Below are 54685 nucleotides of genomic sequence, written 5' to 3' on the forward strand. Positions count from 1 at the left end.
ACGTTCACTCCGAGACCCGGCACAACCACGACATCCAGACTTCAAGCAAGGGTAAGCCGCCGGCTGATCATCGCCGGGCTTTTCCCGCGGGGGACACCCATGACGACTGCATCTCTTTCCGGCGCGGCGCGACTGCCTGATGTCGCCGCGCGCGGCATTTCGCTTTACCGCGCCATATGGCGCTGGCACTTCTTCGCCGGGCTTCTGGTCATTCCATTCATGATCAGCCTGGCCGTGACCGGTGGGCTTTATCTCTTCAACGACGAGATCGACGACACGCTCTTTGCCTACCGCAATATCGTTCCAGTCGGGGAAGCGCGGCTGCAGCCCTCTGCAATCGTTGCCAATGCCGTCGAGGCGGTGCCGGGCAGCGCGGCAGTCGCCTATCGCACGCCGGCCGGCGCCGATCGATCGGCACGCGTGACGGTGGGCGTAGGCGCAGGGCGCCTGATGGTCTACGTCGACCCCTATACCGCCGACATTCTCGACATGGTCGCTCCCAATGAGGAGTTCAACCAGGTGGTCGAGGACCTGCACAGCCTCGACTATTTCGGCAAGCGTGTCGAAACGATCATTGAGATCGTCGCGGGGCTTGCGATCCTGCTCGTCTTCACCGGCATTTATCTCTGGTGGCCGCGACAGCAGACCGGTGGCGTCATCACGGTTCGGGGTACGCCGGCGCGGCGGGTGTTCTGGCGCGACCTGCATGCGGTTACAGGCATCGCCTCGGCGCTGCTCATCGTCTTTCTCGCCTTTTCCGGCCTGCTTTGGTCCGGCTATTGGGGTTCGACCGTCAATGGCAAGCTGACGGCTGCCGGCATGGGCTACCCGGCCGAACTCTGGGACGATGTGCCGACCTCGACACAGGTGTCGACCGACGTGCTCACGAAGGCCGGCTGGCTGGTGGAGAACGCGCCGGTTCCGACATCGTCCAGGGGTGGCGGATCGGTTCCGTCCATAGGGGTCGACAGGGCCGTCGCGATTGCCGACAGGGCCGGCATGTTGCCGGGCTATGAGCTGGCACTGCCCGGTGATACGACCGGCGTCTACACCGCGGCGATCTTTCCGGCCGACCTTTCACGCGAACGCACGATGCACGTCGATCAATATTCCGGCGAGCCGCTGGTCGACATCGCCTTTGGCCAGTACCCGCCGCTCGGCAAGGCGATCGAATGGAGCATCAACGTTCATAAAGGACAGGAATGGGGGCTGCTCAACCAGCTCCTGATGCTCGCGACCTGCGCGGCGATCATACTCGTGTCGGTTTCGGCGGTCGTGATGTGGTGGAAGCGGCGTCCGGCCGGACGCGTCGGCGTGCCGCCGATGCCGCCGCGCCGCAGCATCTATGCGGGGTTGTGGCTGATGGCGTTGCTGTTCGGGCTGGCCTTTCCGCTGACCGGTATCGCGATCGTCGTGATGATCGTCGCGGACCAGGCACTGATGCTGGTTCCGCCATTGCGCAGGGTTCTGTCCTGATTTGGCATGGGGCGGCTCGCGCTGCCCCATCTTTCCGGCTATGCTGGACACCAAAATGCAACCTCTGCACGATTTTCCCTGTCTTATTTAGGGAAGGCTAACTTTTGGTCGCCTATCTTGGGTTGGGGAAAGTCAGACCGATCTCGACACTGTGCTTCCGGAGGCCTTGCTTGGCGAAGAACACGTCCTGCAATCCGCGTTATGCGGCCCTCAATGCGGGTGGCAACGAGGATACGCGCCGCCTGATCGACGCGAGCAATCGTCTGGCCGAAGAGATGAGCCGGATTTTTCCGGCCGACCCTGACATTGCCGACCGGCATTACTGGTTGGAAACGATCATCAACCACGTTCCCGACTATATCTACGCCAAGGATATCGAGGGCCGTTTCCTCATCGCCAACCAGGTCACTGTCGCCGACAACGGGCTGGAATCGCTTGGCGACATCATCGGCAAGACCGATTTCGACCTGCATCCACGGCATCTGGCCAAAGTCATCGCCGACGTGGAACGCCGCGTGATCGAGACGGGCGAACCGATCTTCGGCATCGAAGAGCGCGCGATGGTCACCAAGGGCCGCGATCGCTGGCTGATGACATCCAAGGTGCCATTGCGCAACAAGTGCGGCAAGATTGTCGGCATCGTCGGCGTGTCGCGCGACATCTCCGACCGAAAGGCGGCCGAACGATTGCTTGAAGGGCAGGCGCATCTTCTGGAGATGATCGCCAACGGCCGGCCGCTCGAAGAGTTTTTTCGCGAACTGATCCTGCTGATCGAGGCGCTGGTGCCGCGAATCCGCGGCTCGATCCTGCTGCTGTCGGCCGATGGCCGTCACCTGCTGCATGGAGCGGCCCCGAGCCTCGACGAAAGCTATTGCGGCATCATCCATGGCGTCGAGATCGGGCCGAAGGCCGGCTCCTGCGGCACGGCTGCCTGGCGGGGCGAACAGGTGATCGTTGCCGATATCTTCACCGATCCGCTCTGGGAGGATCATCGCGAGATCGTTCGGCCCTACGAGTTCAGGGCCTGTTGGTCGACGCCGATCCATTCGCGCGAACGAAAGGTACTCGGCACCTTTGCCCTCTATTCCGAGGCGGTGTGCGTTCCTGACGAGCCCCAGAAAGAACTGATCGCCATGGCCGCTCATCTGGCGGGCATTGCGATCGAGCGCAAGCAGGCTGAAGACCGCATCAGCTTCATGGCTCACCACGACCCGCTGACCGGCCTGCCGAACCGGGCCCTGTTCGAAGAGCAGGTCGCCGAAGCCCTGGAGGCCTTACGCGGGACGGGGCATTGGGCGGTGCTCGCTTTCCTCGATCTCGACAACTTCAAGCTCGTCAACGACACGCTCGGCCATGCGGCGGGCGACGAACTGCTCAAGATGACCGCCGCGCGCATGCGCGCATCGGTGCGCAAGTCCGACATGGTCGTCCGCGTCGGCGGCGACGAATTCATCCTTCTTCTGAACGGCCTGCCCTGCGAGCGCGATGTCGTGCTCGCCCGTCTCGAGGATATTCGCGCGGCTATCGCTGCTCCCATGCAGATCAACGGCCGCAGCCTGCAGATATCCTGCAGCATGGGCGTTGCCTGTTTCCCCAACCAGGGCAAGACCGTCGGCGAGTTGCTCGCCAATGCCGACATGGCGATGTATCGGGCCAAGGAACTCGGTCGCAACAATCTGCAGGTCTTTACCGAGGAGATGGCCGGCAGGGCACACGAAAAGCTGCTGAAACAGGCGGAGTTGCGGGAAGCGATCTCTCGCGAGGAATTCCTGCTGCATTTCCAGGCGCAGATGAATCTTGAAACCGGCCGGGTCTTTGCCGCCGAAGCGCTGCTTCGCTGGCGCCATCCCGAGCGCGGCATGGTTTCGCCGGCGGATTTCATTCCGTTGGCCGAGGAGACCGGGCTGATCGTGCCGATCGGCGACTGGGTGCTGCGTGCCGCCTGCCGACAGTGCAAGGCCTGGCATGAGGCCGGGCTGCCGTTGCTGATCGTCAGCGTCAATGTTTCCGCACGGCAGTTCCGTGAGCGAAACTGGGCAACGCATGTCGCTGCCGTTCTCGCGGAGATCGGACTCGATCCGCAGTACCTGGAGCTGGAGCTGACGGAGAGCCTGATCATGCAGGATGTGCCTGGCGCATTGGCGACCATGCACGAGCTGGAGGCGATCGGTGTGCACCTGGCGATCGACGATTTCGGCACGGGATATTCGAGCCTCAGTGCATTGAAGCGGTTTCCCGTGCGTCGCCTGAAGATCGACCGCTCCTTCGTCGAGGACATTCCGGCCAGTGTCGACGACAAGGCCATCACCGCGGCGATCATATCGCTGGCGCAGAATCTCGGCCTGAGGGTGATTGCCGAAGGGGTCGAAACCCAGGCGCAAGTGGAATTCCTGCGGCACAGTGGTTGCAACGAGATCCAGGGCTACTTCTTCAGCCGGCCGCTCGCGTCCGCGGATTTCGCTGCGCTGTTGCGCCAGCCCGGGCTGAACGCCGACAGCATCTGATTTGTGCCGTCGCATCCGCTACAGCGCCGCGCGTCTTATCAGACGCGCAAAGGTCGCTGTAGCACTTTAAATTGCTGCATGTTTCCTTAAATCGGATGCGATTTAAGGAAACATGCAGTATCAGGCTGTCGGAAATGTGATCCGACGTTTATTGGCACAAGCCTCGTTCCAGCCGTAGATGCCAGCATTCTCAAATTGAGCGGGTCTGCGCGAATCGTTTCATTAATCAATTTCGTGCAGCACTCCAGTTCGTCGCCGCACTCAAGCCTTTCAGAGTTCGATGTCCTCTTCAGTCATTTTCTCCCGCCGCCAGTTCCTGCGCACATCAGGCATTGCGCTTGCCTCGGCAGGCCTTGCAAGCTGCACGTCCTCGATGAACACCGACCGTTTCCGCATGGAAACGGCGCCGGTCTTCCGTAATCCTGCTCTTGAAGGGCGTTGGGTCGATCCGCGTGCCGAGGGCATTCTGGAGGCCCCCATTGATGAGGGGCCGCTGCCGACGGGCCTGCCGCCGCAGAGCGCCTATTACGGCGACATTTACGCTGCTATCGACGATGGCGGTTATCAGATTCCGGCGGTGCCCTACCGTCAGATCGACGCGCGTTTCTATCGCCAGGAAGTCAGCGATCCCTTTGGCGAGCGCCCAGGCACGATCGTCGTCGATACCGGCGATCGGTTCCTCTATCTGATCCAGCCCGGTGGCAGCGCACTGCGCTACGGCGTCGGTCTCGGTCGCGAGGGCTTTGCCTGGTCCGGCCGCGGCGTCATTCAGTGGAAGAAGAAGTGGCCGCGCTGGACGCCGCCCGATTCGATGATCGCACGTCAGCCGCAACTGGCGAAGTATTCCGCCGGCAATGGCGGTATGGCACCTGGTATCGATAACCCGCTGGGCGCCCGCGCGCTCTACATCTTCCAGAACGGGCAGGATACGCTTTACCGTGTCCATGGCTCGCCTGAGTGGAAGTCGATCGGCAAGGCTGTTTCGTCGGGTTGCGTGCGCATGCTCAACCAGGATGTCATGGATCTCTATGACCGCGTGCGCGGCAAGGCGCCGATCCTCGTCGTCTGATCTGCCTTACTGCATAATTCCTTAAATCGGAATCGATTTAAGGACAAAATTATGCAGCAACTCAAAGTGTTACAGCGACCTTTGCGCGTCTAAATAGTCCGCGTGCCCGCACCATGGCGCCCGGTTCTTGTTCCGCGCAAATCGGCGCGGTCACTGCGCGCTCGGCAAGCTTCTCACGTGTTGAAGTTTCGACGTTGCCGTCGGTGCGACGGCGACGATCAGCTTTCGCTCTCGCCCGAGGAGAGCCGTCGCGTCAACTGGTGCAGGGTTTCCCTGATTTCACCGGCTTCCTCCAGGCTGCATCCCGACGCCTTGCCGATATCTGAAAGAATGCCGAAGGCCTCTGTCTTGAGGTCGCGACCTTTCGCGGTCAGACTGACGATCACCTGCCGTTCGTCGCCGGGATCGCGTTGGCGACCGACATAGCCTCCCGCCTCCAACCGCTTCAAGAGAGGGGACAGCGTTCCCGAATCGAGCCCGATTTCCTCGCCGATACGCTTGACCGTCATGCCGTCCTGTTGCCAGAGCGCCAGCAGCACGAGATATTGCGGGTAGGTGAGGCCGAAACGATCGAGCAGCGGCTTGTACGCGCGGTTGAAGGCATGCGCAGCAGAGTAGACGGCGAAACAGAGTTGTTTGCCGAGCGTCAGCGCCTCGTCCGGGAGCATGTCGAATTGTGCCGCTTTGGTCGTCATTCCGGCATTGTTGCAAATTTAGGTCGAAAATGCAATTTGCAAAATTAATTTGCATGCAATTTAATTTTGCAATATGTAATCTGCATTGACATCGAAACCGCAAAGGAGACCCCGCCAATGCCCATTCTCTATCGTACCACTGCATCCGCAACCGGTGGCCGCGCAGGCCAGGCCAAGAGCACCGATGGCGTTCTCGACGTCACGCTGACCGTGCCGAAGGAACTGGGCGGTGACGGCGCCCGCGGCACCAATCCCGAGCAGCTTTTCGCAGCTGGCTATTCCGCCTGCTTCCTTGGTGCGCTCAAGTTCGTCGCCGGCAAGGAGAAGGTAAAGCTTCCCGAAGACACCAAGGTGACGGGCACGGTCGGCATCGGCCCGCGTGATGACGGCACGGGCTTCGGCATCGACGCCGCGCTCGAAATCTCGTCGCCAGGCGTCGACAAGGCGGTTCTCGAAGATCTTGTCCAGAAGGCGCATATCGTTTGCCCCTACAGCCATGCGACCAAGGGCAATATCGACGTCACGCTGACGGTCGCCTGAAAATCCTATCTTCCTCAGGAAACAAGAAAGCCCGGCGAGATGGTTCCCGCCGGGCTTTTGTTTGTCTTCATCGTGAGATGTAGTGCCATTGACGGCGAAGGCAGTTTCTGCGCCTGCCCGCGGCAGCATCAGGCTTTCTTCAAGAACTCGGTACGAAGCACCAGGCCCTTGATCTTTTCGACCCGGCACTCGACTTCATCGGGGTTGTCGGTGAGGCGGATGCCCTTGACCACCGTGCCGCGCTTCAGCGTCGTCGACGTGCCCTTGACCTTCAGGTCCTTGATCAGGGTGACGTTGTCGCCGTCGTTGAGGATGGCGCCGTTCGAATCTTTCACGTCCATGGACTGTTCCTTTCAAGATGTAGGGCACGCCCCGATCCGGTGGATCAGGGCGTGCAGAAATCGTCATTCGTATCGTCTTGGCGGATCAAGTCCGCCTCTTTGCGTTAGAGCGATTCCGCTTTAGACGGACTCACGGAAACGCTCCATCTCTTGGTTTTACGTAATTCCTGACGGAAAACCGCTGCGCACCTTTCCTGGAAATACTTTAGCGCCTGCTGAGGCTGCCGAGGATGCCGCGAACCAAAGCGCGACCGACCTGGGTCGCAACGGTGCGGGCAACCGATTTCATCGCCGCTTCCACCACGGTCTCCCGTTGATATCCGGAGGAACGCGGACGGGCCTGCTTTCCGGCAGGCGCCGCCGGCTCGTCGTCGCCGAAGCCCGGAAGCGTCCAGCGGCTCCCGCCGGTATTGGCCTCCACCGGTACCTGCTCGGCTTGCTGTTGCGCTTCCGCCGCTTTCCTGGCCCGTGCCGTCAGCATTTCATAGGCCGATTCACGGTCGAAATCTTCGTCGTACTGGCCGCGAACGGGGCTGACATCCATGACCTTCTGCCGCTCGTCCGCCGTCAGCGGGCCGACGCGGGACTGCGGCGGGCGCACCAAGGTGCGCTCCACCATCGTCGGCGCACCCTTGCCTTCAAGCGTCGAGACCAGGGCCTCGCCGGTGCCGAGATTGGTGATGACGGTGGCGCAGTCGAACTCCGGGTTCGGACGGAAGGTGTCGGCGGCGGTCTTCACCGCCTTCTGGTCGCGCGGCGTATAGGCGCGCAGCGCATGCTGGACGCGATTGCCAAGCTGGCCGAGGATCGTTTCCGGCACGTCGAGCGGGTTTTGTGTCACGAAATAGACGCCGACGCCCTTGGAGCGGATGAGGCGCACGACCTGTTCGACGCGCTCTGTCAGCACTTTTGGCGCATCGTTGAACAGCAGATGCGCCTCGTCGAAGAAGAACACCAGCTTCGGCTTCTCGGGGTCGCCGACTTCGGGCAGCTCCTCGAACAGCTCGGACAAAAGCCAGAGCAGGAAGGTCGCGTAGAGGCGCGGGTTCATCATCAGCTTGTCGGCGGCAAGCACCGAGATCGCGCCGCGGCCGTCATTGGTCGTGCGCATGATATCGGTGATCTTCAGCGCCGGTTCGCCGAAGAAATGTTCGGCGCCCTGCTGTTCCAGGATCAGCAGTTCGCGCTGGATCGAGCCGACCGAGGCCTTGGAAATGAAGCCGAACTGGTTGGAAAGCTGGGTGGCGTTCTCGCCCATGTAGTTGAGCAGCGCCTGCAGGTCCTTCAGATCGAGCAACGGCAGGCCGCCCTGGTCGGCGATCTTGAAGGCGATGTTGAGCACGCCTTCCTGGGCATCCGTCGCGTTCATCAGCCGCGACAAGAGGAGGGGACCCATTTCCGACATGGTGGTGCGGACGCGGTGGCCCTTTTCCCCGTAGAGATCCCAGAAGATCACGGGGAATTCCTGGAACTCGTAAGGGTTGGTCGGCAGGCCGATCTGTTCGGCGCGCTTGAGGATGAAGTCCTTGGTCTCGCCGATCGCGCCGATGCCCGAGAGGTCGCCCTTGACGTCGGCGCAGAACACTGGAACGCCGGCGTTCGAAAACCCTTCGGCGAGGATCTGCAGGGTGATGGTCTTGCCGGTGCCGGTGGCGCCGGTGATGAGCCCGTGGCGGTTGCCGAATTTCAGCTCGAGATATTCGCCTTTGTTGATCGAGTCGTCCGGCTTGCGGCTGGCGCCGATAAAGAGCTTGCCTTCTTCCACCATGTGGGCTTCATCTCCGTTTCATCAATGAAAGCGGGCGGTTCGCGGCTTGGCTGCCGGGGCCCGCCATCGAAATGTGGCTCGACCCTGTTATAGGCGGTGCCGCTCCACCCGGCAACAAGGCGATTGTGGCGCGCAACCGCGAAACCAGCGGTGCTGGCGGCGGCCGATCGGTCGCATTGCCAACCGGTCACGAGCGTGAAACGATTGTTCTGAGCCGTGGTTGCGATGAGACGGACGACGGGCTGCCCGAAAGCTGGTGGATTGCCCGGCATTCCATCCGTAGTCGCTTGTTATTTCGCAAGCGATCATTTACCTTGACGTCAACGTCAAAATTCAACGAGGGAGTTTTCCATGAATGAACTGGTCACGCGCGTAGCGGAGAATGTCGGCCTTGAGCCTGCGACGGCCGAAAAGGCTGTCGGCATGATCCTCGGCTTCCTGCAGCGCGAAGCGGCCGACGGCCCGGTCGCCCAGATGATCGAATCGATCCCGGGCGCAACCGACCTGATCGCGCAGTACAACGGCGAGGGCACGGGCGGCGGCGGTCTGCTCGGCGGCCTGATGGCGGCGATCGGCGGCGGCGGTGTCATGGCGCTCGGTCAGCAGCTCATGAGCCAGGGCCTGGGCATGGGCGAGATCACCTCGCTCGCCAAGGAAACCATCGCTTTCGCCAAGGAAAAGGCTGGCGCCGACGTGGTCGACGAAGTCGTCGCCTCGGTCCCCGGCCTCAGCCAGTTTGTCTGATCGCTTTCGGACGCGTTCAAAGAAAACCCACCGGCGCTTGTGCCCGGTGGGTTTTTTTGTCCGGGCGTCATGCTCTGGAGCGACGACAGGGCGCTATCGGGCCTGGGCGCGTGTTTTTGGCGATGCGCTCGCTCGGCTTTGCGGGCGCTGACGGCGGCGCCTATCGCCGACCGGCGACGGCGAAAATCAGCGTGAAGACGACCAGCACCATGCCGACGCCGAGCGGACCGGCGGTGGGGTTGATCAACGCCATGAGAAACCCGGTGGCGCCCGATCCGGCCGCGCTGCCGGCGGCATAGGCGAGCGAGAAGGCGGCACTTCCAGCCACCAGCATGCTGCCGCGATATTGTTCGCCGAGCATGGTCAGCGCCGCTGTATAGAGCGCGAAGCTGGCAGCGCCGATCAGCGCGAACAGCGCTAGCAGCAGCGGCGCCGATGTAACCAGCGGAATGGCGAGATAGCCGGTTGCCGCCACCGCCGCTGCCGAGATCGCCACCCGTCGACGGGGCAATTTGTCGAGCAATACGCCGATGAAGGGCTGCGCCAGTGCCGTCGGCACCGCGAGCACCGTGACGCTCAACGCTGCAAAGGCCTGGGAATGGCCCGACTTGACGAAATAGACCGGCATCGCCGAGATTGCTGCAATATCGGCAAAGCCAAACATCAGCACCATCAGGATCAGGATCGGCGCGTGCCGGAAAAAGGCGAAGAGATCGCGCGTCGATGATGGCTCCGGCCGGGTCCGCGCGCCCATCGTCAGAAGACCGGTCAGGAAGGCGACGAGCGCGATATAGATCGCCAGCAGTGCAAAGCCGAGGCCACCGCTGGTGCCAAGAAGCGGGATTGCCAACGGTCCGGCGGCAAAGCCGCCGCACATGCCGGCGCCGTATAGGCCGGAAACCCTACCGCGCAGCCGGTCCGGACAGGCGGTATTGAGCCAGGCCTCGCCCAGCATGAAGACCATGCTGACGAAGAAGCCGAGAGCGAAGCGGGCGACAAACCAGATCGGCAGCGAGGACGTGGCTGCAAGCGTTGCGAGGCAGAGCGAACAGCCGCAGAGGCTGGCGATGATCAGCTTGTCAGCAGTGGCACACCGCGTCAGGTGCCCGAGCAGCAGGGTCGCTGCGGCAAGGCCGGCAGCAAAGCCCATGGCGTTGAGACCGATCGTGGCGGTCGAGACGCCGCGGCCTTCCAGCGAGAGCGAAATCAAGGGATAGGTGAGGCCCTGTGCGACGGAAAAGGCGGTAACGCCAAGCACGACGGCAATGATGGCCGGCCAGTCCGGAGCGATGTCGCCCACCTCAACGGTTTTCGACGTCATCGACCCCTCCCTTCGACAGTGCGTCCCCTCGGGAGATCGGCATCGATCCCCCTGGGGATCTGCTTAGATCATCCGCCGCCGGTTTGGAACTCGACCGGCGGCGGATCGGCAAACTATTGTCAGGCGGCCTTGTCCCAAACCGGCGACAGGTCTTCGGGGCTGACGATGCGGCCGTCCGGACGGGCAAGCGCATGAATCGCTGCCATCTCGCCGTCGCCAAGCGCGAAGTCGAAGATGTCGAAGTTTTCCTTCAGTCGCTCGATCGTCGCTGTCTTCGACAGGGTGATCACATCCTTCTGCTGCACCAGCCAGCGCAACGCCACTTGCGCCGCCGTCTTGCCGTGGCGCGCGCCGATGTCCTTGAGCAGCGGATCGTTCGGGATCTTGCCGTTGGCCATGGCGTAGTAGGCGGTGATGGACATGCCGTGCTTGCGGGCGGTGCCGAGCACCCTCGTCTGGTCGAGATAGGGGTGATATTCCACCTGGTTCGTGGCGATCGGCGCGTCGCTGAGCTTCGCCGCCGCTTCCATCTGCGCGGTGTTGAAGTTGCTGACGCCGATATGGCGAACCTTGCCGGCCTTATGGACTTCGTTCAACGCGCCGATGCGCTCGGCCATTGGCACGTCGCTACCGCCTGGCCAATGCAGGAGGAGCAGGTCGACGTGATCGGTCTTGAGCTTCGTCAGGCTCTCGTCGACCGAGGCGAGAAAGTCGCGATGGGCATATTTGTCGACCCAGACCTTGGTGGTGAGGAAAATGTCGGCGCGCGCGATGCCTGATTTGTGGATGGCCTCGCCGACCTCGGCCTCGTTGCCGTAGATCTGGGCGGTGTCAACGTGGTGGAAGCCGAGCTTCAACGCTTCCGGCAGCACGCGCAGCACATCGGCACCGGGCATGCGGAAGGTGCCGAAGCCGAGCGCCGGGATGTTGGCGCCGTTGGAATTGACCGAATGCATGTGGGAACTCCTTGTTTTTGCAGAGCGCCCGGCCATCGGCCGGGCGGGAAAGAGACGAGGATATAGGTGGGCCTGACGGGCGCTTCTTCAAGCCGGTTGGGCGACGGTTTCTGCCTTGCGGTCAAGTGCGCCGCTCAGAAGTGTGAGCAGCAGCGCGCCCACCACCAGAACGGAACCGACGACCGGCGTCATGCCGAGGCCGAGCGACGAGGCGACGACGACGCCACCGAGCCAGGCGCCGATGGCAATGCCGAGGTTGAAGGCGGCAATGTTGAGCGCCGAGGCGACGTCGACGGCACCCGGCCGATGCTGCTTGGCAAGCTGCACGACATAGAGCTGCAGGCCGGGCACGGTGGCAAAGGACAGGAAGCCGAGGGTGGCCAACGTCACCAGCGTCAGGGCTTGGGAGGTGGCCGTGAAGGTGAAGAGCGCAAGGACGATGGCTTGAGCAAGGAACAGACCAACCAGAGCCTTCACCGGATCGCGGTTGGCGATCTTGCCGCCGGCGATGTTGCCGATCGCGATCGCGACGCCGTAGAGCACCAGGATCAGGCTGACGGCACCCTCGGAAAAGCCGGTGATTTCCTGCAGGATCGGCGCAAGGAAGGTGAAGGCGACGAAGGTGCCGCCGTAGCCGAGGGCGGTCATGGCGAAGACGACCAGCAGCCGGCCGGAGCCGAGAACGCGCACCTGGTCGATCAGCCGTGCCGGCGGCGCCTTGGTCAACGTGTTCGGCAGCAGAGCTGCAATCGCGGCAAGAGCGATGACGCCAAGCCCGGTGACGGCCCAGAAGGTGGCACGCCAGCCAAAAGTCTGGCCGATCCAGGTACCGAGCGGCACGCCGGTGACGATCGCCACCGTCAGGCCCATGAACATCATGGCGATCGCCGAGGCGCGACGGTCCTCGGGCACGAGGTCGGCGGCGATGGTCGAGCCGACGGAGAAGAAGACGCCGTGGGCGAAGGCGGAGATGACGCGGGCAATCAGCAGCGGCTCGTAGCTCGGCGACAGCGCTGCTGCGGCGTTGCCGACGATGAACAGCGCCATCAGGCCGACCAGCAGCGGCTTGCGTTCGATCCGGCCGGTAAGAGCAGTCAGGATCGGCGCGCCGAAAGTGACGCCGAGCGCGTAGACGCTGACGATGAGGCCGGCAAGCGGCAGGGTGATGTGGAGGTCGCTCGCGACCGTCGGCAGAAGGCCGACGATGACGAATTCGGTGGTTCCGATCGCGTAGGCCGCGACCGTCAATGCAAAGAGCGCAATGGGCATGACAAGACCTTTTCCCGCCCGGTTGGGAGCGACCGGGCGTTTTGGTGTTGATGTGTTCGAGGGGAATATGAGGGTGGAGAGCTTGCGCGATAATCCGTATAATCGGACAAACGACTGTGAACCAAATTCAAAGGTGAATGATGGACAACCGCGCCGGTGAGATGGAGGTCTTTGTTGCTGTCTGCGAAACGCGCAGCTTCTCTGCCGCCGGCCGGCGGCTGAGACTATCGCCGTCCGCCGTCAGCAAGCTGGTCACCCGGATCGAGGATCGGCTGGGCACGCGCCTGCTGGTGCGCTCGACCCGGACCCTGCAATTGACGCCGGAGGGCGAAGTCTATCTGCAACGCGCCCAGCGCATCCTGACCGAGATCGCCGAGACCGAGCAACTGGTTGCCGCCGGTGGCCGGCTCTCTCCCCGCGGGCTTCTGCGCGTCAACGCATCGGTCGGCTTCGGCGAGCGCTACATCCTGCCGCTGGCGCCTGAGTTTCTCGAGCGCTATCCGGACGTGCGCCTCGATCTGACCCTGACGGACAGCTTGATCGACGTGGTCGGCGAACGGGCCGACGTGGCGATCCGGACCGGTCCCTTGCGCGATTCGTCGTTGAAGGCCCGCAAGCTGATGGAAAGTCGGCCGGTGGTGATCGCGTCCCCGGCCTATCTCGCCAGACATGGCGTGCCGCAGACGCCGGCCGACCTGGAAAATCACAATTGCATTCGCTTCAACTTCCGCCGCAGCGTCGACGAGTGGGCCTTTCGTGCGCCAGGGCAAGCCTCGGTCGAGCTTCTGTCCGTCTTTGGAAACCTGCAGGTCTCGAGCGGCGCGATCGTCCAGCAGCTCTGTCTCGCCGGTGTCGGCATCGGCCGGATCGGTCGCTTCCACGCCGAGCCGGATCTGGCCGCGGGTCGGCTGGTCGCATTGCTGGAGGACTATCGGCCCGACGAGATCGAAACGGTCTATGCCGTCTATGCCGGCCACGAACATCTTGCTGCCCGCATCCGTGCTTTCATCGACTTCCTGGTCGAACGGATCTGATGCCTGTCTCCCGAATTTTGCTGGCGCTGTCCTGTCTGACCTGTCTTAGTCGGCCTTGACGGCGACGACGAAGAATCTGGGGAAGCGCAAAAGCACCCGGCCATCGCTCAGGGCCGGATAGGCGTCACGAATCCGGTCGGTATAGGCCGCGGAAAAGGCGTCGCGTCGCTCCGGCGGCAGCGCATCGAGATAGGGGCGCAGTCCCGTACCCTTCACCCATTCGACGATCGCTTCGGCGTTCGCCAGCCGGTGATAGTAGATGGTATGCCAGACCTCGATATGGGCCGCATGCTGTGACAGGCGCTCGACATAGACAGAGGGCGCCGGCAACGGATTGCGGCGGATCGTCCGGCCTTCGAAGGTGTCGGCGAAGTCCGCGCCGCGGGCCGTTTCTTCCATCAGCAGATGGGTCGGCTGGTCGAGGTTGTCGGGCATCTGCACCGCAAGCGTGCCGCCGGCGGCAAGGGATGCGGTCAGCTTTTCCAGGACGTCGAGGTGACCGGGCAGCCACTGGAAGACGGCATTGGCGAAGAACAGCGAGGCGCCCTTGGGCGGTGCCCAGGTCGCCAGATCGGTCTTCTCGAAAGTCAGGCCCGGCAGCCGCTTGGCGGCGGTGAGCAGCATGTTCTCGTCGCTGTCGAGGCCGGAAAGCGGCGTGTCCGGAAATCGCTGATGGATCAGTTCGGTCGAATTTCCCGGACCGCAGCCAAGGTCGAAGGCAGGACCCGACGGCAGGTCCGGAACCTGCGCCAGCAGGTCGCGGGCCGGCCGCGTGCGCTCATCTTCGAATTTCAGGTATTGCGACGCCGACCAAGCCATCGAGACAAACCCTCAGATACCGAATTGCAGACTTTCGAGCGAAGGTAGGATCAACGCCGGGCCCTGGTCGCGATATTCGTCGGGCATGTCCGCCCGATTGATCCAGACCGTGCGGAAGCCGAACTTCGTCGCGCCTGCAATGTCCCAGCGGTTTGACGACTGGAAGGAAACCGCATGCGGGTAAAGCCGGTAGCGGGTGGTGACGATATCATAGACCGCAGGTGCCGCCTTGTAGGTCTTGACCGTGTCGACGGAGAAGACGTCGTCAATGACGATTTCGAGCGCTGCATTGTGCACGGCCGCGGCCAGCATATCAGGAGAACCGTTGGAAAGGATGGCGAGCCGCGCTCCGCGCTCCTTCAGCCCTTTCAGAACGGCGGGGACTTCGGGGTAGCAATCGAGCGTCCAATAGGCATCGAGCAGTGGTTTCCTCAGCTTGCGGTCAGCGGACGGGAACCGGGAAAAGGCATAGTCTAGCGACTGCTCGGTCAGCTGCCAGAAATCCTGATAGGCGCCCATCAGGGAACGCACCCAGGAATATTCGAGCTGCTTGGCCCGCCAGAGCTCGGAGAAGGCCTGTCCGTCCGGGCCGATCTCGGCAGCATGGCGCCGAACCGCCGCATGCACGTCGAAAAGCGTGCCGTAGGCATCGAACACATAAGCCGCGTGGGACATTCTTTCCTCCCGTCCATCATCTCCGGCCGCACGGCGGGACAAGATATCTTATCTCGTCAAAGCGTAGCCGAAAACAAAGACTTACCGCATTGTGCCGGCGGAGGCACGCCGCGAACACCGTTCTTTTGCGTGATCATGGCAAAGATTTGTGCATTGCACAACGACATTGCGCTGTCAGCCGTCAGCCTTTGCCGGGTTTCCAGACCTTCGCCGGGAAACGCAGGGCCTGCCTGGCAAGCTTTCCCTTGAGCCCAAGGGCTGTGTCGCAGAGCCCGACCACATGCCGGTTTGGCTTCGCCTCCGGTCGTAGCGCATGCAACGCGGCGGCCGCCTCTTCGGGCGACATGTATCGGGCAAGAATGCCGAGGCTCAGCGCCGTCGCACGACCGATGCCGCGCAGACAGTGGACCAGGAGATGCGCGTCCTCAGCCAGGCTGTCGACAAAATTGAAGGCTGCCTCGATCGCGTCCGGCCGCGCGGCGTCGGGTGCATCGGGGTCGGTGGCGTCGCCGAAATAGAGTTCGAGGTGCCTTTCCGGTGGCAGTTCGATCATCGACAGCAACCGGCTCGCCGGCGCCCGCATCGAGATCAGGTGCGTCGGTGCCCAGAGCGCCCGATTGTGCCGGGCTTCCGTTTGAGAGCTGATGATCATCCGGATGGGCCAGCCGTTCGGATGGGTCGGATTGGCATTGAGAGCAGGGCTGTAGAGTTCTTCCCCGGTGGCAGCTGCCGCTAGCGCCATGACAGGACCTCGTCGTGATTCTTCCTGTGATGATTTTGCCCTGAAAACGGTTCCGACTTAAGGGCAAAATCGCATCCGCCACCAAAAGCAAACAGCCTTTGAGACGTGCCCGTTCAGAACCGGGTAATCACACTGATGCCAAGGTCGGTCGCGCGGTCCATTGAAACGAGGGCAGGGATCGCCTCTTCGAGCGAGACTTCGCGGCCGATCAACTGCTGCGGTTGCAGCTTGCCGCTGGCGATCATCGACAGCATGGCGTCGTATCGCCATGCCTGCATGCCGTGGCTGCCGTAGATTTCGAGCTCATGGCCGATCACCTGTGCCATCGGGATTTCAGGCGTGGCATGGTCGCCGAGCATCAGGCCGACCTGCACGTGGCGGCCGCGCCGGCGCAGGTTCTTGATCGAGTTGAAGCAGGTGACGGGATGGCCGAGCGCATCGATCGAGACATGGGCGCCGCCGCCGGTAATTTCTTTGACTGCGCCGGCGACATCGTCCGTGTCGCGGCCGTTGACCGTGGCGACCGCGCCGAGTTTTTTGGCGAATGCGAGCTTGTCTTCGGCAATGTCGATTGCGATCGGATGCGCGCCGAGCGCGGCGGCAATCATGATTGCCGATAGGCCGACACCGCCGCAGCCGTGGACGGCGACCCACTCGCCGCCCTTGACCCGTGCCTGGTCGGCGACGGCGCGAAACGAAGTGGCAAACCGGCAACCGAGGCTGGCGGCCGTCTTGAAGTCCATGTTTTCCGGCAGGTGCACCAGGTTCTGGTCGGCGAAATCGAGCGCAACATATTCGGCAAAGGAGCCCCAATGCGTGAAGCCCGGCTGGAACTGCACCTCGCAGACCTGCTGGTTGCCCGAGCGGCATTCGCCGCAGCGGCCGCATCCGGAAACGAAGGGTACCGTCACCCGGTCGCCGACCTTGTAGCGCACCACGCCGCGGCCGGTGGCGGTCACGATGCCGGCGAGCTCATGGCCCGGCACGTGCGGCAGGCGAATATCGGCGTCGTGCCCCATCCAGCCATGCCAGTCGGAGCGGCACAGGCCCGTCGCCTCGACCTTGACGACCACGCCGTTTTCGGTCGGCGTCGGATCGGGAAGCGTGCGGATCTCGGGCGTCTTCTCGAAGGCGTCGTAGTACATGGCTTTCATCGGGGCACTCCTTGCGATGTCTGAGCCGGTGCGGCGCGGCCATCTATGTGCCGCGCCATCAGAATTTCGTCGACCTCTTCCTCGCCGTCGAGGAGGCCGCCCGGAACGCGCCCGATTTCGCGGAACTCTTCGCGCTCGTAGAAACGGATGGCCGTCTCATTGTCGGCGCGGGCGACGAGCTCCAGCATCCGGATGCCGGCCGAGCGGGCATGGTCGGTCAGATGTGCGAGAAGCTCGCGCGCCACGCCGGAACCGCGCGCCTCGCGGCGCACATAGACCATGATGATGGTGGCACGGTGCGCCATCCGGCTGGAGCGCTGCCGCATGAGCCCCATGATGCCGACAGGCTCATGCCCGTCGAGCGCGACGAAGACGGTGTTTGCGGCGAGCCTTGCCTGCCATTCCGCTGTCGAAAGCAGCGCCCAATCCGCCGCGGTGGAAGCGAAGGCCTGCGGCTCGCGGTGCAACGCCTCCAGCCGTATGCGGCGGAAGATTTCCACGTCGTCCTGATCAAGATGCCTGATGGTGCGCACGTCTGCCCCTTTTCCTTTGTGCGAGAGACTACGCGAGAGGCCGTTGCGGTGCCAGAATGGACGCCATGACATTTTTTGATGTACCCATTCACCCCCATGCTGCTTTTTCGAGCTATGGCGGAAGATACGGAAGACAAAACGTGAAGGAGACGCCGATGGCCGTCGATACATCCCCCCGCTCAGTGACCTGGACCTTTGTCGACGGCGAATGGCTGTCCGGCAATCCGCCGCTGATCGGTCCGACCTCCCATGCCATGTGGCTGGGTTCGACCGTATTCGACGGTGCCCGCTTCTTCGACGGCGTCGCGCCGGACCTCGACCTGCATTGCCAGCGCGTCAACCGCTCGGCAACGGCGCTCGGGCTGAAGCCGACCATGAAGCCGGAAGAGATCGAGGCCCTGAGCTGGGAAGGCGCCAAGAAATTCGACGGCCAGACGGCGCTCTACGTCAAGCCGATGTACTGGGCCGAGCATGGCGCGGCCGGCGTCGTTGCGATCGATCCGGAATCGACCCGCTTCGCGCTGTGCCTGTTCGAGGCGCCGATGGGCAACGGCCATGGCGGCTCATCGCTGACGCTGTCGCCGTTCCGGAGGCCGACGCTCGAATCCATGCCGACCGATGCCAAGGCCGGCTGCCTTTATCCCAACAACGCCCGCATCCTGACCGAGGCGCGGTCACGCGGCTTCGACAATGCGCTGGTGCGCGACATGCTCGGCAACATCGCCGAAACCGGCTCCTCCAACGTCTTCCTGGTCAAGGATGGGGTCGTGTTCACGCCGGCTGCCAACCGCACCTTCCTGGCCGGCATCACCCGCTTCCGCGTCATGACGCTGTTGCGCGAGGCTGGTTTCGAAGTTGTCGAAGCGACATTGTCGATGGCCGATTTTGAAGCTGCCGACGAGATCTTCACCTCCGGCAACTACTCCAAGGTCTTGCCGGTCACTCGCCTTGACGAGCGCGACCTGCAGGCCGGGCCGATCGCCGCCAAGGCGCGCGATCTCTACATGGATTGGGCACATTCCAGCCAGGACGGCTGAGGAGGTCAACGCTCGGTGCGGGTCATGGTGCCCGCGCCACGGTCGCGGCCCAGGTCGGCTGTGATTCGCAACCCATTGTGGCGCTGGGTGGAATGGTTTCCGGCCGATTGCTCGATGACAGGAGCCGGAAACCGTTTGTACGCGAAGGCTCGCGCGTGTCGACGATCTGCGATCGTCGACACGCGGCTGGGCTACTGGTCCGTTGCCGGTGCCACAACCGTGACCGTGTCGGGCGCCAGCTCGCCGCCGATTTCCACCGTCTTCTTCTGCTTGTCGTAGACGCAGATCTGGGTCACTGCATTTTCCGCGCCCTTCGGCTTGCCGGAGACCAGCGCCAGCCCGAAGCTCTCGGAGCCGAACGGGTCGACGACAACGATCGGCTTATCGAGCGAAGGGGCGGCCGAGATGCATTTCTCCGAAACGTCGGCCCGGAATTCTTCCCAGGCATCGCCGGAGGATGCATGGGCGCCGGTCGCGACAAATCCGGTTGCAGCGACAAGGGCAAGGGTCAGGATCGGGCGATGCGGCATGGACAGTCCTTATTCTCAAACGGTTGCATTGACCTTCACGCTGCCCGCGAAACGTGGCGCGAATGTGCTCGGGGGGCGCGCGCTTTCAAAATGATGTTGAAAGTATATTCCGTGGGTTGAGGAAAAATTGGCATTGCATCGGTTGCCTCCTTCAAGGCCGGTGCCTATGTTCCCGCTCACAGATTTCCCTGACGAAATCCCATGCCAAGAGGAGATGCCCACATGGCTTTCGAATTGCCGAACCTTCCCTATGACTACGATGCGCTGGCGCCCTACATGTCGCGCGAGACGCTCGAATACCACCACGACAAGCACCACCTCGCTTACGTGACCAACGGCAACAAGCTTGCCGAGGAAGCCGGCCTCTCCGACCTCTCGCTCGAGGACGTCGTCAAGAAGTCCTACGGCACCAACCAGCCGCTGTTCAACAATGCCGGCCAGCATTACAACCACATCCACTTCTGGAAGTGGATGAAGAAGGGCGGCGGCGGCACCAGCCTGCCGGGCAAGCTCGACGCAGCCATCAAGTCGGACCTCGGCGGCTACGACAAGTTCCGTGCCGATTTCATCGCGGCCGGCACCGGCCAGTTCGGTTCGGGCTGGGCATGGCTTTCGGTCAAGAACGGCAAGCTCGAAATCTCCAAGACCCCGAACGGCGAGAACCCGCTCGTTCACGGCGCTTCGCCGATCCTCGGCGTCGACGTCTGGGAACACTCCTACTACATCGACTATCGCAACGCGCGTCCGAAGTACCTCGAAGCGTTCGTCGATAGCCTGATCAACTGGGATTACGTGCTCGAAATGTACGAAGCGGCTTCCAAGTAAGCCTTCGCAACAATCGACTTCGAGACCCGGCGCTTGCGCCGGGTCTTTTCGTTTGCGGTGGCATTGGACATGGCTGGTCCGCCGTCACCAAAGTGTCATCGCCCGGCGCTAGGCAGAGGCGCCATGCACGCAGACACACAGCCTCTCCTCCGCTTCGGCGTCATCGCCGACCCGCAATATGCCGCCGTGGAACCGAATCAAGGGCATGGTCGAAACACCGGATACGACAGCCTATGCGATCGTCGAGGTCCATGCGGGCAGAATGGAAATCCGCGGCTATGGGCGAGAGACAGACCGCACACTCCAACTGACAGCGGTCACGCCCCGCCTGGCTGCGTCCGCCATCCGCTGATCCAGAGGTCCCTCAGACCTTCCCCTTCGCCCGGGAAAAAGTCGTCGGTCGCTTCGCAGTGTTCGACCCGATCGGCGCGAAAGTTGCGGATCGCCTGGCGCAGTTCACACCAGGCGACGATGTTGGCGGTTTCGGAGTAATAGATCAGCGCGATCGGCCGGATCATCCGCTCGGTGGCGCGGCCGAGTTCGTCGCGATAGTCGATGCCGAGCTTGCGTTCGTCCCGGATCGCCCGGCGTACCAGCGCCAGATCGACGCCGGCGGGCGAGGGCGCCACGGTTCCCCAGGCGTGCAGCGCTTGGCTGCGAAAGGCGAGCCGCAGCGGTTCGGGCACGGCGCCGGTGATCTTCTGGTTGACGCGGCCGGCCGCCGCCTTCAGCTCCTCGTCTCCGGTGCGCGCAAGCAGCGCCAGCGCCAGCACGATCGCCTCGGTTTCCTCGATCGAGAACATCAGCGGCGGCAGGTCGAAGCCCGGGCGGAGAATGTATCCGATGCCGCGGCCGCCTTCGATCGGCACGCGCATGGCCTGAAGGGCAGCGATATCGCGGTAGATCGAGCGCGGTGTCACCTCCAGCGTTTCGGCCATATCGGCCGCCGTCACCGGTTTCCGAGCGAGCCGGAGGATCTGGATGATCTCGAACAGCCGCGAGGCCTTGCGCATCGAAAAAACTCCGCCGCTTCAAACGCTCCTGACAAGACCCTGTCAGTTGCAGGCGCTTATAACATCCAGCAACGGATTGAAAAATAAGCAATCCGCTCACGCAACGATCGAACGGACCTCGGACAACTGACATGAGCTACTCGGAAAATCTCTGGCTATTCTTCACCCTTCTCTTCGGCATCATCATCGTGCCGGGGATGGATATGATCTTCGTGCTGGCGAATTCGCTGACCGGAGGTCGAGCCTCCGGCCTGTCGGCGACGGCCGGCATCATGGCTGGCGGCGTGCTGCATACTCTCTATGCGGCGCTCGGGGTCAGCGTCATCCTTCATCTGGTGCCGCAGCTCTTCAACGTCCTGCTCGTCGGCGGTGCCGCCTATATCGCCTGGATTGGCTATTCCCTTATCCGCAGTTCGATCACCATCGGCGGTATCGACGGCACCGGGCGGCTCTCGCGTTGGGCGAGCTTTCGCCAGGGCGCTCTCACCAGCCTGATGAACCCCAAGGCCTATCTCTTCATGCTGGCGGTCTATCCGCAGTTTCTTAAGCCGCAATTCGGGCCGGTATGGTCGCAGGCGGTGATCATGGCGTTGATGATCGCCACTACCCAGCTCGCCGTCTATGGCGGTTTGGCGCTGGCCGCCGGTCGCGGTCGCGATTTTCTCGTCGGCAGCCCGGGTGCGACCGTTCTGATCGGCCGCATTGCCGGCATCGTCCTGGTGCTGGTAGCAGCCCTCACCGTCTGGCAGGGCTGGGCCGGCGCGAGATAGGTCTCAGAGTATAAACATGATTACTGCAATCATGTTATAGGAACGTGCGGGCCGAGGTGGTCGAGAATCGCTCAGCCGCGCCAAATTGTGCTGTTGTGGCAAGGACATCAAAAAAATGTTACTTCCGTCGACTAGCTAAAATGACATCATGCCGGCGCATTCAACACGAAGGCCGCAGAGGCGGATTCGAATGACCGGGAGATCACGATGAAGATACGCGCTCTTATGCTTGCCGCCGCCCTCGCTGGGCTTGGCGTTACAGCCGTGACTGCGGCTGATGAACCGCAGGCGGTTCGTCAGGCTCTGATGAAGAAGGTTGGTCAGGCTGCTGGTGCGCTCGGTGGTATTGCCAAGGGCGAAAAGCCCTATGACGCCGAGATCGTCAAGGTGTCGCTGACAACCATCTCCGAGACGGTCAAGGTATTCCCGGACCATTTCCCCACCGGCTCCGAAACCGGTTCGGAGACGGAAGCAAGCCCGAAGATCTGGGAGAACATGGACGATTTCAAAGCCAAGGCTGCGAAGCTTGGTTCTGATACCGACGCCGTGCTCGCCCAGCTTCCGGCCGATCAGGCCGGTGTCGGCGCTGCCATGGGCATACTCGGCAAGGACTGCGGCAGCTGTCATGAGACGTATCGCCTGAAGAAGAACTGACAATAGGTCTACTTCCCAGAGAATTGCCTCAATGCGCCGGCTTTCGCCGGCGCATTGAGGCTGTTGTTGTGACGGAGGGACGTCACGCTCGTCGCGGTTTGCCGCGTTATTTTGAGTGTGAGCGAAGCTCTCGGGTTAAGGTTGCGCAGTTGAAGGGCAGCTTGATGGGCCGACGGATTAGAAAGCTTGTCTCGGGTCTGGTGTTTATGGGCCTTGTCGGCGGTGCGGCCTTTTGGTGGCTGACCAAGCCGGCGCCCTGGCCGGCCGATCATTGGGAAGGCTTGGGCGAACCGGATCTCGTCAATGGCGAGAAGATCTTCTGGGCCGGCGGCTGCGTCAGCTGTCATGCGAAGCGCGGCAGCGAGGGCGACGCCCGGCTCGTTCTTGCCGGCGGGCCGCCACTGAAAAGCCCGTTTGGTACCTTTCACGCCCCCAATATCTCGCCTGACGAAACGGCCGGCATCGGCGGATGGACACTTGCCGAGTTCGGCAATGCCATGACGCGGGGCGTCGGCCGAAACGGCGAGCATCTCTACCCGTCCTTCCCCTACGCCTCCTACATCAGGATGGCGCCAAAGGACGTCAACGACCTCTGGGGCTACATGAAGACGCTGCCGAAGGCGAGCGATGTCGCGCCGGGCCACGAGTTGCCGTTCCCCTACAATATGCGATTGGCGCTCGGTGGCTGGAAGCTGCTGTTCCTCACCGACACGCCGCGCGTTGCCATCGATGCCGCTGATCCGAAACTGACGCGCGGACAATATCTGGTCGAAGGGCCCGGCCATTGCGGCGAGTGCCATACGCCGCGAAACGCCCTTGGCGGCTTCGAGCCAGGCCAATGGCTGGCAGGCGCACCAAACCCGGAAGGCGAGGGGCGCATCCCCAACATCACATCCGGCTCGAAGAGCATCGGCGGCTGGAGCGCTTCCGACATTGCCTCCTATCTCGAAACCGGGTTCACCCCGGAATTCGATTCCGTCGGTGGCTCCATGGTCGAGGTTCAGAAGAACATGGCGAAGCTGACCGCTGCCGATCGCGAGGCGATTGCCGCCTATCTCAAGGCCATTCCCACGCTCTGACGATGCGCTTTACAGCGCCGCGCGTCTATTTGGACGCGCAAAGGTCGCTGTAACACTTTGAGTCGCTGCATAATTTTGTCCTTAAATCGATTCCGATTTAAGGAATTATGCAGTGGTTTGCTCATGCGGCCGTCGTGACGGCCGCATGCTCGCGGCCATAGAGCGCGGCATAGCCGTCGAGTTCCGGCGAGCCGAGGCCAAGGGCGCGAAAGATCTCGACCGCAAAGGTGACCGGTGCCGTGCCGGCGGCCGTGACAATGTGGTCGCGGCTAAGAGCCTGCGGCTGATCGCGATAATGGCCGTGGCCGCGATAGCCAGCGAGCGACGCAAGGCTGTCCGCACTGTTTCCGGTGTGATCGGTGGCGTCGAGAATTCCGCTCGATGCCAGTGCATCGACGCCGCCGCAGATTGCGGCGACCAGCCGTTCCTGCCGATGAAAGGAACGGATCGTGGCGGAGAGGTTGGGGGCGTCGGCGGTTCCCCAGATCGCACCGCCACAGATCACCAAGCCGTCGAAGCCCGCAGGGTCGAGCGCGTCGATCGACAGATGCGCGGAGACGTCGAGGCCGCCCATCGACGTCACCGGCGCGCCGTCCAAGGTGGCGACGTCGATATCGACGCCGAAGTGAGTGCGCGCCGCCGCCATCAACAGCGCGCATTCCCAATCCGCAAACCCTTCGTGAAGCACGATTGCAAGCCGCATCGCCTCATCCTCAGCCAAGTTTCTGCATATAGCGCATGCCCGTCACGGGGCGAGGCACGAAACGCTCGGATTCGTAGAAGTCGTGCGCCTTGAAATTGCCGGTCGCGGCGCTGACCGAGAGGTAATCGCAACCGGCCATTTTTGCCTGTTCGCGGGCCTTGGCGACGAGGTGTCGGCCGATGCCGGTGCCGCGGTTGTCGGGGCGCACGAAGAGGTGGTGCAATTCCATGCCGCGGGCGCCTTCCGCTGCCCGGTAGACCGGGACGAGGATCGCGTATCCGATCAGCCGGTTGCCCGCCTCGGCGACAAGTGCCGTGATCCAGGGGCTCCGGCCGAAGAGGTCGCGCTCGAGCTGCTCGGGGGTGATCGGGGCAGCGTCGCCGTGATGGGCGGCAAGTTCGGCGATCATTTCGCGCAGCTCGGGAAGGTCACGCTGCTTGGCGCAGCGGATCGTCACCATCGGCGGGCGCGTCGATGGCAGCGGATGGAGAGGGGGGATGGCGGTCTGTAGCATTGTCGGCTCCTCATGGTTCTTTCGCCATCAGGTGCCGTGAAAAACAAAAGCCGCCTGATGGCGGCCTTGTTGAATATGATCAGCAGGCCGCTCCTATGGGAACAGCCAAAAATACGCGCGGCAGATGGGTGCGTTCTTGATCATGTGCGTAGATTGTCCGTTTCCGCACTTTTGTCAACGGGGATTTTGCGCAGGGCTGGGGACAGGGGTGGCGACCTCTGTTCGAAGTCGGCCCGAGTCTGCCGCCGCAGCGCTCAATGGTCGCCGCCGCACATCGAATGGTCTGCAAGCGCACGGATGACGTAGCAGTCGCCGATCGTGTGGTCGCCGTTGCAGGCGACGATGCGCTCAAGTTCGCGCTCCAGCTTTTGCAGCTGGGCGATTTTTTCGCGTACGGTGATCAGATGTTCCTTGGCGATGCGGTCCGCTTCGCCGCAGGGGCGCTCCGGATGCCGGCTCAGTGCCAGCAGATCGCGGATCGATTCGATCGAAAGTCCCAGATCGCGCGCATGGCGGATGAAGGCGAGACGTTCGAGTTCGGGCTTCTCGTAGCGCCGCTGGTTGCCTTCCGAGCGTTCAGGAGCGGCAATCAGCCCCATCTGCTCGTAATAGCGGATCGTCGGAATTTTTACGCCCGTGCGGCGGGAGAGATCGCCGATGGAATACATGCCCATGCTCCAAACCTATAGCTTCTGGAGCATTAGATAATCGCTTTCCGGAAACCGTCAATGTGAGGCTGCGAGGAAGGGCCCGATCGGGCCTTCCCTTGGCTCCACCGGTTACCGTGCGAGGAAGGAAAGCAGCGTCTCGTCGAAGAGATCGCTTTCCTCCAGTTGCGGTGTGTGGCCGCTTTTCTCGAACATGCGAACGGTCAGATCCGGAAAACCCTTGCGATAGGCGTCCCAAGTTTCGGCCGGCGCAACGAGGTAATCGGATTGTCCGAGTGCCAGCAGCACCGGCATGGCGAGCCGGTCGAGCCCGATTTCAGGGGAAATCGAGGATTGCAGGCGATGCTGCTTTAGGCTGCGGCGCTTCCGTCGGCGATATCGGATGCGGTATCATTGCGCTGCTGGTCGATGCCCGTCGCGCGTTCGACCGCCTTGCGGATTTCTTCCTCGATCGCCTCGCGCTGCTTCGGATCCATCGCCTTGAGTTCGTCTTCGGTGATGCCGTGCGCTTCCAGAATTTGTGCGCGGATCTGGTCCGCCAGGCTCATCTTGGCGCGTTTCAGGAACTCGTCGCTGACCGAGTCTCCGGAGGCCGTCTCTTGCCCGGTTCCGATCGACGGCTTGGCTTCCTCTTCTCTGGTCGCACTGATCCAGAAGGCGCTCGACAGCGAGGCCGACGTGGATGCCGGCGCGATGGTCGGCGAAAGCCGCGGACGCGCGTCACCGCCGCCATTCTCTTCGAGCGGGGCGACGGTTCCCGACTGGGCGCGGCGCTGCGAGAAGTAGTAGTTCGAGACGCTGTTGTCGATCTTCATGGGAATCCCCCGGAATCTTCTGTCCGGGGGAGGCTGCTTCCGGTGGCTTGTGTGGGGCTTGCCGATGCAACCCACTACAGCGGCCTTTGCGCGTCTATTTAGACGCGCAAAGGCCGCTGTAACACTTTGAGTTGCTGCATAATTTTGCCCTTAAATCGATTCCGATTTAAGGAATTATGCCGTAGCGAGAATTAGGGATGCGCTCTCGCGTATTAGGGCAGGGTATAGGCGATGACGTAGTCTCCGGGCTTGGTGCCGACCGAGCCATGGCCGCCCGCGACAATCAGCACATATTGCTTCTCGCCCACCGTGTAGCTCATCGGCGTCGACTGGCCGCCGGCCGGAAGGCGCGCCTCCCATAGCTGTTCGCCCGTCGTTACGTCGTAGGCGCGCAGATAGTCGTCGACCGCCGCCCCGAGGAAGGCGACGCCGCCCTTGGTGATCATCGGTCCGCCGATGCCGGGAACGCCAACCTTGAAGGGTAGCGGCAAAGGGGTCATGTCCTCGACGGTGCCGTTTTTGTGCTTGTAGGCGATCTTGCCGGTTCTGAGATCGGCCCCGGCGACATAACCCCATGGCGGCGCCTGGCAGGGGACCTTCAGCGGGCCGAGGAACGGGCCCATGAAGACGCCGTAGGGGGCGCCGTCGTTGCGGTTGAGGCCTTGCTCGGATCCCTTTTCTCCCTGGCCCTTCGGCGGGATCTGGTCGCGCGGAACGAGGCGCGAGGTGAAGGCGAGGTAGGTCGGCATGCCGAACATCACCTGCCGTTCCGGGTCGACCGCGACCGAGCCCCAGTTGAACGTGCCGAAATTGCCGGGGTAGACGAGCGTTCCTTCAAGCGACGGCGGTGTATAGCGGCCTTCGTATTTCAGCGAACGAAGCTCGATACGGCAGGCGAGCTGATCGAACATGGTCACGCCCCACATGTTCCGCTCCTGAAGGGGCGCTGGCATGAACGTCAGGCCGGAGACCGGCTGGGTCGGTGCGGTAAAGTCCTCCGGGATCGCGCCCTTCGGGGCCGCGACTTCCTCGATCGGGATGATCGGCTCGCCGCTCCTGCGATCGAGCACGTAGATATCGCCCTGTTTCGTCGGACCGACGAGCGCCGGCACGACGGTGCCGTCTTCCTTCGTGATGTCGAGCAGCGCCGGCTGTGCCGGCACGTCCATGTCCCAGAGATCATGATGCACGGTCTGGCGTACCCAGCGCACCGCACCGGAATTGATGTCGAGCGCGACGATCGAGGAGGAGTACTTCTCCACATGTTCGCTGCGCCCCATGCCGAGTTGGTCCGGCACCTGGTTGCCCATGGGGATATAGACGAGGCCAAGTCCCTCGTCATAGCTGAACACCGACCAGCTGTTGGGCGAGTTGGTGATGTAGGTCTGACCCTCGGCAATCGGCGTCGTCACGTCGGGATTGCCGCTGTCCCAGTTCCAGAGCAGGGCACCGGTGTTGATGTCGAAGGCGCGGATGACGCCGGATTGTTCCTGGGTGGAATAGTTGTCGTTGACCGCGCCGCCGATGATCACCTTTCCGGCAACGGCAACCGGCGGCGAGGTCGAATAGTAATAGCCGGCCGGATTGTACTTCATGCCTTTTTCGAGCTGCAGCACGCCGTTGTCGGCAAAGCTGGTGCAGACCGAACCTGTTGCCGCGTCGAGTGCGATCAGCCGCGCGTCCGATGTCGGCAGGTAGACCCGTTCGGCGCAGACGCTGCCGGCGGCTGCCGCCGGATCGGCCCAATAGGTGACGCCCCGGCAGGTCTGGTGCTGCCGGTCCGGGTTCATGCCGGAGTTGCTGTCATATTTCCATTTCTCCTCGCCGGTCGCAGCGTCGAGCGCGATCGCCCAGTTGTGCGGCGTGCAGGCAAAGAGCGTGTCCTTCACCTTGATCGGCGTTACCTGATAAGTGGTCTCGCCCACGTCGTCGGGGCGTTTGATGTCGCCTGTCTGATATTGCCAGGCGACCTTGAGGCTGGCGACATTTTCCGGGGTGATCTGATCGAGCGGCGCATAGCGCTGGCCAAAGGGGGTGCGCCCGTATTGATGCCATTCGCCGGGAGGCATATTGCCGCCGAGCGGTGGATTGGTGGCGACCACGTCGCTCGGCAGGTCACCGCGGATGTCGTGGGGGTCCTGGGTCATCGCGTATCCGGCAATGCCGATTGAAACGAGTACGGCCAGCGCCAGCGGCCAGGCGCCGGCGGCATAGCGTTCGCCCGTCGGGCTCTCAAACCCGAGCGGACGCCGGACCGCCGGCAACATCAGCCACAGGCCGAGCAACACGATGATGCCGCCACGGGGCCCGAGTTGCCACCAGTCGAAGCCGACCTCCCAGACTGCCCAGGCGAGCGAGCCGAGGATCACCAGGGCATAAAGCCAGATGGCCGCCGCCTTGCGCATGAAGAGGAGGATCGCCGTCAGCAGGAAGCCGATACCGGCAATGAGATAATAGGGACTGCCGCCAAGCACTAGGAGCTTGGCTCCGCCGCCGCCGAGCACAAGACCGATGAGCGCGAAGACGATGGCCGTCAGAATGAGCATGGTGGGAACTCCCGAATTGATGAACGGCGCCGCGGCACGGCTTTTTCATTGGGGCGGCCAGGACGAAAAGCCGCGCGGGAAAAAATCGGTTTCGGGGTCGGCGGTCGCGAGGAATGCCGCGGCCGTCAGATCGGGCTTGGGCAAGTCGTACGACCGCCTGCCCCTTAGCACCTAACGCGCCGGTTCTGCCTTTCAATAGCCATGATTCCGCAGCGCAAGAAATTAAGGTGGCCGCAATGAAGTTGCACGCCGAGACATCGCACGACGCTTTGCTGCTCTTGTTGCATGACGGCCGCGCAGCAGCCCGCCGCTGTCGCGGGCTCCCGACGTGGTCCGAAAGAACCGGCGTGCGGTTGACTAAAGCATGTCGCGCAAAAGTGTGCCGCGGTTTTGCGATAACGACATGCGTAAAAACAAGTGCTTAAAGCGCTGCAAACGAATCCTAGAGATCGCGACGCGCTTTAAGCGAGCCGAAGGCGCAAGGGTTTGGTGTTTTCGCGGCGCAGCACGCCCTTGGCCTCGAGATCGAGCTGGACGGCCTTCAGCCACCACCCGGCCTTTGCACCGTCTGGAAAGAGGTCGTCCGGCAGCAATGGCAGCAGCTTCTGTTTTGCTTCCGCGACCGTGAGGGCGGTCGGCTCACGGGATAGGGCGGTGAGTAGCGCGTCCTTCATTGCATCATACTTGATCTTGTCGACACGCGTGACGTGCCCGGGAGAAACGATGTTTTCGATCTCGATCTTTTCACGTTCCGTGGCCATCAAGCTCACCTTTCACATAGTCGATTTTCGGGGTCCGGAAAGCCATTGCCGCCCAGGCGCCGATGAGCTTCAGCATGAACTTTCCGGAATGTCCGGAGTAGCTCGGCAGGTCGTCCTTGACGCTGACACCCGCCCGTCGGTCCCGCGTCATCACCCGCATCTCCAGAGGTGGCCGGGCTTCCTGGTCGAGACGCTGCCGGTAGAGCGTCAGCCAATGGCCACCGGTGAACTCGAGAAACATCGGCGCATTGCAGCAGATCGCGACAACGCGGCGGGTTTTCGACGTGGGCGTCAGCCGATGTTCGCGAAGCTGATCGGCACCACGCACACAGTCTATCCGATCTTTGCGGAAGAGAACGAAATCCGTGGACCCGTCGCTGTTGAGCACCGGCGCAGCGCCGGGCAACGCCTCGAACAGTCCGCCTGCTTTCCGGCAACTCGCGCAATAGCAGGCGGCCGCCACGATCGGCCTGCCGGTGGCTCGCAGCTGCACCTGCCCGCAGGTGCAGCGCGCGTTCAACGTCCTGCTTTCGCTCCCGGTCACTGCCATCTCCGCCATTCACGTTTAATCAGACTGTACCGTCCAGTTTGATTTGTCAATGCGGTCGTGCTAGTCCGGAACTTGTGCTATCGCGTGCTCATGTGAGAGGTCGTGGCTGAGAATGACGAACGCCGCCGAGACGCGAATGACGAGAAAGCGCCAGTCCATCCTGGCTGCCGCCACCGAACTGTTCCTGCAGCGCGGTTTCCTCGCGACGAGCATGGACGAGGTGGCGGCGATGGCCGGCGTGTCGAAGCAGACCGTCTATGCCCATTTCGGAACCAAGGAGGCGCTGTTCCTCGATATCGTCACCGGCATGACAGGCGTGGCCGGCGACGAACTGGAGGAGCAGGTCGCCGATCCCGTCGACGGACGCCCGATCGATGATTTTCTGCTGGATTTCGCCGAGCAGCAGCTCGCGATTGTCATGACGCCGCGGCTGATGCAACTGCGGCGCCTGGTGATCGGCGAGGCTGAACGTTTTCCGGAACTGGGCAAGAGACTGCATGCGAAGGGGCCGCGTCGTTCGATCGACAGGCTCAGGAAAGCCCTTGCCCACTACCGCGAGAGCGGCGATGTCGAGGCGGAGGATCTGCGCGCAGCCGCATCCTTCTTCAACTGGTTGGTGATGGGCGAGCCCGTCAACGACGCCATGTTGCTCGGCGATCAGGCAATTCCCAATGCCGACGCTCTTCGCGCGCACGCCCGGGAAAGCGTGCGGATATTCCTCTCGGCCTATGGCCGAAAACGATAGGCAACGCCTATCGACCTGCAGGCGCGAAGCGCTTGTCGGTTTGCCCTCACGTACCGCAAAAGGTTTGTTGCACTTCTTCGTCCGGCTGCGGCGGATCGGCATAGGCGGCAAAACGCGGCTGGTCCTCGTAGGGCTTTGACGTCACATCGACGAGCGCTTCGAACAACGAGAAGTCTGCCTCTTCCGTCGCCGCTACAATCGCCTGTTCGATACGGTGGTTGCGCGGGATATAGGCCGGGTTCACCGCCCTCATCGCCACGGCGCGTTCGCCTGCCGTTCCCGGTTCCTGCTCCAGACGCTTTCGCCAGTCCGCGAGCCAGGACGTGACGCCGGCCGGATCGCCGAACAGGGAAATCAAGGCGGCATCCGCGGCCGGATCGGCAGCACACTCGCAAAGCCTGCGGAAGGTGAGGGTGAAATCGGCATCACCCCGATGCATCGCCGTCAGCAGCGCCTGCACGAGATCAAGGTCGCCTTCCTCCTCGCCGACGAGCCCGATTTTGCGGCGCATGCCATCAAGCCAGTGCCGCTGGAAGATCGCGCCATACTCGCCGAGCACTTCGTTGGCGAGATCGACCGCCGTTCCTGCCACCGGATCAAAGAGCGGCACCAGCGTCTCGGCAAGGCGGGTGAGGTTCCACTGGCCGATTGCCGGCTGGCTGGCATAGGCGTAGCGCCCGAACTGATCGATCGAGGAAAACACTTTCCTCGGATCATAGGCGTCCACGAAGGCGCAAGGGCCGAAGTCGATCGTCTCACCGGAGATGGCCATGTTGTCGGTGTTCATGACGCCGTGGATGAAGCCGACATGCAGCCAACGGGCGATCAACACCGCCTGTCGCGCCACCACTGCCTTGAAGAAGGCGAGATAGGGGCGCTCGTCATTCCTGACCTCCGGATAGTGGCGACCGATCGCGTAGTCGGCCAGCGCCTGGACCGAAGCCATATCGCCGCGCGCCGCAAAGAACTGGAAGGTGCCGACGCGGATATGGCTTGCCGCCACCCGAGTAAAGATGGCACCGGGCAGGATCTGATCGCGATAGACCGGCTGGCCGGTTACGACAGCCGCAAGCGCCCGCGTCGTCGGGATGCCGAGCGCAAACATCGCTTCGCTGACGATGTATTCGCGCAGCACCGGCCCGAGGGCCGCCCGTCCGTCGCCGCGGCGCGAGAAGGGCGTCTGTCCTGGTCCCTTCAGTTGAATGTCGCGCCGCTGCCCATTCCGGTCGATGACTTCGCCCAGAAGGATCGCACGGCCGTCACCGAGCTGCGGCACGAAGGTGCCGAACTGGTGGCCGGCATAGGCCATGGCGAGCGGCGCGGCCCCGGCAGGCACGCTGTTGCCGGAAAAGATCTGGGCACCGTCGCGTTCGAGACTGTCGAGGTCGAGGCCGAGTTGTTCGGCAAGCGGCCGGTTGAGCTTGATCAGCCAGGGCTCGGCGACCGGTGTCGGGTCGACACGGGCGAAGAACTGCTGCGGCAACCGCGCAAAACTGTTGTCGAAGCGAAAGGCGTCGGTTTCGGCGGTCGGCGAAGGAGGCACGTAGTTCATGGTTCTGTGGTCAGCGGCTCCCGCCGGGACATTCCGGCCACCGCCCTTTCGAGCCAAGTCTACATGAGCTGTGCTCGTTTCGCGAGGGTTAGCCGGCGAGGCGGCGCCTTCCCGCGAGAGGTCTTTCGCGGGAGGGCCGGGAGGGCGAGTGCCGGCTTCGTCTCAGGCGCTGAGCGCCGTCGGCGACAGGCAGGCCTCGCAAATTGCCGCGATATGGCGATGGTCGGTGCCGCAGCAGCCACCGAGGACGCGCAGTCGCGGCAAACGATGCGTCAGCATCCGATACCGCTGCCCGAGGTCCGCCGGATCGCCGGCATCGAGTGTCTCGCTTTCGTCGAGTTCGCTGTGGCTTTTGATCGAGGCATTGGCGCGGATGCCGCCGATCCTGTGGACCCAGGCGCTGCCGGTATCGAGGCTGGCCTCGAAATGGTCCGGATGGGCGCAGTTGATCATGTAGTATTGCGGAAACCGGCCGGTTGCCGCATCGACGATCTCGATCGCGTCCTTGAGCGTGCGGCCGTTCGGCAATCGCCCATCGGTCTCCACCGTAAACGAGATGGCGCAGGGCATGCCGTGGCTTTGCGCCGAGCGGGCGATGCCGATCGCCTCATCGATATTAGTGATCGTATAGGCGCAGATCATATCGGCGTCGCTGACGGCAAAGGCAGCGACCTGCGCGGCATGATAGTCCTCGGCTTCGTCGGGGCTCATGCGGCTCGCCCTATAGCCGTCGCCACGCGGCCCGATCGCGCCGCTAAGCACGATCGGTGCCTGCGGCCGCTCGTATTCGGCGCGCAGTTCCGTCAGCAGATAGACGGCGTCCTGGTTCAGTTCGGCCAGGGCCCGGGCATCATAGCCAAGCTTGACGCCCCAGTCGGCGCTTGCACGCCACGTCGCCGAGTCGAGAACGAAGCCGGTGCCGTGGTGCTGCGCGATATCGAGGTAGCGCGTGTAGTAGTTCAAAAGCCGCCGCCGCCCTTCGGACGTCGACAAGAGGACGAAGGAGGCAAAGTGCGGAAGCTCGACGCCTTCGTGAAAAATCAGCGTCGTTTCCAGGCCGCCGTCGCTGAGAAAGGTTCCACCCTTCATGAGCGGCAGGCTGCGTCGGTATTTGGCCATGTCGGTCTCCAGCCGTTTTGGTCTCGTTGGATCCCGGCGGAGCGCTCCCATTCCCGCAAGGATGGCTGAATTTCTGCCTTTTTATCATCTTCTAAACTAGACGACTTGCGGTATACTATTGCTAATACACATAAATATCTCAGTAAAATCATAAGGTTGCTGGTTGCGTTTTGCCGCGGCATCGCTCGCTGGTCGTCAGGTCATAGGCGGAAACTGTACCAACGGTAGGGAAACGGCTAATGCGAAAGGGTGAGGAAACGCGCGCCAAAATCCTAGACGCGGCCGAAATCTCGGTGCTGGCGAAAGGATTCGGCGGAACCTCGATCGATGAACTGATCGCCGAGACCGGCATCACCAAAAGCGGTTTCTTCTACCATTTTCGCGACAAGAACGAGCTGGCAAAGGCGCTGCTCGAACGCTACGTCGAGAACGACGAGCGGATCTATGACGAGATCTTCAGCCGGGCGCGCGAGCTTGCGGATGATCCGCTCCAGGCGTTTCTGCTCGGCCTCAAACTCCTGTCGGAACTGCTCTCCGATCTTCCCAACGGCCATCCCGGCTGCCTGGTCGCGGTGGTCTGTAGCCACGAGCGTGCCTTTGATCGCGATATCCAGGAGATCAACCGACAGGCGGCGCTGATGTGGCGACGGCGTTTCGGCGCGATGTTTCGCGACATCATGCGGGTCTACCGGCCACGCGAGCCGCTGGACGTCGACCAACTTGCCGACATGGTCTCGACGGTGATCGAGGGTGGCATCATCCTGTCAAAGGCGCTGAAGGAGCCGAAGAACCTGCCTGAACAGTTGCTGGTCTTCCGAACCTTTGTCCGGCTGCTGTTCCAGCCCTCAGCCGCGTGAGCGTCAGTCTTACTGCATAATTCCCTAAATCGGTTTCGATTGAAGGAGAAAATTATGCACCACTTCTAAAGTGCTACAGCGTCCTTTGCGCGTCATGTTCGACGCGCAAAGGACGCTGTAACCTTCTTCCATCGCCTGCGCCAGTTCGGCGAGCTTGCGCACGGTGTTGAGGTTGCGCGCGGTCCCCGGTTTCAGCGCCGGCAGCTTCAGCTTCGATCGCCCGGAGCCATCAGGATAGTGCACATAGATCTCGTGCCCGGCGACCTGCACTTCTTCGCCGTCGGGCGCGACGAGCCTGTCGAGCGCATCCGCCGGCGCCGCATCCGGCAAGAAGACCACATGCAGCAGATTGCTCTTGGCATCGGGGAAGGGGGCATTCTCGGCAATTGCCTGCAATTGCCTGGCGTCCCGGATCATAACCCCGGGCGCCTTGCCGAGTTTCTCGCCAAGGGCCGCGTCGAGTTTTGCCGCCGCTTCCGGCGCCGGCAGGTCGGAGCGGAACAGCACGTTGCCGCTCTGGATATAGGTCTTCACGTCGCTAAAGCCGAGCCCCTCGCAGATCGCCCTGAGGTCGGCCATCGCCAGCATGCCGGCCCCGCCGACATTGATGGCGCGAAGCAGAGCAACGTGAATGGGCATGGTGCTTCTCCCGATCTTACATCTTGCCGGCGACCTTGATGGCGAAGGCATATTCGAAGGCGATCTCCTCCAGGCGCTGGAAGCGGCCGGAAGCGCCGCCGTGGCCGGCGTCCATATTGGTCTTCATCAGGATCGGCTCGTTGCCGGTGGTCTTTTCGCGCAGGCGGGCGACCCATTTCGCCGGTTCCCAATAGGTGACGCGCGGGTCGGTCAGGCCACCGAGCGCCAGGATCGCGGGGTAGGATTTTGCCTCGATATTGTCGTAGGGCGAGTAGCCGGCGATGATGTCGTAGAACTCGCGGCTGTCGATCGGGTTGCCCCATTCCGGCCATTCCGGCGGCGTCAGCGGCAGCGTGTCGTCGAGCATGGTGTTGAGCACGTCGACGAAGGGGACCGCGGCGATGATGCCGGTGAATTTTTCCGGCGCCATGTTGGCGATTGCGCCCATCAGCATGCCGCCGGCCGATCCGCCTTCGGCGACGATGTTTGCGTAGGACGTGAACTTTTCCTGATTCAGATAGTCAGCGGCGGCGATGAAGTCCTTGAAGGTGTTGGTCTTCTTGGCCATCTTGCCGTCTTCGTACCAGGAGAAACCCCGGTCCTTGCCGCCGCGGATATGGGCGATGGCATAGACGAAGCCGCGGTCGGCGAGCGACAGGCAGTTGGTGTTGAAGCCGGCAGGAATGGTGATGCCATAGGCGCCGTAGCCATAGAGCAGGCACGGTGCCGAGCCGTCGAGTGGCGTATCCTTGCGGTAAAGCAGGGTCACCGGCACCTTGGTGCCGTCCCAGGACGGCGCGAAGACGCGGCGGGTGACATAGTCGTCGGGATTGTGCCCGGACGGCACTTCCTGCGTCTTCAGCAGCGTGCGCTCGCGCGTCGCCATGTCGTAGTCGAAAAGCTGCGACGGCGTCGTCATCGAGGAATAGGAGAAGCGAATGACGTCGGTGTCATACTCGGCAGCGCCGGAGAGCCCAAGTGCATAGGCCTCTTCGGCAAAGGCGATCGCATGTTCCTCGCCGGTCTTGCGGTCGCGGATGACGATTTCCGGCAGGCCGTCGCGGCGCTGCAGCCAGACGAGATGGCGGGCATAGGCCATGTGGCTGAGGATCAGCGTGCCCGGCTTATGCGGCACGACCTCACGCCAATTCTCCTTGCCCGGTGCTTCCACCGGCGCTTCCATGATCTTGAAATCCTTGGCGCCGTCGGCATTGGTGAGGATGTAGAAGACATCGCCGCCTTCGGTCATCTCATATTCGAGGCCGATGACGCGCCCGGCGACGAGCTTCGGTTCGGCCGTCAGCTCCTTGGTCGAGAGCAGTCGGTACTCGCTGGTCTCGTGGTCGTGGATGTCGATGTAGATGAAGTCGTCGATGAGCGAGCCGCCGACCGACATGAAGAAGCCCGGGTCCTTCTCCTCGTAGACCAGCCGGTCGTCGGCCTGGGGCGTGCCAAGCACGTGGTGAAAGATCTTCGACGGACGGTGATTGTCGTCGAGTACGGTGTAGAAGAAGCTCTTGCCATCCGGCGCCCAGGCGCCGCCGCCGCCGGTGTTCTCGATCACGTCGGTCAGATCTTCGCCGGTCGAGAGATCGCGAACCTTCAGTGTGAAATATTCCGATCCCTTGTCGTCATAGCCCCACAGGCCGCGGCTGTGATCGCTCGAGTGGTCGAGGCCCGCAAGGCGGAAATAGGACTTGCCTTCGCCTTCCTTGTCGCCGTCGAGCAGGACGTGCCGGATCGTCTCGTCCTTGCTGTCGGCGTCGCGTGGGATCCGGAAATAACGGGGCTGCTCGCCTCCGGTGACGTAGAGGCTGCCATAGGCAAAGGGTCCGTCCTTGACCGGCACCGAGCTGTCGTCTTCCTTGATGCGACCGCGCATCTCGGCAAACAGCGTCTTCTGCAGCGCCTTGGTGTCGTCCATCGCCGCATTCATGTAGGCGTTCTCGGCCTCGAGATGCTTGCGGATTTCGGGGTCGAGGATCGAAGGATCCTTGAACATCGCCTGCCAGTTGTCGGCCCGCAGCCAGGCGTAGTTGTCGGTGCGGGTGATGCCGTGGCGCGTGTCGGTCACCGGCTTTTTTGCGGCAACGGGAGCTTCGGGCAGGTTCTTGAAAACGGACAAGGCATGTCTCCGGAATTTATGCGGCGGGAGACAATGAGATAGAGAGCCCGGCTGCGACGATCAAGCGGAAAGGTCTTCGCCATCAGGTGGTTCCTTCTCCCCAACGGCGGGGAGAAGGCAGAGCAGGGCGACCGGGCAAAATGTTCGATCGTTCGCTCGACCAACGAAGGTCGTCGGGCTGTGACTACCCCTTCGCCTTCAGCTGCTTGCGGTATTCCTCGACCGGCAGGCCGCCGACGCCCCAGTCTTCGAAGGCCACCTCGTCGATAACGACGAAGGTGGTGGCCGGGTTCTTGTCGAGAACGGTGACGAGCAGGTCGGTGACGCCCTTGATGAGGGCGGCCTTCTGTTCGCGGGTTGCGCCTTCGCGGGTGATCTTGATGTTCACATAGGGCATTGCTGGCTCCTTAGCCTGGTTGTCGGATATCGTAGTGAAAGACCTTGGCGATGATCTGCCAGCGTGCGTCGACGAAGATCAGCGACAGGAAATCGGTAAACGCCTTCTCGCCGATGGCGCATTGTACCTTGGCGAGGGCTGTCACCGGCCCGGCAAATTCGATCGAGACGATCCTGTCGGTGCGCTGTTCGCCACGGCTTGCCGGCGAGGGGCGCTTGTCGACGATCGGAAAATACCTGTTCATGTCGAGTTCGAGCAGCTCTCCCTCGGTCGCCGTGGCGTAATGGGCTTTCGGATGAAAGACTTCGCGCAGGATCGTCGTGTCGCTGTGGTAGAGCCCGTCGAAGTAGCGGCCGAGCACATCGGTGACGGCGGCAAAGCGCGGATCGTTGTGGGTGCCGCTCATGCCGCGATCAGCCCTTCTGCCTTCATGGCTGCCTGCACGGACGGGCGCAGCCCGACCCGCTGCATATAGGCCGTCAGATGGGGCCAGGGAGCAAGCGAAATTCCCGTGACGCTGGTCCAGTTGACGACGGTGAAGAGATAGGCGTCGGCAACGGAGAAGGTGTCTCCGAGCACATGGGTGCGTCCGTCGGATAGCAGCGTCTCGACGTTGCCGAGGCGTTTGCCAACCTGTGCTGCGGCGGCATCCTTGGCGTCCACGCTTGCGGTCTTGCTGAACAGCGGTGAGAACGCCTTGTGCAGCTCGGAGGAGATGAAGTTCAACTGCTCCTGCAGGCGGGTGCGCTCCAGCGTGCCGTTCGCGGGCGCTAGTCCGGCATTCGGAAAGCGGTCGGCAATATATTGGACGACGGCAGCACCTTCGGTGACGACATCGCCGGTTTCCAGCACCAGCGCCGGCACATAACCCTTGGGGTTGATCGCCTTGAAATCGGCGCCGCTTGCGGTGAGGTGCGTTGCGGTGTCAACCTTGACGATCTCGAACTCGACGCCGGCTTCGCGCAGGCTGATATGGGGCGAGAGCGAGCAGGCGCCGGGGGCATAATAAAGCTTCATGGCCAAATTCCTCTTGTAATGGAAGTCTCCTGTCGAAGACGGCGGAACCTAAACTGAAGCGATAACTTTTGTATATGAGATAACTTTATGTTACCGACGTTTCCGGTTTCCCTGGGGTAACTGGAGAATTTTGCCCATGAGCTTGAAAATTCGAAAGAATAAGGCTGCCGCATTGCCGCCGACCTGCCCGGTCGGGGAGTGCATGGTGATGCTCGGTGGCGCCTGGGCACCCAACATCATCTGGTATCTGAGCGGCGGTCCGCGCCGCTTCAGCGAGCTCAAGATCGACATCCCCGGCATTTCGGCGAAGGTGTTGAGCACGCGCCTGAAGGAGATGGAGGAGAAGGGCGCGATCGAACGCCGGATCGTGCCGACGTCACCGCCATCGGTCGAATACAGGTTGAGCGACCTCGGCCAGGAGTTCGTCCCGGCAATCCATGCGATCGTCGAGGTTGGTCACAAGCTCAAGCTTCGCCGCGAAGCGAAGCTCGCAGAGGAAGCTGCCGTAGGGAATGCGGCGCAGCCATCGCTCGCCTGACGGCGGGCCGAGGGCCGATTGTGACGGCTACCATCGGCCCTTGAGCGACTGCACCGCATGCTCGATGAAGGCGCGGACCTTCGGCGTTTCCGCCTGTCGGTCGACGAAGCAGGCATAGAAGTCGAAGGGCTCGTGGTCGGTGTTGGCGATGCCTTCGCATGGTGCGCCGCCGAACAGCGGCACAAGCAAGCCACGCTCGATCAAATCAGTCGCGATAAATGCACCGAGCCGCGTAATGCCGGCGCCAGCGATCGCCATCTCGGCAAGCGTGTCGATATCGTTGCTGACGATCGTCGCCTTCAGTTCCGGCTCGAAGCGCAGGCCGTCGCGCACGAAAGCCCAGCGAAAGATCCGTCCGTGCCCGGCGTAGCGGTAGACGAGGCAATGATGTTGGATCAGGTCTTCCGGCTGCTCGGGCCGGCCGCGCCGTTCGATATAGGATGGCGCGGCGCAGATGATCATAGGCACCGAGGCAAGCTTGCGGGCAATCAGCCCCGGCTCCAGCTGCAGGCCGAAGCGCACGCTGATATCGATGCCTTCGCCGATGTGATCGATCTCCCGATCGGTTACGACGAGTTCGATCGAGACCTCCGGATGTCGCTCGGCAAAGGATGGCACCAGCGGCGCCACGACATGGCGGCCGAAGGCGACGGAGGATGCGATCTTCAGTGATCCCCGTGGCTCCGGGCTCAGCGATGCGACCGCAACGGCCGCGAGTTCGAGATCGTGGACCACGCTGCGCACGCGGTCGAAATAGACCCGGCCGCTTTCCGTCAGGCCCAATTGCCGCGTCGTTCGGCTAAGCAATCGTGTCCCGAGGGCCCGCTCCAGCCGGGCGATATTCTGGCTCGCAGAGGCCGGCGTGATGCCGAGTTTGCGCGCCGCCGCCGCGATACTGCCTTCCTCGACGCTCCTGACGAAACTCTCGATGCCGCGCAATGTATCCATAATGATATCCATCGAACTATCACATTGATTCGATAGTTTTGCCTAACTCTGAGCAAGGCTGCAATGGCCTACCGGCGCGCGACGTCATCCGTATAGTGCCGGTCATGCCGCTGGGACGGTCCCTGCGGGCAAGTTATGGAGATCTTCATCATGGAGGATACGATACCCCCGCCACGGATCGCGCGCAGCCGCAAGCTGCCGCCGCGTGCGGTGCCGATTGCCTTTGCCTTCTTCATGTCGGCAATCATGGCGTTCCTGATGTGCTGTGTCATTGTCGGCGTCAACACCGGCGTCGACGCCGGCTACCCCGCCCGTGTGCTCAGGACCTATGCGCTGGCGATGCCGGTCGCTTTTCTTTGCGTGCTGTCGATCCGCCCCTTCGTGCTGAAGCTCGTCGGCGCCGTCTGCCGCATGCCCGGCTGAGCCAGCCGGTCCGTCCCGGGTTGCCGGGGCGGCCGTTGTATCGGAATTCAGGTCTCTTCGCTGGTTTGCGAGGGATTGGGGTTGGAAGGGCATGAGAGGCATCCTTTCCTGCTTGCCCCAGGTGAAGTACCCGTTCAGCCACAATTCAGCCTTGTGCTAATATGCTGAGATCGTGGTTCCTGGGAGGGGTTCGTGATGATCGGTTTTCGAAGCGTACTGATTTCGCTGGCGATGGTAGCTGTCGGGCTTTCCTCGAAGGTGGAAGGCGCATCCGCCAGCACCTTCGTCGCCTGGGAGGTTGCCGGTGTAGCCTGGAACGATGTGCTCAATGCGCGTGCCTGTCCATCGTCTTCGTCGGCCATTCGAGCCGGCTATCCCAACGGCACCAGGCTGCAGATGACCGGCCGTTGCATGAACGGCGTCGACCTCCAGCGGATAGCCCGCTGGTCGGCGCAACGGCAGAGCAATGCCGTGCGCGCCACATGGTGCCAGATCTGGCACGATCCGCAGCAGAACGGCCGGTGGCAGGAAGGCTGGGTCTACGGCAAGTTCATTCGGCCTGCACGCTTCTGAGCGCTCTCCTACACGTGTCTGGCGGACGGTGCGATGCGCGAACCCCGTCGCATGACAAAAGCGATCGGCGTGGCAATTGAACGACACCTCGTCGGAGCATACTTCTGTATAAGATAGGCGTTTCGCTTTATTCCGAGTATGGACGAATGCGTGATGAACAATACCTACGGCAAGATTGCCTCTCTTGTTTATAATTTAGACAAATATATTTGGAAGTCCTTTGGCGATGTCGAATATTATCGCGAGCGCTTGAGCGGATGTCTCGGACCGATACTGGAACCGGCCGTTGGCAACGGTCGAGCGCTGATCCCGCTGCTTGAAGCCGGCCTTGACGTCAACGGCTTCGACGCCTCGCAGGACAGAAAAAAGAGCCACGCCCCGGCGAAAGGGGGGCGTGGCAGCGCTGTTAGCGGCAGCGCGCGGCGAAATTCGACTGGTCGAGCTGCTTGCCGTTGAGGGTCAGCACCGAACCTGGCGATTGTGTCAGTGAACCAGCAGTCCAACCGGCGTCGGCGATGCAATCCTTCGGCGTGTTGGTTGTCGTAATATCGCCTTTCACATTGATCGACGGCCCCATGAAATAGAGCCCGGCCTTGGCTGCCTCGTCGATCTTCACGCCGTTGAACTTGATATCGCTGACGGGCCCGCCCAGGAACTCGTAATCGCTACCGTAGATGAACGCGCCGTAGCTGCCGGCATTCGTGATGTTCACGCCATTGAAGGTAATATCGGAGACGGGATTGAGGAAGATGCCCGCATTCCGCGTGCCATCGATATTCAGGCCATTGACGACAATGTCCGTGGTCTTGGTTGGCAAGGTGGACGCCGAGACCATCATCAGGCCGTTGATGCCGCCCTTCAGCGTCATGTTGTTGATCTCGACATCTGATGTGCCCTGGAACACGACAAGATCCATGTCGCGGTCTTGTCTCGAGTTGTCGATCGTGAAGTTTTCGATCAGCACATTGTTCGCGGCAACCATCAGCAGTCCCTCGCGCCTCGAATTGCTGACTGTGACGTTGTCGAGATAGATTCTGCTCGCCTCGTTGGCGATGACCGGTGGCCAATCGCTTTCGTCGATCTCGCTGCCCGTGAAGATGCCGTAGGTTACCTTGTCAATATCCGTGTTGCGGATCGTCAGGCTGCTGGTTCCAAGCGCGCTGATGGCGGCGTAAGGCGCCTCGTTGGGCTTGTACACCGTGAACTCGCATTGCGTGTTGTTCTCGCAAATGGAGAGGTCGTGGATGCGGGTGTCTTCAATCTCAGCGCCAACCACGCGCGTCAGGCGGATGCCGTCGTGGCTGGTCCTTGCGATATCGACATTGTCGATCCACAGGCCCTCGGTTTCGGTGCTGCCGATCCCCGCGCGGCCGCCGCGAATGGCAAGGGAAGAGACAGTGCTGAGGGATGCCATGGTGACAACGTCCTGAGCGGGGTCGAAACCGGTCAACGTCGTCGCGGTGCCGCTGTTGACGAAGTTGGCAGTCGCGCCACTGTTTGCGCCACGCACTGCAAGCATGCCGCCACCGCCAAGCAGCGTCTGTCTGAAGCCAAGGCTCAGCGACTGCTCAAGGCCGAGATTGCCGTCCACAAGAATGAGCGCGCCCGCACCCGCATCAGCAAGCATTTGGTTGATGGTCGCGGCGTTGCCGTTTGCGGCCGATACGTTGATCACTTTGCCAGGCGTGAAGCCGTCGTAAACGAACTGCGCCGCCTCGACATCGCCGGTCGCGCCGGCGTGCGTGCGGATCTTGGCTGAGCGCTCGACACGTTGAACCATCGGGTCGAAGGCATCGCTTGCCTTAGCCGTCGCGCCGAACGGAATACGCAGGCGCGCCATGACGGCGCCTTTGAGCTTGTCCTCATTGTCGTAGGTGCCGGTAACGCCGAGCGAGACGGTCGAACCCGCGGAAAGCCCTGGCAGATCCGCGAAGGTCAGTTCCGCCCGCAGCTTGGCGCCGAACATGTCGCCGAGGTTCTTGCCGCCATACCAGTAGCTGCCGCCGAAGACTTTCAGCTGGACGTCGGATCCTTCGTCGAAGACCGGAAGACGTCCGCCGATTTCAGCGTCGAGGCCGCGTCGACCGCGCTCCTTGCCTTCCTGGAAAACGAGCACATGGTCGCGAACATAGGCGGCATTGAACGCGCTCAGCGTCTTGGCGCCGGAGAGCGGCAGATAGAGATTGCTGCGCATTTCGAGATCGCCGCTGAGCGCTTCGAGGCCGAAGGACACCTGGCCGAACGGGTTGGCGTACTCGCTCTTCAGGTAGTCGTAATAGCCATAGGCGCCGATGACCCATTGGTCGTTGGCGCGGAAGCGGTAGCCGGCGCCGATCGAGCCCTGTCGGACCTTATCGTTTTCTATCGTTCCGCGTGTATCGATGAAAATGGCATTGCCGGAGTCGAGCACGAAAGGCAGGAAAAAGCCGCCACTGGCAGCCGAGCCGCCGCTGAAGAAACCGCCTTCGATTTCGGCTTGCGGCCTGAAGTCCACCGCCAGGGCCGGGGACGAAAGAGTGGTGCCGCTTGCGAGCGCAAGCGCTAAAATAGTCTTATATTTCATGTTATTAACTCCGCATTCACCGGGCGTTGGGCGCCCTTGGCGATGCGGTTAAATTATACGACTGTTTTACTCAAGTTTATTGATCGATTATCCCATATCTTTCCAGCGGCGTGATGCCGCAGGGTGCATCAGTGCTACTGAGTTCACAATCCTGGCGGTAATCGGAGAACGCATCTGCGCTGACACAGCCATTCATCTGGCAGGGGTTCGGCCGCGAATTCGAAAAGCCCCGCCCGTCGGTCGAACAGGCGAGGGTTTGAGTTCAGGCCTGATACGTGCGGTCAGGAGGCAAGCGTTGCGGCATTGTCCCGGGCGTAGGTTTCGAGGCTGCGGGGTTCGTGGCCGGTCAGCGTCTTGACGTCGCCGGTCGGTGCCGCCGTCCAGCCCTCACGCACCGGATGGAAGATTGAGGCAAGGAAGCGCGCATAGTTTTCGGGCACGCCGGCACCGGTCAGGATTCCAACAAAGGTCTCGTCATCGATTGGCGTGTAGGTGATCGGCTTGCCGATGACGCGCGACAGGATCGCCGCCGCTTCGCCGTAGCTGAGCGCCTCGGGGCCAGTCAGGTTGAAGGCACGGTTGTTGAATGCATTGCTGGTCAGTGCGGCAGCCGCGCTTTCGGCGATGTCACGCGTGTCGATAAAGCTCGTCTTGCCGTCTGCCGCCGGGACCGCGATCGCGCCATGGCGAATGCCTTCGATCCAGTAGTTCTGAAAATTGTCGGAGAACCAGTTCGGCCTGAGGATGACGAACGGTACGCCGGTCTTTTCGACCAGCAGTTCGACCTGGCGATAGGGAATGCTGTCGTCGGCATCGACGCCGATGACGGTCATCAGCACGATCTTGACGCCGCGCGCCGCCGCGGCCGTGATGATCGGCGTCAGCAGCCCGACCGGATCGAGGTGTCCGCCCGGGGTCAGCACGAACATCCGATCGACGCCGTCGAGCGCGTAGCCATAGGTCGAGCTGTCGCGATAGTCGAAGGCGACGGCCTCGGCGCCTGCGATCGGCGTTGCCTTGCGCGTCGCGGCCTTGACGCGTTCTCCCTTCGCGACCAATGCGCCGATGACCTTGCGACCGACGGTACCGTTTGCTGCGAGTACCAGAATCTTGCCTGCCATATCCGTCTCCTTGGTATCGATATGAAACCATGTTAATAACGGAAACTAGATATAAGTGCCGGGAAATGCTGTAAAGGAGGCACTTTCCGGTGACATGGTTTCCTCCTGGAAACCGCCAGTTGGAGCATGCGCCCGATGGAATACGACGTCTATATCCAGACTTGTCCGACGCGAATGGTTCTGGATCGCCTGGCTGATAAATGGGCGGTTCTGGTGCTCGGCCGGCTCGATGACAAACCCGTGCGGTTCAACCGGTTGAAACGCGAGATCGATGGCATCTCGCAAAAAGTGCTGTCGCAGGTGTTGAAGAAGCTGGAACGTGATGGGCTGGTCAGCCGCAAGGTTTTTGCCACGGTTCCGGTGACGGTCGAATATGCGATCACACCGCTCGGGCGAACGCTGAGCGCCACCGTCGACGCTTTGCGCCGCTGGGCCGAAGACAATATCGAGACGGTGCTGGCCGCCCAGCAGAAATACGACCGCGCCGCGCAATGAGCGCGACGCGGCGTTTGGCCTGCGGTGATACGGGAGGGGCGTGAGCAGCAGGGCGTCAGGCTGCAAGCCTGAGGCCGATCCCCCAGGGGTCGACGAGGCTGTATGTCGTGCCGTTTCGGTTCACCAGGATGCCCATCCCGTCGAGCTTGCCAACCGCTTTCGCAAGCTCTGCCGAATCCTTGAACTGGATCGTGTAATCGGAGAGGCCGGTCATATTGGCCTGACGTTTGGGCGCGCCGCGCGAGTTCCAGATGTTGGCGGCGACATGGTGGTGATACTTGCCCGAGCCGAAGAAGCTCGCGCCCGGATACCGCGCCATCAACCCGAGCCCCAGTATGTCCCGGAAGAAGGCGTCTGCCTCGGGGATATCGGACACCTGCAGATGGATGTGGCCGATGCCCGTACCGTCGGCAAGGCCATTCCAGTCGTCCTTCGGCGCCTCGTCATAAAGCGCCTGCAGGTTGAGCGGCAGCGTATCCATGCCGACCGTGCCGTCCGGCTTGAAGTTCCATTCGTTCCGCGGCCGGTCACGATAGACCTCGATGCCGTTTCCTTCCGGGTCAGCGAGATAGATCGCTTCGCTGACGAGATGGTCGGATGCGCCTTGCAGGCGGACATCGTTGTGGGCGGCATGGGCGAGCCAACGTCCGAGTTCCTGGCGGTTCGGAACGAGGAAGGCCGTATGGAAGAGACCGGGTGCGTTTCGGGGCGCCCTGGCCGCGTTGCCGGCCGTGGTCAGCGTCAGCAGCGGGCGGCCGCCGACACCCAGCGTCACGCCGCTGGTGCTCGTTTCAAGCGGCTTCAGTCCCATGATGCGCTGATACCACTGCGACACCGTCGGTAGATCCTCCACCGCCAGATGCGAATGATCGACATGCGCCGGCATGGCCAATGCGTGATCGGCAGCAATGTCGATAAGCGGCGTGCTCTGGGTGGACGTCATCTGTTGCCTCCTTCGGCGCCGAAACCATTGGCCTTGTCGGGCCTCAGTTTCGTTGAAACTGTCCCCTGAATATGGGCCGAAGTCGGCGTTCACGAAAGACCGCCAGTCGCTTGATGTTGTGTTCGATGAGCGTTGACAGTGGCCGTTGTCGCCCTAGCTCAATTGTACAGGGCAATGCGGTCGCGGCGCTTTCGATTTGATTTCAATCAATGCCGGAAGAGTCGTCTGGGCTCAGTCTCGAAGGCGAGGGATTTCCCCGCGTTTCGGCGCCGGCGATCCGGGTAGGCAACGCAAAGGAGTGCAGTATGTACAAGAAGATCATCGTCCCTATTGCCATGGATCAACTGGAGCATGGTGAGTCCGTGCTCGGCATCGCCGAAAAGCTGATCGATGAAGGGGGCGAGATAGTCCTGCTCAATGTCGTCGAGGATCTGAACGCCTATGCCCAAGGCTACATGATCGTCGATTTCCCGCTGGAAATGGTCGAGGAATCGCGCAGGCATGCATTGAAGACGCTGGAAGCGATGAAGGCCAAGCACGGGATCAAGGGACGCATCGAGATCCGTACCGGCGGCGCCGCCGGCACGATCAATGCGCTCGCTAGGGAAGAAAACGCCGACCTGGTCATCATTGCCTCGCATCGGCCGGGCTTGATCGACTATTTCATCGGGTCGACCGCCAGCCGGGTCGTCAGCCATTGCCCCTGTGCCGTTCTCGTCGACCGGTGAGCCGCCAACAATCAAGAACAGGAGCGTGGCGCGCCTGAAGTGCCACGACTTCAAGGAGTCTTCCTATGGACAAGCTTGCGCTTGACGACTTTCATGAACGGCTGAGCAGCCGCAAACACGAACTCTACGGCCGACTGGTGAAGATCGAGCATGACCTCGATCAGCCAATGAATGCCGATGTGCCGGATCGGGTAACCGAACGGGAGAACGACGAAGTGCTGGAGGGCCTTGGCCTTGCCGGCCAGGAGGAAATCCGCGCAATCGACGCGGCGCTCGATCGCATCGCGGCCGGCACCTTCGGAACCTGCGTCCGCTGCGGCCTGCCGATTTCCCCAGAACGGCTCGATGCCGTTCCCCATGCGCCGCTCTGTCAGGAGTGTGCAGCCGAGGTCGCAGCCGGCGCGAAGTGAAGATGTTGTCCGCCGTGAGGGGGGCATCAGACGTCCCCGAGGCACGGATTGCTTGCGATGCATGTCCTCGTTGCGGCTTTCAGCCAGCTACAGCGCCGCGCGTCTATTTAGACGCGCAAAGCTCGCCATAACCCCAGACGGCCTTTGACCGTAGGCAAAGCTCCGTCAGGATTTCGGCCTGTTCCGGCTCCGGCGTGCGCAGCATTGTCATCGATGTCCTCCCCGTGCGCGCCGTTTGCCCGTCTCCGTCGCCAATGTGGTTGCTCTGCAGGCCGCAGACCAGGGATGTCGGTCTTCGCAAACACGTCATGGCTCTGTTGTAATGCGTTGCAAAAGTTGATGCTTTCGCCATCGCCGAGCACTTTGCCGTGGCAGCTCGCTGTGGCAGGATAGGACTTCATAAGAAAACGGCCGGTGCCTGGGGGCGATGAAGGTCGGAAGTGGGGAAGTGTGGAGTTCGCCGGCGTCAAATGGAACTACGATCGATCGGAACTGATCGCCGATGGCATCGTGCATGGTGTCGGCCTTGCGGCTGCACTCGTCGGCGTGACTGCTCTGATCTTCTACGCGATGCTTTTTGGCACGACCGGCCAGCTTGCTGCCGCCGCGATCTACGGCGCCGGACTGCTGGCGACCTTGTCGATTTCGTTTCTCTACAATCTCTATCCGGTTTCGCGGACAAAATGGTTTCTGCGCCGCTTCGACCACTCTTCCATTTTCGTGCTGATCGCCGCCACCTATACGCCCTTCCTCCAGCGCGGCTGGGAGGATCCGTTCCTGTTTGCGATGCTGATCGGCATCTGGGCGATTGCCGCCCTCGGTGTGGTGATCAAGTGTCTTTTCCCCGGTCGCTTCGACCGGCTGGCGATCCTGCTCTACCTCGCCATGGGCTGGAGCGGCGTGCTTGCGGTGGGGCCGCTATTGTCGGCGTTGTCGACGACAACGCTGGTGCTGATCCTCATCGGCGGCATCATCTATTCCGCCGGCGTGATCTTCCATGTCTGGGAGAGGCTTCGCTTCCAGAATGCCATTTGGCATGCCTTCGTCGTCACCGGCGCCGCCGTGCATTATTCGGCCGTGCTCAACTGCCTGAGCGGCCAGGCGATTTCCTGATCTGCAAGCGAAAACGCCGATTGTTCAGTTCGGCGCCGCGACGGGCGCTGCCGCCACCGGCGTCTGCTGGCAGCCTTCCGAAGGCCTGAGAGCCTCGGCCATCCGTGAGATGACACCATCGAAGCTGGTCAACCGGCTCTTGCGATACTGCAGCCGGAAATAGGCGGCACTGCCGTCGCAAAGTGCGATCGCCCGCGTGTAAAACACCTCTTCGCCGCGCACGCCGGAGAAACTTGCCCAGGCTGCCGTCACGCGCGAATAGGAAATCCGCCATTGGTCTTCCCGTTCGCTCGCCATGCGGTCGTTGACATCGATCTCGAAATCGCCGTCGACCAGCTCGCTGCCGAAAACGGCGAGCGTGGCGCCGTTGTCATTGGCGTGGAAGCTGACGCCATCGCCATTGTCGGCTTCACCCTGCAGTTCGAAACCGGGCGGAATGTCGAGGATATAGCCGAAGCGGGGATCGGCGTAGGCGTGCCAGTCATTGTCCGCCGCGGCGGGAAAGGCAGCCGAAAGCAGAAGAACGAATGCAGTCAGAATGCGACGCACGCGGACCTCCTCCAGGCTTGCTTCGACGGCTTCATTATGAATAGCACATCCGTGTACGGATCGCTGTTTCTATTGGAACAGCGCCAGGACTGCCAATGCTTCCGTCTGTTTGTGTCAATCCTCGGTAAACGTCATCGCGTGGCCGTTGAGGCAGTAGCGCAGGCCAGTCGGCGGCGGGCCGTCGGGAAAGACGTGTCCGAGATGGGCATCGCAGTCGGCGCAGCGGATTTCGGTGCGCACCATGAAATGCGAACGGTCCTCGATCTCGCGGATCGCCTCGGCGTCGATCGCCGCAAAATAGCTCGGCCAGCCGCAGCCGGAATCGAACTTGGTATCGGAGCGAAACAGCGCCCGGCTGCAGCAGACACATTCGTAGGTGCCCGCTTTCTTGTTGGCGAGGAACGGGCCGGTGAAGGGGCGCTCGGTGCCGTGTTCGCGGGTGATGCGGAATTGTTCGGGCGACAACTGCGCGCGCCACTCCGCATCGGTCTTGATCACTTTCGGCGCCCTTGCGTCTCTCATCGAAGATCTCCCTGTGATTTTCGACGACTATATAGGATCGCCGGCGACGTGCCGCAAATCATGCTCGCGCGCCGGGAGGCTGCTGTGTGCCGGGGCTGTGGCCGGCAGTGAAACTGCAGCTCGATCGACGTGATGCGGGGTGTGGTTTTCAATCGCCGCCGACGGCCGGCGATACCTCGGGAATGTCTCGCCGGATCACGGTCGGGCCGGCACCGCGAACGCGTTTGCTGTCGTTGTAGAATGCGATGAACTCAGGCGCGGGCAGGGCCTTGGAATAGAGCCAGCCCTGGCCGTAATGCACGCCGCGCTCCAGCAGATAGTCTGCCTGCTCCTGTCGTTCGATGCCTTCGGCGACGATGTAGAGGTTCAGCGATTTGGCGATGTCGATGATATGCGGAGTAACGGCGCTCGTCGCCGAGACGAGACCCACCGTATCGACAAAGGATTTGTCGATCTTCAACGCGTCGAGCGGCAGGTCCTGGAGATACTGCAGGCTGGAATAGCCAGTGCCGAAATCGTCGATCGCCACGGAATGGCCGAGCCGGCGGGCTTCCTCGATCGTCGCCCGGGCGGATTTCACGTCCATGAAGCCGCGTTCGGTGGCCTCGAGCCAGATCTGCTCGGTCAGGACGCCAGAGTTCGCGAGCGCGGCCTGGATGACAGGCAGGATGCGGCCCGACTTGATGTCGTCGGCCGAGAGGTTGATGGCGATGTGCAGCGAACGGTCGGCGACAAGGACGGGCCCAAGATCTTTGATGACCCCGTCGATAACCTGATCGGTAATGGCCTGGATCAGGCCGCTTTCTTCTGCAAGCGGGATGAAGGTATCAGGCCTGACCAGCGAGCCGTCAGGCCTGCGCCAGCGCACCAGCGCTTCCGCGCCGACGCAGATGCCGGTCTTCATCTCGATCAGCGGCTGGTAGTGCACGATGAATTCGCGGCGTTGCACGGCGATCGAGAGTTCGCCGAGCGGCGAGAGGCGTCGCCGCGACAGCCAGAAGACGAGGCCGACCATCAATGCGGCGACAATCGCGCCGAGCGGCAGGAGCAGCAGTCGTTCGCGGCCGAGATCGTCCAGCAGCGACGCCCGTGACGATGTCGCAATGGCAATCCAGCCGGATCCGGTCGAGGCGGCAAACAGATTGTCCGCATCGCTGCCGGTCTGCGGATGCTCGATCAGCCGCTTGATCAGCGACGCATCCGGGTCGTTCAACGCGCCAACGAGGGTGCCGGTGTCGCTGGCGATCGCAAGGCGCGTATCCGGGGAGGCGAGCACGTCGACGAGCCGAGCCGGATCGGTCAGCGCGCTGTAGGATCGGTACCGGAATCCCAGCATCGCCCGACCGTTGCTGATCGTCGGGTGAACGCGCGCCGCCACGCCGATGCCGTTGGCTGTGGTGAAGTCGACTTGTTGGCGGGCGATCGTCGTTTCCGGCTTGCCCCAGGAGGTGCACTTCAGCTGATCGTTCTCAAAGTAGCCGATATCCTCGATGGAGCGCGTGGTGACGACAAGTGTGCGCATCGCCGCGATATGCTCCTGCGAGCAGGGCGTGAACCTGAACCCGTCCGCAGCCTTGAGCGCCGACGTTGCTTCGCCGAACGCCATATCGGCGCGCATGATCGCATATTCGGCAAGGCGAGTGAGGCGGCTCTCTTCCCTGCTGGTGGCGACCGACCACGAGAGATAGAACGCGGCGGCGATCGGAAGGATGGCGCCGAGCGCCGCCAGTACACTGGTCACCGCCACAATGTGAGACCGTTCCAAGCCAGACCTCGCGGGTTCAAGAGAAATGCAGTTGCAGTTCCGCGCCTCAGCCAAACGGCGGTAGCGAACGATCTCATGTCGCGCCCGTCAGAAGGCATGAAATACAGTCGCAATTCCTGAAAATTCAAATACTTGACGATTTTTCAAATTCTCGGGCGAAGGGAGCCGACCCTACCGCATCTCGCACGCCCGAAATACCATCCATTCGCAACGAAATACCAGACACAGAGGGTGCTGCGCGACAGATAGCACTGCACGTTGCTAACAACACTTTAATCGCGTACGCCGGCTGATCGGCGGCGATGACCCGCACCGAGCGGGCGTGAATGTTAAGGCGATGCCACATCGGATGATTTGCCCTGGCCGCCAAGCATAACCGCCAATCTCACAAGAAAACCGGAGATCTTCCGGGCATTTGCCGGAGTTAACAGGGCATAACGTCGATTTTACCCGATTCGCACTTGAGGCGCCTCCACCCATCTTTTATGTCGGGTATTCGTTTGATCCGACAATCAAATCGCAAAGGAGCGCGCCCGGACGATGGATGTTGCGGCCCTGACATTGCTGGCCTTGGCCCTCCCTTTCGTCGCGGCACTTGTCGCGCCGCTCCTGACCCGACTCCTGGGGCACAATGCGGCCTGGATCCTTGCGCTTTTTCCTGCGGCGATCGTCCTGCACTTCATGCGCTTTTGGCCAGAGGTCTCTCGCGGCGAAACCGTCACTGGCGGCTATGAATGGATCCCATCTTTCAATGTCAGCTTCTCCTGGCTGATCGATGGCCTGTCGCTGACCTTCGCGCTTCTGATCGCCGGTATCGGCACGCTGATCGTGCTCTATTCCGGCGGCTACTTGAAGGGGCACCCGCAACAGGGGCGGTTCTTCTCGTTCATCCTGATGTTCATGGGATCGATGCTCGGGCTCGTGGTGTCCGACAGCTTCCTGATGCTGTTCGTTTTCTGGGAGCTGACCTCGATCACCTCGTTTCTGCTGATCGGCTTCGACCATTCGCGCGAGGCGGCCCGGCGCGCGGCCCTTCAGGCGCTGGTGGTCACCGGGGGAGGTGGGCTTTTCCTGCTTGCGGGCCTGCTGATCATCTGGAACGTCACCGGCGTCACGCAGCTTTCGCTGCTCACGTCCTTTGGTCCGGAAATGCGCGAGAGCCCGTTCTATCTTGCGGCACTGCTGCTGGTGCTCGGCGGCGCCTTCACCAAGTCCGCCCAGTTTCCCTTCCATTTCTGGCTGCCCAACGCGATGGAGGCGCCGACACCCGTCTCGGCCTACCTGCATTCCGCGACGATGGTGAAGGCTGGCGTCTATCTGCTGATGCGCCTGAACCCGGTGCTCGGCGGAACGCCGGAATGGCAGATTTTGCTGCCGCTGTTCGGCGGCGCCACGCTGGTGATCGGCGCCGTTCTCGCCTGCCGCCAGACCGACCTCAAGCTGATGCTCGCCTACACCACCATGGCATCCCTCGGTCTCCTTGTGATGTTGACCGGCCTCGGTTTCCCGCATGCCATCGAGGCGGCGGCGCTTTATCTCGTTGCGCATTCGCTGTTCAAGGGCGCGCTGTTCATGGTCGCCGGCATCATCGACCACGAGACCGGCGCGCGCGATGTGACGAAGCTCGGCGGACTGCGTTCCGCCATGCCGCTGACATTCGTGATCGCGCTCGCCTCGGCGCTTTCCATGGGCGGCCTGCCTCCGTTCTTTGGCTTCCTCGCCAAGGAAGAGATCTATTACGCGCTCTCCGGCTTCGACCGGCGCGCGATGGTGTTCGCTGCCCTTGCCATCGTCGGCAATGCGCTGATGTTTGCCGTCGCGTTCGCCGTCGGGCTCAGGCCCTTTATCGGCCCAACGGTAAAAACGCCGAAGTGCGCACACGAGGCGCCGCTGCTTCTCTGGCTCGGCCCGGCGCTTTTGGCGGTCAAAGGGCTTTCGGCAGCGCTACTGTCCAATCTCACCCACGAGCTTGTGTCGGCGCCGATGGCGACCGCGATTGCCGGCGAGCGCAGGCAGGTCACAATCTCGGTGGTTCCGCATATCGGCATGCCGCTGGTGTTGTCTCTTGCGACCGTCGTTCTGGGCGTCGTCTTCTATCTCAACCTCGCCCGTCTGCGCGCCTTCATCGCAACGATTCTTGCCGACATCGGCTGGGGGCCGGATCGCGGTTTCGATCAGTTCATGCGCGGCCTCGTCCGCTTTTCCGTCGCGCTGACGCGCCGGCTGCAATCCGGTCGTCTTGACGTCTACATGACGGCGACATTCGTGCTGGTCGCCGCCGTATTGCTGGGCGCGCCGCTTTACTACGGCGAACTGCCGCGTGCGCCGTTCTTTGCTGGCAACGTGCCGCTGCACGAGCTTGCGATCATGGCGATCGCCGTCATCGGGCTCTTCGCCGTCGTGCGCGCGGCCGACCGGCTGACTGCGATCGTCTCGCTCGGCATTCAGGGCTTTGCCGTCGCCGTCATCTTCCTGCTCTATGGTGCGCCGGATCTCGCCTTCACCCAGTTCATGATCGAGACCCTGTCGGTTGTGGTGCTGGCGCTGGTGATGACGCGGTTGAGGCTCTCGCCCTCCGACCACCGGCCGCTCATCCAGAAAGTGCCTGATGTGGCCATTGCGCTCGCCTGCGGCCTCGGTTTCGGGCTGATGCTGCTGAAGGTTACCGGCGTGCCCTTTGACGCCTCGTTGACGGACTTCTTCAATCTCTATTCGAAGACGGTTGCGCATGGCGCCAATGTCGTCAACGTCATCATCGTCGATTTCCGCGGCACGGACACGCTCGGAGAGATTGCCGTCGTCATGGTGACGGGTCTCGCCATCCTGTCTCTCGTTCGCCTCAGGGCCGGCTCGCTGCGGCGCATTGCCGACAATGACCCGGATGCGGAGGATCGCGCATGAGATCGGTGATTTTCCGTGCCGTCGCGCCGTTTCTGACCAGCCTGATGGTGCTGTTTTCGATCTTCGTGCTGTTGCGCGGCCACAACGAGCCGGGTGGCGGCTTCATCGGCGGGCTGATCGCCGTGTCGGCGCTGGCGATCTACGGTATCGCCTGCGGTGTAGAGACTGTGCGTCGCGCCATCTACTTCCATCCGATGGCGATCGCGGGCGCCGGCCTCTTCGCTGCCACCATCGCCGGCTTGATCTCGATGGCGGCCCGCGTGCCCTTCATGACAGGGCTTTGGATCTATCCCTCCTTGTTTGGCGCGGAGGTGCCGCTATCGACGGTGATGCTGTTCGATTGTGGCGTCTATCTCGTCGTCGTCGGCGCCATCAGCTCGATCGCCCTGTCGCTCGAAGAGCGGGGAGGTGAATGATGGAGGCGTGGTTCGCGCTGCTCGTCGGCATCTTCTTTACCGTTGCGATCTATCTGCTGCTGTCGAAGTACATCATTCGCGTTCTGCTAGGCGTCGCGATCCTGGGTAATGCCGTCAACCT

General features: G+C 62.2%; 59 protein-coding genes and 1 pseudogene (1 of these 60 only partly in view). 25 read left to right on the forward strand and 35 right to left on the reverse strand.

From position 1 onward, the window contains the following. The first annotated feature begins 99 nt into the window (after positions 1-99). The 3 genes from BC363_RS08405 to BC363_RS08415 all read left to right on the forward strand — a co-directional run bounded on the left by BC363_RS08405 (position 100) and on the right by BC363_RS08415 (position 5049). Positions 100-1476 (forward strand): PepSY domain-containing protein, encoded by a 1377-nt coding sequence (locus tag BC363_RS08405; protein WP_065782324.1) that lies wholly within the window; start codon positions 100-102, stop codon positions 1474-1476. A 170-nt stretch (positions 1477-1646) separates the two neighbouring features. Continuing rightward, complete coding sequence (locus BC363_RS08410; RefSeq protein ID WP_065782323.1) at positions 1647-3980, forward strand: EAL domain-containing protein; 2334 nt, start codon at positions 1647-1649, stop codon at positions 3978-3980. A 280-nt stretch (positions 3981-4260) separates the two neighbouring features. Next, positions 4261-5049, forward strand: a complete 789-nt coding sequence (locus tag BC363_RS08415) for a L,D-transpeptidase family protein (protein ID WP_065793291.1) — start codon at positions 4261-4263, stop codon at positions 5047-5049. Positions 5050-5267: 218 nt separating this feature from the next. Here BC363_RS08415 and BC363_RS08420 read toward each other — a convergent pair whose 3' ends face one another. After that, complete coding sequence (locus BC363_RS08420) at positions 5268-5744, reverse strand: MarR family winged helix-turn-helix transcriptional regulator (protein ID WP_065782322.1); 477 nt, start codon at positions 5742-5744, stop codon at positions 5268-5270. 117 nt (positions 5745-5861) lie between these two features. Here BC363_RS08420 and BC363_RS08425 point away from each other — a divergent pair, with 117 nt between their 5' ends. Beyond that, on the forward strand, positions 5862-6284 hold the full coding sequence (locus BC363_RS08425) for an organic hydroperoxide resistance protein (protein ID WP_065782321.1): 423 nt from the start codon (positions 5862-5864) through the stop codon (positions 6282-6284). 128 nt (positions 6285-6412) lie between these two features. On the opposite strand, the gene BC363_RS08430 is transcribed toward BC363_RS08425, so the two are convergent. Beyond that, positions 6413-6625, reverse strand: coding sequence for an alkylphosphonate utilization protein (locus tag BC363_RS08430; protein ID WP_025426258.1), 213 nt, complete (start codon positions 6623-6625; stop codon positions 6413-6415). Between the two features lie 205 nt (positions 6626-6830). Then, entirely contained in the window at positions 6831-8393 is a 1563-nt protein-coding gene (locus BC363_RS08435; RefSeq protein WP_065782319.1) for a helicase HerA-like C-terminal domain-containing protein, read from the reverse strand. A 71-nt stretch (positions 8394-8464) separates the two neighbouring features. Between BC363_RS08435 and BC363_RS34235 the strand changes: the two genes are divergently transcribed. Together BC363_RS34235 and BC363_RS08440 are read left to right on the forward strand one after the other, a co-directional pair. Continuing rightward, positions 8465-8752 carry a hypothetical protein gene (locus tag BC363_RS34235; RefSeq protein ID WP_139110005.1) on the forward strand — a complete coding sequence of 96 codons (288 nt, stop codon included), beginning with the start codon at positions 8465-8467 and terminating at the stop codon, positions 8750-8752. Further along, positions 8745-9137, forward strand: a complete 393-nt coding sequence (locus BC363_RS08440) for a hypothetical protein (protein ID WP_065782317.1) — start codon at positions 8745-8747, stop codon at positions 9135-9137. The genes BC363_RS34235 and BC363_RS08440 overlap by 8 nt, the downstream gene beginning before the upstream one ends. Positions 9138-9297: 160 nt before the next feature. Here the strand turns inward: BC363_RS08440 and BC363_RS08445 are convergent, their stop codons facing one another. The 3 genes from BC363_RS08445 to BC363_RS08455 all read right to left on the reverse strand — a co-directional run bounded on the left by BC363_RS08445 (position 9298) and on the right by BC363_RS08455 (position 12683). Continuing rightward, a complete protein-coding gene (locus BC363_RS08445; RefSeq protein WP_065782315.1) occupies positions 9298-10458 on the reverse strand; it encodes an MFS transporter in 1161 nt (386 codons plus the stop codon). Positions 10459-10577: 119 nt separating this feature from the next. Then, positions 10578-11414, reverse strand: a complete 837-nt coding sequence (locus BC363_RS08450) for an aldo/keto reductase (protein ID WP_065782313.1) — start codon at positions 11412-11414, stop codon at positions 10578-10580. A gap of 87 nt (positions 11415-11501) precedes the next feature. Next, positions 11502-12683 (reverse strand): MFS transporter, encoded by a 1182-nt coding sequence (locus tag BC363_RS08455; protein ID WP_065782311.1) that lies wholly within the window; start codon positions 12681-12683, stop codon positions 11502-11504. 140 nt (positions 12684-12823) lie between these two features. Here BC363_RS08455 and BC363_RS08460 point away from each other — a divergent pair, with 140 nt between their 5' ends. Then, a complete protein-coding gene (locus BC363_RS08460; RefSeq protein WP_065782430.1) occupies positions 12824-13717 on the forward strand; it encodes a LysR family transcriptional regulator in 894 nt (297 codons plus the stop codon). 45 nt (positions 13718-13762) lie between these two features. On the opposite strand, the gene tam is transcribed toward BC363_RS08460, so the two are convergent. The 5 genes from tam to BC363_RS08485 form a co-directional block, all read right to left on the reverse strand. Beyond that, positions 13763-14536, reverse strand: a complete 774-nt coding sequence (gene tam / locus BC363_RS08465) for a trans-aconitate 2-methyltransferase (protein WP_065782309.1) — start codon at positions 14534-14536, stop codon at positions 13763-13765. A gap of 12 nt (positions 14537-14548) precedes the next feature. Beyond that, a complete protein-coding gene (locus BC363_RS08470) occupies positions 14549-15211 on the reverse strand; it encodes a haloacid dehalogenase type II (protein ID WP_065782306.1) in 663 nt (220 codons plus the stop codon). A 181-nt stretch (positions 15212-15392) separates the two neighbouring features. After that, positions 15393-15953 carry a phosphatase gene (locus BC363_RS08475; protein WP_065782304.1) on the reverse strand — a complete coding sequence of 187 codons (561 nt, stop codon included), beginning with the start codon at positions 15951-15953 and terminating at the stop codon, positions 15393-15395. A gap of 113 nt (positions 15954-16066) precedes the next feature. Further along, positions 16067-17107, reverse strand: coding sequence for a zinc-dependent alcohol dehydrogenase family protein (locus tag BC363_RS08480; RefSeq protein WP_065782302.1), 1041 nt, complete (start codon positions 17105-17107; stop codon positions 16067-16069). Further along, positions 17104-17640, reverse strand: a complete 537-nt coding sequence (locus tag BC363_RS08485; RefSeq protein WP_065782298.1) for a GNAT family N-acetyltransferase — start codon at positions 17638-17640, stop codon at positions 17104-17106. Before BC363_RS08485 ends, BC363_RS08480 begins: the two co-directional genes overlap by 4 nt. A 155-nt stretch (positions 17641-17795) precedes the next feature. On the opposite strand from BC363_RS08485, the gene BC363_RS08490 reads away from it, so the two are divergent. Further along, entirely contained in the window at positions 17796-18677 is an 882-nt protein-coding gene (locus tag BC363_RS08490) for a branched-chain amino acid aminotransferase (protein ID WP_065782428.1), read from the forward strand. Between the two features lie 191 nt (positions 18678-18868). Here BC363_RS08490 and BC363_RS08495 read toward each other — a convergent pair whose 3' ends face one another. After that, positions 18869-19207, reverse strand: coding sequence for a hypothetical protein (locus BC363_RS08495; protein WP_065782296.1), 339 nt, complete (start codon positions 19205-19207; stop codon positions 18869-18871). Positions 19208-19429: 222 nt separating this feature from the next. On the opposite strand from BC363_RS08495, the gene BC363_RS08500 reads away from it, so the two are divergent. Continuing rightward, a complete protein-coding gene (locus BC363_RS08500) occupies positions 19430-20032 on the forward strand; it encodes a superoxide dismutase (RefSeq protein WP_065782294.1) in 603 nt (200 codons plus the stop codon). 317 nt (positions 20033-20349) lie between these two features. Here BC363_RS08500 and BC363_RS08505 read toward each other — a convergent pair whose 3' ends face one another. Next, positions 20350-21045: a YafY family protein gene (locus BC363_RS08505; protein ID WP_065782290.1), complete on the reverse strand. Its 696-nt coding sequence runs from the start codon at positions 21043-21045 to the stop codon at positions 20350-20352. A gap of 131 nt (positions 21046-21176) precedes the next feature. On the opposite strand from BC363_RS08505, the gene BC363_RS08510 reads away from it, so the two are divergent. The 3 genes from BC363_RS08510 (at position 21177) to BC363_RS08520 (ending at position 23548) form a co-directional block, all read left to right on the forward strand. Then, on the forward strand, positions 21177-21815 hold the full coding sequence (locus BC363_RS08510; RefSeq protein WP_065782289.1) for a LysE family translocator: 639 nt from the start codon (positions 21177-21179) through the stop codon (positions 21813-21815). Positions 21816-22022: 207 nt separating this feature from the next. Continuing rightward, positions 22023-22469 (forward strand): cytochrome c, encoded by a 447-nt coding sequence (locus BC363_RS08515; RefSeq protein ID WP_065782288.1) that lies wholly within the window; start codon positions 22023-22025, stop codon positions 22467-22469. 164 nt (positions 22470-22633) lie between these two features. After that, entirely contained in the window at positions 22634-23548 is a 915-nt protein-coding gene (locus BC363_RS08520; RefSeq protein WP_065782286.1) for a cytochrome c, read from the forward strand. Between the two features lie 121 nt (positions 23549-23669). Here the strand turns inward: BC363_RS08520 and BC363_RS08525 are convergent, their stop codons facing one another. The 8 genes from BC363_RS08525 to BC363_RS08565 all read right to left on the reverse strand — a co-directional run bounded on the left by BC363_RS08525 (position 23670) and on the right by BC363_RS08565 (position 30099). After that, positions 23670-24251: a DJ-1/PfpI family protein gene (locus tag BC363_RS08525; RefSeq protein ID WP_065782284.1), complete on the reverse strand. Its 582-nt coding sequence runs from the start codon at positions 24249-24251 to the stop codon at positions 23670-23672. Between the two features lie 10 nt (positions 24252-24261). Further along, entirely contained in the window at positions 24262-24765 is a 504-nt protein-coding gene (locus tag BC363_RS08530) for a GNAT family N-acetyltransferase (protein WP_065782282.1), read from the reverse strand. Between the two features lie 254 nt (positions 24766-25019). Then, positions 25020-25433 (reverse strand): helix-turn-helix domain-containing protein, encoded by a 414-nt coding sequence (locus tag BC363_RS08535; protein ID WP_065782280.1) that lies wholly within the window; start codon positions 25431-25433, stop codon positions 25020-25022. 111 nt (positions 25434-25544) lie between these two features. Further along, complete coding sequence (locus BC363_RS08540) at positions 25545-25727, reverse strand: hypothetical protein (protein WP_065782278.1); 183 nt, start codon at positions 25725-25727, stop codon at positions 25545-25547. A gap of 56 nt (positions 25728-25783) precedes the next feature. After that, positions 25784-26248: a hypothetical protein gene (locus BC363_RS08545; RefSeq protein WP_065782276.1), complete on the reverse strand. Its 465-nt coding sequence runs from the start codon at positions 26246-26248 to the stop codon at positions 25784-25786. Positions 26249-26460: 212 nt separating this feature from the next. Further along, positions 26461-28794 (reverse strand): glucose/quinate/shikimate family membrane-bound PQQ-dependent dehydrogenase, encoded by a 2334-nt coding sequence (locus BC363_RS08550; protein ID WP_065782274.1) that lies wholly within the window; start codon positions 28792-28794, stop codon positions 26461-26463. Positions 28795-29255: 461 nt separating this feature from the next. Continuing rightward, the gene (locus tag BC363_RS08560; protein WP_065782270.1) at positions 29256-29555 is read right to left on the reverse strand and encodes a hypothetical protein; all 300 of its coding nucleotides are present in this window, start codon (positions 29553-29555) and stop codon (positions 29256-29258) included. Then, positions 29539-30099, reverse strand: a complete 561-nt coding sequence (locus BC363_RS08565; protein ID WP_083222545.1) for a hypothetical protein — start codon at positions 30097-30099, stop codon at positions 29539-29541. Before BC363_RS08565 ends, BC363_RS08560 begins: the two co-directional genes overlap by 17 nt. 142 nt (positions 30100-30241) lie before the next feature. Here BC363_RS08565 and BC363_RS08570 point away from each other — a divergent pair, with 142 nt between their 5' ends. Further along, the gene (locus BC363_RS08570) at positions 30242-30850 is read left to right on the forward strand and encodes a TetR/AcrR family transcriptional regulator (protein WP_244519822.1); all 609 of its coding nucleotides are present in this window, start codon (positions 30242-30244) and stop codon (positions 30848-30850) included. Between the two features lie 46 nt (positions 30851-30896). Here the strand turns inward: BC363_RS08570 and BC363_RS08575 are convergent, their stop codons facing one another. After that, entirely contained in the window at positions 30897-32402 is a 1506-nt protein-coding gene (locus BC363_RS08575; protein WP_065782266.1) for a protein adenylyltransferase SelO, read from the reverse strand. 162 nt (positions 32403-32564) lie between these two features. Further along, a complete protein-coding gene (locus BC363_RS08580) occupies positions 32565-33521 on the reverse strand; it encodes a homocysteine S-methyltransferase family protein (protein ID WP_065782264.1) in 957 nt (318 codons plus the stop codon). 239 nt (positions 33522-33760) lie between these two features. Here BC363_RS08580 and BC363_RS08585 point away from each other — a divergent pair, with 239 nt between their 5' ends. Continuing rightward, the gene (locus BC363_RS08585) at positions 33761-34378 is read left to right on the forward strand and encodes a TetR/AcrR family transcriptional regulator (RefSeq protein ID WP_065782263.1); all 618 of its coding nucleotides are present in this window, start codon (positions 33761-33763) and stop codon (positions 34376-34378) included. A 120-nt stretch (positions 34379-34498) separates the two neighbouring features. Here the strand turns inward: BC363_RS08585 and BC363_RS08590 are convergent. The 5 genes and pseudogenes from BC363_RS08590 to gstA form a co-directional block, all read right to left on the reverse strand. Continuing rightward, positions 34499-35017 (reverse strand): annotated as a pseudogene (locus tag BC363_RS08590) (DUF1697 domain-containing protein); the annotation flags it as partial. Between the two features lie 16 nt (positions 35018-35033). Further along, positions 35034-37142, reverse strand: a complete 2109-nt coding sequence (locus BC363_RS08595) for a S9 family peptidase (RefSeq protein WP_065782255.1) — start codon at positions 37140-37142, stop codon at positions 35034-35036. Between the two features lie 184 nt (positions 37143-37326). Beyond that, positions 37327-37539, reverse strand: a complete 213-nt coding sequence (locus BC363_RS08600; RefSeq protein WP_065782253.1) for a 4-oxalocrotonate tautomerase family protein — start codon at positions 37537-37539, stop codon at positions 37327-37329. 10 nt (positions 37540-37549) lie between these two features. After that, positions 37550-37945 carry a nuclear transport factor 2 family protein gene (locus BC363_RS08605; protein ID WP_065782248.1) on the reverse strand — a complete coding sequence of 132 codons (396 nt, stop codon included), beginning with the start codon at positions 37943-37945 and terminating at the stop codon, positions 37550-37552. Continuing rightward, positions 37942-38556, reverse strand: a complete 615-nt coding sequence (gene gstA, locus BC363_RS08610) for a glutathione transferase GstA (protein WP_065782246.1) — start codon at positions 38554-38556, stop codon at positions 37942-37944. The genes BC363_RS08605 and gstA overlap by 4 nt, the downstream gene beginning before the upstream one ends. Before the next feature lie 136 nt (positions 38557-38692). Between gstA and BC363_RS08615 the strand changes: the two genes are divergently transcribed. Next, complete coding sequence (locus tag BC363_RS08615) at positions 38693-39094, forward strand: helix-turn-helix domain-containing protein (protein ID WP_065782244.1); 402 nt, start codon at positions 38693-38695, stop codon at positions 39092-39094. Between the two features lie 27 nt (positions 39095-39121). On the opposite strand, the gene BC363_RS08620 is transcribed toward BC363_RS08615, so the two are convergent. After that, positions 39122-40042, reverse strand: coding sequence for a LysR family transcriptional regulator (locus BC363_RS08620; RefSeq protein WP_065782424.1), 921 nt, complete (start codon positions 40040-40042; stop codon positions 39122-39124). A gap of 150 nt (positions 40043-40192) precedes the next feature. Here BC363_RS08620 and BC363_RS08625 point away from each other — a divergent pair, with 150 nt between their 5' ends. The 3 genes from BC363_RS08625 (at position 40193) to BC363_RS33350 (ending at position 41494) form a co-directional block, all read left to right on the forward strand. Next, entirely contained in the window at positions 40193-40465 is a 273-nt protein-coding gene (locus BC363_RS08625; protein WP_065782422.1) for a DUF2798 domain-containing protein, read from the forward strand. Positions 40466-40660: 195 nt separating this feature from the next. After that, positions 40661-41038: a hypothetical protein gene (locus tag BC363_RS08630; RefSeq protein ID WP_065782242.1), complete on the forward strand. Its 378-nt coding sequence runs from the start codon at positions 40661-40663 to the stop codon at positions 41036-41038. A gap of 153 nt (positions 41039-41191) precedes the next feature. Further along, on the forward strand, positions 41192-41494 hold the full coding sequence (locus BC363_RS33350) for a hypothetical protein (protein WP_202618550.1): 303 nt from the start codon (positions 41192-41194) through the stop codon (positions 41492-41494). Here BC363_RS33350 and BC363_RS08635 read toward each other — a convergent pair. Further along, a complete protein-coding gene (locus tag BC363_RS08635; RefSeq protein WP_065782239.1) occupies positions 41445-43601 on the reverse strand; it encodes a right-handed parallel beta-helix repeat-containing protein in 2157 nt (718 codons plus the stop codon). The two genes, BC363_RS33350 and BC363_RS08635, sit on opposite strands and share 50 nt — an antisense overlap. A gap of 281 nt (positions 43602-43882) precedes the next feature. Then, positions 43883-44722, reverse strand: a complete 840-nt coding sequence (locus BC363_RS08640; RefSeq protein WP_065782238.1) for an SDR family oxidoreductase — start codon at positions 44720-44722, stop codon at positions 43883-43885. 135 nt (positions 44723-44857) lie between these two features. On the opposite strand from BC363_RS08640, the gene BC363_RS08645 reads away from it, so the two are divergent. After that, positions 44858-45217, forward strand: a complete 360-nt coding sequence (locus BC363_RS08645; RefSeq protein ID WP_065782420.1) for a helix-turn-helix domain-containing protein — start codon at positions 44858-44860, stop codon at positions 45215-45217. A gap of 55 nt (positions 45218-45272) precedes the next feature. On the opposite strand, the gene BC363_RS08650 is transcribed toward BC363_RS08645, so the two are convergent. Continuing rightward, positions 45273-46160, reverse strand: a complete 888-nt coding sequence (locus BC363_RS08650; protein WP_065782236.1) for a VOC family protein — start codon at positions 46158-46160, stop codon at positions 45273-45275. Positions 46161-46465: 305 nt separating this feature from the next. Between BC363_RS08650 and BC363_RS08655 the strand changes: the two genes are divergently transcribed. The 3 genes from BC363_RS08655 (at position 46466) to BC363_RS08665 (ending at position 48411) form a co-directional block, all read left to right on the forward strand. Further along, entirely contained in the window at positions 46466-46888 is a 423-nt protein-coding gene (locus tag BC363_RS08655; protein WP_053250771.1) for a universal stress protein, read from the forward strand. A 65-nt stretch (positions 46889-46953) separates the two neighbouring features. Continuing rightward, on the forward strand, positions 46954-47298 hold the full coding sequence (locus BC363_RS08660) for a TraR/DksA C4-type zinc finger protein (protein WP_065782228.1): 345 nt from the start codon (positions 46954-46956) through the stop codon (positions 47296-47298). A 450-nt stretch (positions 47299-47748) separates the two neighbouring features. Beyond that, positions 47749-48411, forward strand: coding sequence for a hemolysin III family protein (locus tag BC363_RS08665; RefSeq protein ID WP_065782226.1), 663 nt, complete (start codon positions 47749-47751; stop codon positions 48409-48411). Between the two features lie 24 nt (positions 48412-48435). Here the strand turns inward: BC363_RS08665 and BC363_RS08670 are convergent, their stop codons facing one another. The 3 genes from BC363_RS08670 to BC363_RS08680 form a co-directional block, all read right to left on the reverse strand. Next, complete coding sequence (locus BC363_RS08670; protein ID WP_065782224.1) at positions 48436-48960, reverse strand: hypothetical protein; 525 nt, start codon at positions 48958-48960, stop codon at positions 48436-48438. A gap of 114 nt (positions 48961-49074) precedes the next feature. After that, on the reverse strand, positions 49075-49482 hold the full coding sequence (gene msrB, locus BC363_RS08675; protein ID WP_065782223.1) for a peptide-methionine (R)-S-oxide reductase MsrB: 408 nt from the start codon (positions 49480-49482) through the stop codon (positions 49075-49077). Between the two features lie 148 nt (positions 49483-49630). Beyond that, a complete protein-coding gene (locus tag BC363_RS08680) occupies positions 49631-51247 on the reverse strand; it encodes an EAL domain-containing protein (RefSeq protein ID WP_065782222.1) in 1617 nt (538 codons plus the stop codon). A 540-nt stretch (positions 51248-51787) separates the two neighbouring features. On the opposite strand from BC363_RS08680, the gene BC363_RS08685 reads away from it, so the two are divergent. The 3 genes in view from BC363_RS08685 to BC363_RS08695 are tightly spaced (each overlapping or abutting the next) and all read left to right on the forward strand, a layout consistent with a single transcriptional unit that may run on beyond the window. Beyond that, complete coding sequence (locus BC363_RS08685) at positions 51788-54148, forward strand: putative monovalent cation/H+ antiporter subunit A (protein WP_065782220.1); 2361 nt, start codon at positions 51788-51790, stop codon at positions 54146-54148. Next, positions 54145-54564: a Na(+)/H(+) antiporter subunit B gene (locus BC363_RS08690; protein WP_065782218.1), complete on the forward strand. Its 420-nt coding sequence runs from the start codon at positions 54145-54147 to the stop codon at positions 54562-54564. Before BC363_RS08685 ends, BC363_RS08690 begins: the two co-directional genes overlap by 4 nt. Further along, on the forward strand, positions 54564-54685 hold the 5' portion of the coding sequence (locus tag BC363_RS08695; RefSeq protein ID WP_065782216.1) for a Na+/H+ antiporter subunit C. Its footprint extends 256 nt past the window's final position; only the first 122 of its 378 coding nucleotides appear in the window; the start codon lies at positions 54564-54566; the stop codon falls past the right edge of the window. The genes BC363_RS08690 and BC363_RS08695 overlap by 1 nt, the downstream gene beginning before the upstream one ends.

This window comes from Ensifer sp. LC384, from assembly GCF_001695865.1.
In the GTDB taxonomy this organism is placed as follows: Bacteria; Pseudomonadota; Alphaproteobacteria; order Rhizobiales; family Rhizobiaceae; genus Ensifer.

Coding starts and splice junctions, on each gene's coding strand:
- BC363_RS08420 (WP_065782322.1), bottom strand. CDS start 5,744: ATGACGACCAAAGCGGCACAATTCGACATGCTCCCGGACGAGGCGCTG.
- tam (WP_065782309.1), bottom strand. CDS start 14,536: ATGGCTTGGTCGGCGTCGCAATACCTGAAATTCGAAGATGAGCGCACG.
- BC363_RS08440 (WP_065782317.1), top strand. CDS start 8,745: ATGAATGAACTGGTCACGCGCGTAGCGGAGAATGTCGGCCTTGAGCCT.
- BC363_RS08435 (WP_065782319.1), bottom strand. CDS start 8,393: ATGGTGGAAGAAGGCAAGCTCTTTATCGGCGCCAGCCGCAAGCCGGAC.
- BC363_RS08605 (WP_065782248.1), bottom strand. CDS start 37,945: ATGAGCGGCACCCACAACGATCCGCGCTTTGCCGCCGTCACCGATGTG.
- BC363_RS08655 (WP_053250771.1), top strand. CDS start 46,466: ATGTACAAGAAGATCATCGTCCCTATTGCCATGGATCAACTGGAGCAT.
- BC363_RS08450 (WP_065782313.1), bottom strand. CDS start 11,414: ATGCATTCGGTCAATTCCAACGGCGCCAACATCCCGGCGCTCGGCTTC.
- BC363_RS08545 (WP_065782276.1), bottom strand. CDS start 26,248: ATGAAGATCGACAACAGCGTCTCGAACTACTACTTCTCGCAGCGCCGC.
- BC363_RS08460 (WP_065782430.1), top strand. CDS start 12,824: ATGGACAACCGCGCCGGTGAGATGGAGGTCTTTGTTGCTGTCTGCGAA.
- BC363_RS08585 (WP_065782263.1), top strand. CDS start 33,761: ATGCGAAAGGGTGAGGAAACGCGCGCCAAAATCCTAGACGCGGCCGAA.
- BC363_RS08500 (WP_065782294.1), top strand. CDS start 19,430: ATGGCTTTCGAATTGCCGAACCTTCCCTATGACTACGATGCGCTGGCG.
- BC363_RS08550 (WP_065782274.1), bottom strand. CDS start 28,794: ATGCTCATTCTGACGGCCATCGTCTTCGCGCTCATCGGTCTTGTGCTC.
- BC363_RS08650 (WP_065782236.1), bottom strand. CDS start 46,160: ATGACGTCCACCCAGAGCACGCCGCTTATCGACATTGCTGCCGATCAC.
- BC363_RS08625 (WP_065782422.1), top strand. CDS start 40,193: ATGGAGGATACGATACCCCCGCCACGGATCGCGCGCAGCCGCAAGCTG.
- BC363_RS34235 (WP_139110005.1), top strand. CDS start 8,465: ATGTGGCTCGACCCTGTTATAGGCGGTGCCGCTCCACCCGGCAACAAG.
- BC363_RS08405 (WP_065782324.1), top strand. CDS start 100: ATGACGACTGCATCTCTTTCCGGCGCGGCGCGACTGCCTGATGTCGCC.
- msrB (WP_065782223.1), bottom strand. CDS start 49,482: ATGAGAGACGCAAGGGCGCCGAAAGTGATCAAGACCGATGCGGAGTGG.
- BC363_RS08425 (WP_065782321.1), top strand. CDS start 5,862: ATGCCCATTCTCTATCGTACCACTGCATCCGCAACCGGTGGCCGCGCA.
- BC363_RS08580 (WP_065782264.1), bottom strand. CDS start 33,521: ATGGCCAAATACCGACGCAGCCTGCCGCTCATGAAGGGTGGAACCTTT.
- BC363_RS08645 (WP_065782420.1), top strand. CDS start 44,858: ATGGAATACGACGTCTATATCCAGACTTGTCCGACGCGAATGGTTCTG.
- BC363_RS08510 (WP_065782289.1), top strand. CDS start 21,177: ATGAGCTACTCGGAAAATCTCTGGCTATTCTTCACCCTTCTCTTCGGC.
- BC363_RS08495 (WP_065782296.1), bottom strand. CDS start 19,207: ATGCCGCATCGCCCGATCCTGACCCTTGCCCTTGTCGCTGCAACCGGA.
- BC363_RS08530 (WP_065782282.1), bottom strand. CDS start 24,765: ATGCTACAGACCGCCATCCCCCCTCTCCATCCGCTGCCATCGACGCGC.
- BC363_RS08535 (WP_065782280.1), bottom strand. CDS start 25,433: ATGTATTCCATCGGCGATCTCTCCCGCCGCACGGGCGTAAAAATTCCG.
- BC363_RS08560 (WP_065782270.1), bottom strand. CDS start 29,555: ATGGCCACGGAACGTGAAAAGATCGAGATCGAAAACATCGTTTCTCCC.
- BC363_RS08490 (WP_065782428.1), top strand. CDS start 17,796: ATGGCCGTCGATACATCCCCCCGCTCAGTGACCTGGACCTTTGTCGAC.
- BC363_RS08520 (WP_065782286.1), top strand. CDS start 22,634: ATGGGCCGACGGATTAGAAAGCTTGTCTCGGGTCTGGTGTTTATGGGC.
- BC363_RS08660 (WP_065782228.1), top strand. CDS start 46,954: ATGGACAAGCTTGCGCTTGACGACTTTCATGAACGGCTGAGCAGCCGC.
- BC363_RS08615 (WP_065782244.1), top strand. CDS start 38,693: ATGAGCTTGAAAATTCGAAAGAATAAGGCTGCCGCATTGCCGCCGACC.
- BC363_RS33350 (WP_202618550.1), top strand. CDS start 41,192: ATGAACAATACCTACGGCAAGATTGCCTCTCTTGTTTATAATTTAGAC.
- BC363_RS08540 (WP_065782278.1), bottom strand. CDS start 25,727: ATGCCGGTGCTGCTGGCACTCGGACAATCCGATTACCTCGTTGCGCCG.
- BC363_RS08635 (WP_065782239.1), bottom strand. CDS start 43,601: ATGAAATATAAGACTATTTTAGCGCTTGCGCTCGCAAGCGGCACCACT.
- BC363_RS08575 (WP_065782266.1), bottom strand. CDS start 32,402: ATGAACTACGTGCCTCCTTCGCCGACCGCCGAAACCGACGCCTTTCGC.
- BC363_RS08685 (WP_065782220.1), top strand. CDS start 51,788: ATGGATGTTGCGGCCCTGACATTGCTGGCCTTGGCCCTCCCTTTCGTC.
- BC363_RS08430 (WP_025426258.1), bottom strand. CDS start 6,625: ATGGACGTGAAAGATTCGAACGGCGCCATCCTCAACGACGGCGACAAC.
- BC363_RS08445 (WP_065782315.1), bottom strand. CDS start 10,458: ATGACGTCGAAAACCGTTGAGGTGGGCGACATCGCTCCGGACTGGCCG.
- BC363_RS08570 (WP_244519822.1), top strand. CDS start 30,242: ATGACGAGAAAGCGCCAGTCCATCCTGGCTGCCGCCACCGAACTGTTC.
- BC363_RS08630 (WP_065782242.1), top strand. CDS start 40,661: ATGATCGGTTTTCGAAGCGTACTGATTTCGCTGGCGATGGTAGCTGTC.
- BC363_RS08525 (WP_065782284.1), bottom strand. CDS start 24,251: ATGCGGCTTGCAATCGTGCTTCACGAAGGGTTTGCGGATTGGGAATGC.
- BC363_RS08515 (WP_065782288.1), top strand. CDS start 22,023: ATGAAGATACGCGCTCTTATGCTTGCCGCCGCCCTCGCTGGGCTTGGC.
- BC363_RS08480 (WP_065782302.1), bottom strand. CDS start 17,107: ATGAAAGCCATGTACTACGACGCCTTCGAGAAGACGCCCGAGATCCGC.
- BC363_RS08690 (WP_065782218.1), top strand. CDS start 54,145: ATGAGATCGGTGATTTTCCGTGCCGTCGCGCCGTTTCTGACCAGCCTG.
- BC363_RS08455 (WP_065782311.1), bottom strand. CDS start 12,683: ATGCCCATTGCGCTCTTTGCATTGACGGTCGCGGCCTACGCGATCGGA.
- BC363_RS08620 (WP_065782424.1), bottom strand. CDS start 40,042: ATGGATACATTGCGCGGCATCGAGAGTTTCGTCAGGAGCGTCGAGGAA.
- BC363_RS08640 (WP_065782238.1), bottom strand. CDS start 44,722: ATGGCAGGCAAGATTCTGGTACTCGCAGCAAACGGTACCGTCGGTCGC.
- BC363_RS08600 (WP_065782253.1), bottom strand. CDS start 37,539: ATGCCCTATGTGAACATCAAGATCACCCGCGAAGGCGCAACCCGCGAA.
- BC363_RS08470 (WP_065782306.1), bottom strand. CDS start 15,211: ATGTCCCACGCGGCTTATGTGTTCGATGCCTACGGCACGCTTTTCGAC.
- BC363_RS08415 (WP_065793291.1), top strand. CDS start 4,261: ATGTCCTCTTCAGTCATTTTCTCCCGCCGCCAGTTCCTGCGCACATCA.
- BC363_RS08505 (WP_065782290.1), bottom strand. CDS start 21,045: ATGCGCAAGGCCTCGCGGCTGTTCGAGATCATCCAGATCCTCCGGCTC.
- gstA (WP_065782246.1), bottom strand. CDS start 38,556: ATGAAGCTTTATTATGCCCCCGGCGCCTGCTCGCTCTCGCCCCATATC.
- BC363_RS08475 (WP_065782304.1), bottom strand. CDS start 15,953: ATGGCGCTAGCGGCAGCTGCCACCGGGGAAGAACTCTACAGCCCTGCT.